Origin of the sequence: Delftia sp. K82 (assembly GCF_002193035.1) — a bacterium.
Classification (GTDB): Bacteria; Pseudomonadota; Gammaproteobacteria; order Burkholderiales; family Burkholderiaceae_C; genus Comamonas; species Comamonas acidovorans.
Map to the genome: position 1 here is coordinate 251,759 of NZ_MYFL01000004.1, position 56,854 is coordinate 308,612.

Annotated in this window: 46 protein-coding genes (1 of these 46 only partly in view); 26 read left to right on the forward strand and 20 right to left on the reverse strand. The window is 69.5% G+C overall.

Features of this window, described 5'->3' with window-relative positions; translation table 11 throughout:
• Positions 1 to 117 precede the first annotated feature (117 nt).
• Both KDK82_RS24540 and KDK82_RS24545 read right to left on the reverse strand, forming a co-directional pair.
• A complete protein-coding gene (locus KDK82_RS24540; protein ID WP_088166490.1) occupies positions 118 to 1,845 on the reverse strand; it encodes an SWIM zinc finger family protein in 1,728 nt (575 codons plus the stop codon).
• Between the two features lie 31 nt (positions 1,846 to 1,876).
• Complete coding sequence (locus KDK82_RS24545) at positions 1,877 to 5,020, reverse strand: hypothetical protein (RefSeq protein WP_088166491.1); 3,144 nt, start codon at positions 5,018 to 5,020, stop codon at positions 1,877 to 1,879.
• A 464-nt stretch (positions 5,021 to 5,484) separates the two neighbouring features.
• Here KDK82_RS24545 and KDK82_RS24550 point away from each other — a divergent pair, with 464 nt between their 5' ends.
• The 9 genes from KDK82_RS24550 to KDK82_RS24590 all read left to right on the forward strand — a co-directional run bounded on the left by KDK82_RS24550 (position 5,485) and on the right by KDK82_RS24590 (position 18,538).
• Entirely contained in the window at positions 5,485 to 6,699 is a 1,215-nt protein-coding gene (locus tag KDK82_RS24550; RefSeq protein ID WP_088166492.1) for an efflux RND transporter periplasmic adaptor subunit, read from the forward strand.
• A 13-nt stretch (positions 6,700 to 6,712) separates the two neighbouring features.
• On the forward strand, positions 6,713 to 9,907 hold the full coding sequence (locus tag KDK82_RS24555) for an efflux RND transporter permease subunit (RefSeq protein WP_088166493.1): 3,195 nt from the start codon (positions 6,713 to 6,715) through the stop codon (positions 9,905 to 9,907).
• On the forward strand, positions 9,900 to 11,333 hold the full coding sequence (locus tag KDK82_RS24560) for an efflux transporter outer membrane subunit (protein WP_088166686.1): 1,434 nt from the start codon (positions 9,900 to 9,902) through the stop codon (positions 11,331 to 11,333). Before KDK82_RS24555 ends, KDK82_RS24560 begins: the two co-directional genes overlap by 8 nt.
• 151 nt (positions 11,334 to 11,484) lie before the next feature.
• The gene (locus KDK82_RS24565) at positions 11,485 to 12,639 is read left to right on the forward strand and encodes an FAD-binding oxidoreductase (RefSeq protein WP_179217972.1); all 1,155 of its coding nucleotides are present in this window, start codon (positions 11,485 to 11,487) and stop codon (positions 12,637 to 12,639) included.
• 61 nt (positions 12,640 to 12,700) lie between these two features.
• Positions 12,701 to 13,786: a hypothetical protein gene (locus KDK82_RS24570; protein ID WP_088166494.1), complete on the forward strand. Its 1,086-nt coding sequence runs from the start codon at positions 12,701 to 12,703 to the stop codon at positions 13,784 to 13,786.
• Between the two features lie 53 nt (positions 13,787 to 13,839).
• Positions 13,840 to 14,511: a helix-turn-helix domain-containing protein gene (locus tag KDK82_RS24575; RefSeq protein ID WP_179217973.1), complete on the forward strand. Its 672-nt coding sequence runs from the start codon at positions 13,840 to 13,842 to the stop codon at positions 14,509 to 14,511.
• Between the two features lie 218 nt (positions 14,512 to 14,729).
• Complete coding sequence (locus KDK82_RS24580) at positions 14,730 to 15,794, forward strand: homocysteine S-methyltransferase family protein (protein WP_043823294.1); 1,065 nt, start codon at positions 14,730 to 14,732, stop codon at positions 15,792 to 15,794.
• Between the two features lie 22 nt (positions 15,795 to 15,816).
• Complete coding sequence (locus tag KDK82_RS24585) at positions 15,817 to 17,220, forward strand: Fe-S oxidoreductase (protein WP_088166496.1); 1,404 nt, start codon at positions 15,817 to 15,819, stop codon at positions 17,218 to 17,220.
• 319 nt (positions 17,221 to 17,539) lie between these two features.
• A complete protein-coding gene (locus KDK82_RS24590) occupies positions 17,540 to 18,538 on the forward strand; it encodes a porin (protein WP_088166497.1) in 999 nt (332 codons plus the stop codon).
• Here the strand turns inward: KDK82_RS24590 and KDK82_RS24595 are convergent, their stop codons facing one another.
• Both KDK82_RS24595 and KDK82_RS24600 read right to left on the reverse strand, forming a co-directional pair.
• Positions 18,539 to 20,191: a methyl-accepting chemotaxis protein gene (locus tag KDK82_RS24595; RefSeq protein ID WP_088166498.1), complete on the reverse strand. Its 1,653-nt coding sequence runs from the start codon at positions 20,189 to 20,191 to the stop codon at positions 18,539 to 18,541.
• A gap of 594 nt (positions 20,192 to 20,785) precedes the next feature.
• On the reverse strand, positions 20,786 to 22,087 hold the full coding sequence (locus KDK82_RS24600) for a CaiB/BaiF CoA-transferase family protein (RefSeq protein WP_088166499.1): 1,302 nt from the start codon (positions 22,085 to 22,087) through the stop codon (positions 20,786 to 20,788).
• A gap of 162 nt (positions 22,088 to 22,249) precedes the next feature.
• Between KDK82_RS24600 and KDK82_RS24605 the strand changes: the two genes are divergently transcribed.
• Entirely contained in the window at positions 22,250 to 23,164 is a 915-nt protein-coding gene (locus tag KDK82_RS24605) for a LysR family transcriptional regulator (RefSeq protein ID WP_012202113.1), read from the forward strand.
• 36 nt (positions 23,165 to 23,200) lie between these two features.
• Here KDK82_RS24605 and KDK82_RS24610 read toward each other — a convergent pair whose 3' ends face one another.
• The 4 genes from KDK82_RS24610 to KDK82_RS24625 are packed head-to-tail and all read right to left on the reverse strand — an operon-like array spanning position 23,201 to position 26,427.
• On the reverse strand, positions 23,201 to 23,638 hold the full coding sequence (locus KDK82_RS24610) for a PaaI family thioesterase (RefSeq protein ID WP_179217974.1): 438 nt from the start codon (positions 23,636 to 23,638) through the stop codon (positions 23,201 to 23,203).
• Positions 23,635 to 24,792 carry an acyl-CoA dehydrogenase family protein gene (locus tag KDK82_RS24615; protein ID WP_013800068.1) on the reverse strand — a complete coding sequence of 386 codons (1,158 nt, stop codon included), beginning with the start codon at positions 24,790 to 24,792 and terminating at the stop codon, positions 23,635 to 23,637. The genes KDK82_RS24610 and KDK82_RS24615 overlap by 4 nt, the downstream gene beginning before the upstream one ends.
• Positions 24,793 to 24,814: 22 nt before the next feature.
• Entirely contained in the window at positions 24,815 to 26,026 is a 1,212-nt protein-coding gene (locus tag KDK82_RS24620; protein ID WP_088166500.1) for a thiolase, read from the reverse strand.
• Complete coding sequence (locus KDK82_RS24625) at positions 26,023 to 26,427, reverse strand: Zn-ribbon domain-containing OB-fold protein (protein ID WP_088166501.1); 405 nt, start codon at positions 26,425 to 26,427, stop codon at positions 26,023 to 26,025. The genes KDK82_RS24620 and KDK82_RS24625 overlap by 4 nt, the downstream gene beginning before the upstream one ends.
• Positions 26,428 to 26,791: 364 nt before the next feature.
• On the opposite strand from KDK82_RS24625, the gene fmdA reads away from it, so the two are divergent.
• The 5 genes from fmdA (at position 26,792) to KDK82_RS24650 (ending at position 32,082) form a co-directional block, all read left to right on the forward strand.
• Positions 26,792 to 28,024: a formamidase gene (gene fmdA / locus KDK82_RS24630; protein ID WP_013800071.1), complete on the forward strand. Its 1,233-nt coding sequence runs from the start codon at positions 26,792 to 26,794 to the stop codon at positions 28,022 to 28,024.
• 17 nt (positions 28,025 to 28,041) lie between these two features.
• Complete coding sequence (locus KDK82_RS24635; protein WP_088166502.1) at positions 28,042 to 28,395, forward strand: zinc ribbon domain-containing protein; 354 nt, start codon at positions 28,042 to 28,044, stop codon at positions 28,393 to 28,395.
• 146 nt (positions 28,396 to 28,541) lie between these two features.
• Positions 28,542 to 29,567: a tripartite tricarboxylate transporter substrate binding protein gene (locus KDK82_RS24640; protein WP_088166503.1), complete on the forward strand. Its 1,026-nt coding sequence runs from the start codon at positions 28,542 to 28,544 to the stop codon at positions 29,565 to 29,567.
• Between the two features lie 146 nt (positions 29,568 to 29,713).
• Positions 29,714 to 30,955 carry an ABC transporter substrate-binding protein gene (locus KDK82_RS24645; RefSeq protein ID WP_088166504.1) on the forward strand — a complete coding sequence of 414 codons (1,242 nt, stop codon included), beginning with the start codon at positions 29,714 to 29,716 and terminating at the stop codon, positions 30,953 to 30,955.
• Entirely contained in the window at positions 30,952 to 32,082 is a 1,131-nt protein-coding gene (locus KDK82_RS24650) for a zinc-dependent alcohol dehydrogenase family protein (protein ID WP_088166505.1), read from the forward strand. Before KDK82_RS24645 ends, KDK82_RS24650 begins: the two co-directional genes overlap by 4 nt.
• Before the next feature lie 68 nt (positions 32,083 to 32,150).
• On the opposite strand, the gene KDK82_RS24655 is transcribed toward KDK82_RS24650, so the two are convergent.
• The 6 genes from KDK82_RS24655 to KDK82_RS24680 all read right to left on the reverse strand — a co-directional run bounded on the left by KDK82_RS24655 (position 32,151) and on the right by KDK82_RS24680 (position 38,740).
• Positions 32,151 to 33,542: an amidase gene (locus tag KDK82_RS24655; protein WP_013800076.1), complete on the reverse strand. Its 1,392-nt coding sequence runs from the start codon at positions 33,540 to 33,542 to the stop codon at positions 32,151 to 32,153.
• The gene (locus tag KDK82_RS24660) at positions 33,526 to 33,786 is read right to left on the reverse strand and encodes a hypothetical protein (protein ID WP_013800077.1); all 261 of its coding nucleotides are present in this window, start codon (positions 33,784 to 33,786) and stop codon (positions 33,526 to 33,528) included. The genes KDK82_RS24655 and KDK82_RS24660 overlap by 17 nt, the downstream gene beginning before the upstream one ends.
• Complete coding sequence (locus tag KDK82_RS24665) at positions 33,764 to 34,735, reverse strand: tripartite tricarboxylate transporter substrate binding protein (RefSeq protein WP_088166506.1); 972 nt, start codon at positions 34,733 to 34,735, stop codon at positions 33,764 to 33,766. The genes KDK82_RS24660 and KDK82_RS24665 overlap by 23 nt, the downstream gene beginning before the upstream one ends.
• A gap of 353 nt (positions 34,736 to 35,088) precedes the next feature.
• Positions 35,089 to 36,600 (reverse strand): class I adenylate-forming enzyme family protein, encoded by a 1,512-nt coding sequence (locus KDK82_RS24670; RefSeq protein WP_088166507.1) that lies wholly within the window; start codon positions 36,598 to 36,600, stop codon positions 35,089 to 35,091.
• A gap of 14 nt (positions 36,601 to 36,614) precedes the next feature.
• A complete protein-coding gene (locus tag KDK82_RS24675) occupies positions 36,615 to 37,622 on the reverse strand; it encodes a tripartite tricarboxylate transporter substrate binding protein (protein ID WP_088166689.1) in 1,008 nt (335 codons plus the stop codon).
• 155 nt (positions 37,623 to 37,777) lie between these two features.
• Entirely contained in the window at positions 37,778 to 38,740 is a 963-nt protein-coding gene (locus KDK82_RS24680) for a LysR family transcriptional regulator (RefSeq protein WP_256974547.1), read from the reverse strand.
• A gap of 132 nt (positions 38,741 to 38,872) precedes the next feature.
• Between KDK82_RS24680 and KDK82_RS24685 the strand changes: the two genes are divergently transcribed.
• From KDK82_RS24685 to KDK82_RS24695, 3 genes are read left to right on the forward strand one after another with little or no spacing between them, the layout of a single operon-like run.
• The gene (locus KDK82_RS24685) at positions 38,873 to 40,096 is read left to right on the forward strand and encodes a CaiB/BaiF CoA-transferase family protein (protein ID WP_179217975.1); all 1,224 of its coding nucleotides are present in this window, start codon (positions 38,873 to 38,875) and stop codon (positions 40,094 to 40,096) included.
• A gap of 32 nt (positions 40,097 to 40,128) precedes the next feature.
• Complete coding sequence (locus KDK82_RS24690; protein ID WP_088166510.1) at positions 40,129 to 41,148, forward strand: NADPH:quinone oxidoreductase family protein; 1,020 nt, start codon at positions 40,129 to 40,131, stop codon at positions 41,146 to 41,148.
• Entirely contained in the window at positions 41,145 to 42,152 is a 1,008-nt protein-coding gene (locus KDK82_RS24695) for a tripartite tricarboxylate transporter substrate binding protein (protein WP_034397674.1), read from the forward strand. The genes KDK82_RS24690 and KDK82_RS24695 overlap by 4 nt, the downstream gene beginning before the upstream one ends.
• Before the next feature lie 10 nt (positions 42,153 to 42,162).
• Here the strand turns inward: KDK82_RS24695 and KDK82_RS24700 are convergent, their stop codons facing one another.
• From KDK82_RS24700 to KDK82_RS24720, 5 genes are all read right to left on the reverse strand, one after another.
• Positions 42,163 to 43,371 (reverse strand): acetyl-CoA C-acetyltransferase, encoded by a 1,209-nt coding sequence (locus tag KDK82_RS24700; protein WP_088166511.1) that lies wholly within the window; start codon positions 43,369 to 43,371, stop codon positions 42,163 to 42,165.
• A 19-nt stretch (positions 43,372 to 43,390) separates the two neighbouring features.
• A complete protein-coding gene (locus tag KDK82_RS24705; RefSeq protein ID WP_088166512.1) occupies positions 43,391 to 44,716 on the reverse strand; it encodes an acetyl-CoA hydrolase/transferase family protein in 1,326 nt (441 codons plus the stop codon).
• A complete protein-coding gene (locus KDK82_RS24710; RefSeq protein ID WP_016450246.1) occupies positions 44,713 to 45,510 on the reverse strand; it encodes an enoyl-CoA hydratase/isomerase family protein in 798 nt (265 codons plus the stop codon). Before KDK82_RS24710 ends, KDK82_RS24705 begins: the two co-directional genes overlap by 4 nt.
• 51 nt (positions 45,511 to 45,561) lie before the next feature.
• Positions 45,562 to 46,455 carry a MaoC family dehydratase gene (locus KDK82_RS24715; protein WP_088166513.1) on the reverse strand — a complete coding sequence of 298 codons (894 nt, stop codon included), beginning with the start codon at positions 46,453 to 46,455 and terminating at the stop codon, positions 45,562 to 45,564.
• Between the two features lie 171 nt (positions 46,456 to 46,626).
• A complete protein-coding gene (locus KDK82_RS24720; protein WP_016450244.1) occupies positions 46,627 to 47,544 on the reverse strand; it encodes an SDR family NAD(P)-dependent oxidoreductase in 918 nt (305 codons plus the stop codon).
• A gap of 207 nt (positions 47,545 to 47,751) precedes the next feature.
• Between KDK82_RS24720 and KDK82_RS24725 the strand changes: the two genes are divergently transcribed.
• From KDK82_RS24725 to KDK82_RS24760, 8 genes are all read left to right on the forward strand, one after another.
• Entirely contained in the window at positions 47,752 to 48,657 is a 906-nt protein-coding gene (locus tag KDK82_RS24725; RefSeq protein ID WP_088166514.1) for a MaoC family dehydratase N-terminal domain-containing protein, read from the forward strand.
• 30 nt (positions 48,658 to 48,687) lie between these two features.
• Positions 48,688 to 49,854, forward strand: a complete 1,167-nt coding sequence (locus KDK82_RS24730) for an acyl-CoA dehydrogenase family protein (protein ID WP_088166515.1) — start codon at positions 48,688 to 48,690, stop codon at positions 49,852 to 49,854.
• An 11-nt stretch (positions 49,855 to 49,865) separates the two neighbouring features.
• Entirely contained in the window at positions 49,866 to 51,068 is a 1,203-nt protein-coding gene (locus KDK82_RS24735; protein WP_088166516.1) for a CaiB/BaiF CoA-transferase family protein, read from the forward strand.
• A gap of 41 nt (positions 51,069 to 51,109) precedes the next feature.
• A complete protein-coding gene (locus tag KDK82_RS24740; protein WP_012202139.1) occupies positions 51,110 to 52,474 on the forward strand; it encodes an MmgE/PrpD family protein in 1,365 nt (454 codons plus the stop codon).
• 103 nt (positions 52,475 to 52,577) lie between these two features.
• Complete coding sequence (locus tag KDK82_RS24745) at positions 52,578 to 53,585, forward strand: tripartite tricarboxylate transporter substrate-binding protein (RefSeq protein ID WP_088166517.1); 1,008 nt, start codon at positions 52,578 to 52,580, stop codon at positions 53,583 to 53,585.
• 23 nt (positions 53,586 to 53,608) lie between these two features.
• Positions 53,609 to 54,481 (forward strand): CoA ester lyase, encoded by an 873-nt coding sequence (locus tag KDK82_RS24750; protein WP_088166518.1) that lies wholly within the window; start codon positions 53,609 to 53,611, stop codon positions 54,479 to 54,481.
• Between the two features lie 187 nt (positions 54,482 to 54,668).
• Positions 54,669 to 55,736, forward strand: a complete 1,068-nt coding sequence (locus KDK82_RS24755) for a tripartite tricarboxylate transporter substrate binding protein (RefSeq protein WP_013800093.1) — start codon at positions 54,669 to 54,671, stop codon at positions 55,734 to 55,736.
• Positions 55,737 to 55,874: 138 nt separating this feature from the next.
• Positions 55,875 to 56,420 carry a hypothetical protein gene (locus tag KDK82_RS24760; protein WP_012202143.1) on the forward strand — a complete coding sequence of 182 codons (546 nt, stop codon included), beginning with the start codon at positions 55,875 to 55,877 and terminating at the stop codon, positions 56,418 to 56,420.
• Positions 56,421 to 56,478: 58 nt separating this feature from the next.
• Here KDK82_RS24760 and KDK82_RS24765 read toward each other — a convergent pair whose 3' ends face one another.
• Positions 56,479 to 56,854: the 3' portion of a PaaI family thioesterase gene (locus tag KDK82_RS24765; RefSeq protein ID WP_013800094.1), read on the reverse strand. Its footprint extends 77 nt past the window's final position; only the last 376 of its 453 coding nucleotides appear in the window; its start codon lies beyond the right edge, outside the window; it ends in the stop codon at positions 56,479 to 56,481.

Genomic DNA, 56,854 nt, shown 5'->3' on the forward strand with positions numbered 1-56,854 from the left:
AGTGAAAACGGCGCCCGTGGTGCATGAAACGGCAGTTCACAAGGGTGGCGAAACACCACCCGGATTGCAAGAGCCTGCGCGTCGCTCCGCGTGGCAGTGTAGAGCAATTGAAGCGGTTCACGCGATTTCTCCTTGTCCTGCGGCCTTCATCTGCGGGCCGGTCGGCTGGCGGGCGGCATCGAGCTGGGGCTGCGCCACCAGGCGCAGCGCAATCATGTGCTCGCAGGGCCCCTGGCGCAGCCGGTACTGCTGGTAGTGGTTGCAGCTGCAGCGCGCATCGGTCAGGCGTTCGTCGGCATCGAGTTCGAGCTGGGTGTCGAACATGCGCTTGCCGTCGGCGCGCGGGATCTGGCCGGTGATGCGGCTGAACCCGTCCTTGCGGTCGATGCGCGGCGGGGCAATGGCCTTGCCGCGCACCAGGGCCAGCGCCTTGTCTTGCTCTGGGTTGGCGGGCTGCAATTGCTGCACCGTCAGCGGCTCGCGCAGCAGTTCGCGCCAGGCGTAGCGCCCGGCGTCCAGGTCGTAGACCGCACGCCCGGCCTGCATCCAGCGTGTCATGGCCGTGTGCACCTGGGCCGGGGCCAGGCCCGTGGCCTGGGCCAGATCCTGCGCGCTGGCCTGCCAGCACGACTGCAGCTGCCGGCCCACGGCCTCGACCTGGGCGGGCGTGACCTCGGCCTGCGGCGCCATCAGGTGAAAGCGCGCGCTGGCGGCCCAGTCGTTGGCGCTCCAGCCCGACAGGCCCAGCGTGACCGTGACCAGGCCCAGCTCGATCACCCAGAAGCTGGGCATCCCGCTGCCCAGCAGGTGCACGCGCACGCGCGTGGCCTGGGAGATCAGCCGCTCCAGCGTGAGCAGGCGGCGGCGCCCCCACAGGCGGATGGTGCCGCCGCCCGTGCCCATGGCATCGCTGACGATGTGCGAGCGCCGGGTGGCCAGGCGTTCCTCCCAGGGCTCGAACACCACGGTGGGCGGCTGTCCCGGCGCCAGCTCGAAGCGCAGCGCGCGCGGGCCATGGCGCTCGCGCCGGGCACGCAGACGCGCGCAGATGTTGAACAGGTCCATGGGGTGCAGCTCCAGCACGGTGGCAGGCAGGGCCATGGCGCTGGAGACCTGCACGAAGCCGCGCAGCCAGCTGTCGGGCAGGTCGATCTTTTCCTCGCGCAGCGCGGGGTCGCCGCCCACCTGCACGGCAAAGCCGGCCGGGTCCAGCGTCAGCCGCGTGTCCCGGTAGTTGCGGATCTTTTGGAATTCTTCGTAGAGGCTGGCCGAGTAATCGATGTTGGTGGTGCCGCAGATGCGCTCGTCCGCATGCTCGAAGGCCTCGTGCCGGATGCTGACCGCGCAGTAGCTCGACTCGTCCTGGCTGAAGGCCTCGAACAGCAGCCGGTCCGGGTGCACGGTGATCACGGGGTCCAGCACATACCAGGCATCGCGGTTGGCCACGAACAGCCAGTCGAAGTACTTGCGCTGGGCCTTGTAGAAGGGGGAGAGCACCTGGTTGCGGGTCTCGCGCAGGTCCTTGAGTTCGGCGCTGATTTCCTTGGCGCGCGCCTGGGCGCCGCCGGTGTCGGCCATGAAGGTGGCGAGCATTTGCGCTTCGTGCTCCTGCAGCCATTCGCGGTAGGCCGTCTTGTCGCGGCCGCGCGTGCGCAGGTCGCTGACCACCACGCTGTGCAGCGCGGACAGCCCTTCGCGCACCTGCAGGTAGGCCGGGCCGTCGCGCCTGAGCAGGCCGTCGAAGCGTGTGGGTGGGCGCAGCAGGTCGGGCGCGAAGGAGAAGGCCTGCTCGGCCGCCGTGTCGTTGACCTGCGTGCTGCCGTAGTACTGATAGCGAAATTCCATGTCCGATCGACTCCGTGCCTTGTTGCGGCGCTCAGGTTGAAGACGGGGTCTGGCCGCGCCGCTCCGCCGCCAGGGGCTGCATGAAGCTTTGCGCCAGCTGGGGATGGCGCTGCACGATGTCGCGCAGCCCGGCCACATAGTCGGGCTGGTCGGCATGGCTGGCGCTGACCACCTGCCGCGCAAAGATGGCCGCCACCACGGCGGCGGTCTCGGGTGCCTGCACCTGGCCGCGCAGGAAATGCAGCACGCGCGTCTTGCTGGCGCGCGCGCGGTGCACCTGGCTGAGCACGGCCAGGAAGTAGGGCTGCAGCTCCTGCAGGCGCGCCGCGCGCTGCGGCGCGGGCTCGTCGGGCAGGGCGAGCAGCCATTGCGTGACGAACAGCTGCACGCTGGTGGCGGGGTGCTGGGCCAGGCGCGTGAGGAAGAGGCTGGCCTCGGGCGCGCTCATGTGCTGCGCGAGCCGCTGGCGGCCCAGGGCCTGCACCCAGGGCTGGGCGTGATCGACCCAGCCGAGCAGCAGCTGCGGCGACAGGGCGCCGTCCGGCAGCCGCTGGCCGAACATCTCGCGTGCGTACTGCTGCGTGTCGGCAAACAGGGCGTCGGCCAGCGGCAGCAGCTGTTCGGCCTGCTCGGGCAGGGTCCGGTCCATGGGGGTGAGCTGCGCATCGATGCTCTGGCGGCTCAAGGCGCGCACGTCGGCATCGGCATGCCGGGCCAGCGTGGACCATTGGCGCAGCGTATAGGCCTGCAGGTCCAGCGCCTTCAGGCCCCAGGCGCCGTAGCGCTGTGCGCCCTTGGCCTGCGCCTGCAGGGCGCGCCAGATGCCCGAGGCATCGCGGGCCGGGGCCACGGTGGCCAGCGGGCCGGTGAGCAGCCGCAGCGCCGCGTCGTGCACGCCTTCGGCCTTTTCCGCGCGGAACAGCATCTCGTGCAGGCGTTCGGCGATCTGGGCGTTGCAGCGCGTGTTGTAGAGGGGGATGCCGGCCAGGCGCTCGACCAGGGGCGCTGCCGCTGCGCGCAAGGCGGCATGCGGTGATACGGCGAATTCGGCCAGCATGGCGGCCTGCTCGCACAGCAGGTCATCGGCCAGGCTGCCCATGAGCCGGATGCCGCAGGCCATGCGCGCAGGTTCCTCGGATTCCAGCAGCCCGCGCAGCGCCGCCGGGGGCAGGGTCCGCAGGCCCTGCGGATGCGCCAGCAGCCAGGCGGTGGCCATCTCCACCAGCGCCGTCACCGAATGCGCCAGCAGGTGGTGCAGCGGCGGGGCCGGGACGCTGGCGGCCTGCGCAGCCAGCGGGCCGTTGCCATCGAACAGTGCCTGCACGGCATCGCGGATATCGGCCAGCGCGGGGCTTTCTGCGTCCAGCGTGGGCAGCGCCGCCAGCAAGGCCAGGGCCACGGCTGCACCATCGGCATAAAACAGCAGGGCCAGGCCCTGGGTGCGCGAGCTGGCGGCCGGTGACAGCAGCAGGGCGGCCACCAGTTCGGCATCGCGCGCGGCGCCTGCGCGGTCACGCGACAGCCAGGCGCCCAGGTAGCTGGCGGCAGGCCCGTCGCCGCATTGCGCAAGCGCCAGCAGCCAGGGCCGGCGTGCCGCATCGTCGGTCAGCGAGACCATGCGCTGCTGGGCGATCTGAAGGCCCAGCGCAGCCGCCGGTGCATAGGTTTTGTGCAGCAGCGGCGCGGTGGCCGCTGCATCGAGGCCGTCCAGAAAGGCCTTCTGGTCCTGCAGTGCGCGCGTGAGCGACCACAGCAGCAGCGTGGACTGCGAACGGCCCACCAGTTGCAGCAGTTGCCCGGGGTGGGCGTCCCACATGGCCGAAAGCCCTTCCACGCGCTGCGCGGGCAGCTGCTGCAGGTCCAGCGGCTCGTCGGTGTACCAGGTGTGGGCGCGGGCCGAGGCATGCAGTTGCGGCCAGCGTGGCAACAGCAGCCGGGCGGCGAGCAGCCAGCGCGATTCGGGCAGGCGGCCGGAGCGCGAGGCAGGCTGGCCCGCGCAGCAGCGGTCCATGGCCTGGAGCAGGGCTGCGGCATGGGCGGCGCTTTCGCTGTGGTCGGCCGAGGCCATGCGCCGCAGCTGGCGCCAGCCGCGCAGGCGCAGGTACAGCGAGGTGTCGCGGCTGAAGACGGCACCCTCGTCGCGTGGGCCATCGAAGCGCGCGTGCAGCACGGCCAGCAGGGCGTGGTCGCGCCGCCACTCGGCACGCTTGTGGATGCGCCGCAGGGCCGGCCACCAGGCGCGTGTGAAGGGAATGCGCTCCATCCAGGCCAGCAGCTGCTGGTGGACGGCGCCGTCGTGCGCGCCCAGTGCATCGGCCGCCAGCAGCGCCTGTGGCCCAAGGGCCTGGAAGAAGGCCTGTTCGGCCTGCGGTCCGTCCTCTTTCGGGCCGTTTTCCTGCGGGGGGATCCCGGCCCACTGCGCCTGGTACTCCTGCAGCGCCGCCTGGCGTTCCTGCGGCTCCAGCAGGGCCAGCCAGGCTTGGTGTGCCAGATCGCGCGTGGCCTCGCTGGTGCCGCGTTGCGAGAGCGCCTGCAGGGCCACCGCCGCGCCGCCATCGCCCAGACGCCCGATGAGGTAAGCCAGACAGTAGTCGAGCAGATCGTCACCCGTGCCCAGCAGCGCCACCAGGCGTGGAACCTGGGCATGCAGCAGGCGCTGGGCGGTGCCGCCGCGCGCGGGGTCCGCATACTCGGCCAGCCGCCACACCAGCCGGGCCTGCTGGCCCGAGGGCATCAGCCGCCAGGCGCTGCCGTCCAGGCGTTTGCACAGGGCGGAAATGGCGCCGGCCTGCACGGCCGACTCCGGCAGGCCGGGCGGCACCGTGGCCTGTTCCCGGGCCGGGCCGGGGGAGGGCGCCGGGCCTGCTTCAGCATCCAGCTCCGCAAAGCCCTCATGGGACTGCAGCACATCGCCCGCGCCCAGGCGCTGGCGCAGGTAGGCCAGCGCGCGCTGGCGTGCAGGCTCCAGCGCCTGGGGCAAGGGGGTGAGCGTGCTGTCATCGACCTGCGCGACGACGCCGGCCTTCAATTGCGTGACCTGCAAGGTCACGACATGGCGCGCTGCGGTGGCCGTGGTGTCGCCGCCCGGCATCTCCAGGGCCAGCACCCTCACGGTGCTGATGCGTTCGTTGCGTCCCTGTGGCCGGGACAGTGTGGCGTGAGCAAGCAGATTCATGCGGCAGGCATCCAGTGCTTTTCCATGGAGGGTGTCGGCGTTCGTCGGCGGTTTTTGGCAGTACCTGGCGGTTCCTGGCGCCACCCTGGGTCAGATGGCCTTGCAGTGTAGTGGTGGCGTCCTGCAGGTGCGGCAACGCGCGTGTGTCCGTCTGTGCGCGCCTGCGGCCGGCCGGGCATGTCCGGGCCTGTCCAGGTCTTTTCAGGTTTTCTCAGGTCGCTCCTGGTCAATTGCCGCTGCGCTTGTCCGATCCGGCCAGCAATGTCCCCGGCAAACCGTCCTCAATTTTCGTGGTGTCTTTGCGCGCGGATCTTGACTTCAAGTTCACTTGAACTTGAAGAATGCAACCCATTGTGAGCAACCGCCTGGAAGGCCTCCAGAGCCTGCGGTCCCGCCCTTTTTTCCGGCCCCGCCGCAGCCCCGGCAGCAGGGCCTTGCCCATCCCCCTCAAGGAGAGTCGATCCATGCCCGTTCTTCCACCGCCGCCGTTGCGGCGTGCCCTGTTCGGAGGCGCCCTGGCGGCGCTGGCCCTGCTTGCCGGCTGTCGCCCGCAGGCCGTGGGCGATGCCCATGCCAGCGACGGCCCGCCGCCTGCGCCCGAGGTGCTGGTGAGCGAGGTCGTGCCGGCCAGCGTGCGCGTCTGGGACGAGTTCAACGGCCGCATCGATGCCGTGGAGTCGGTCCAGCTGCGCCCGCGCGTGTCAGGCTATATCGAGCGCATTGCCTTCAGCGAGGGGCAGGAGGTCAGGAAGGGCCAGCTGCTGTTCGTGATCGACCAGCGGCCCTACCGCGCCGCCCTGGCCAGCGCCGAGGCCGAGCTGGAGCGCACGCGCGCAGGCGCCGCGCTGGCCCGCACCCAGGACCAGCGCGCCCGCCAACTGGTGGCAGAGCATGCCGTCTCGCGCGAGGAAGCCGATACGCGCGCCGGCGCCCTGGCTCAGAGCGCCGCCCAGGTGCGCGCCGCCGAGGCCGCGCTGGCGGCAGCCCGGCTCAACCTGGATTTCACCGAGGTGCGCGCGCCGGTCTCCGGCCGCGCGGGCCGCGCCCTGCTCACCGTGGGCAACCTGGCCCAGGCCGACCAGAGCGTGCTGACCACCGTGGTTTCGCAGGACCCGGTGTATGTCTACTTCGATGCGGATGAGCACAGCTTCCTGCGGCAGCAGCAGGCCGCGAAGGACACCAAGGGGCGGCCCGGCGTGCAGCGGCCCGTGCGTGTGGGGCTGGCTGGCGACGAAGGCTTTCCGCATGCGGGCAGCCTGGACTTCACCGACAACCAGCTCAACGCGGGCACGGGCACGGTGCGCATGCGCGCCCGCCTGCCCAATCCCGACCGCCTGCTGACGCCGGGCCTGTTCGCGCGTGTGCAACTGCAAGACGCGCAGGGCCTGGGCGGCGAGCGGCAGACGCTGCTGATCGACGACAAGGCCGTGCTCACCGACCAGGACCGCAAGTACGTCTATGTGGTGGGCGAGGGCAACAAGGCCGAGCGCCGCGACCTGGAGCTGGGCCGCATGGTCGATGGCCGGCGCGTGGTGGACAAGGGGCTGGCGGCGGGCGACCGCCTCGTGGTCGGCGGCCTGCAGCGCATCTACTACCCCGGCATGCCGATCAGCCCCAAGCCTGCGCCCGGCGATGGGCAGGCGGCGGTGGCCAAGGCGCCCGCCGTGGCCGCGCAGTGAACCGGGAAGCACCATGGACTTCTCCAAATTCTTCATAGACCGGCCGATCTTCGCGGTCGTGCTCTCCATCATCCTGTTCGCCGTGGGGCTGGTCGCGATTCCGCAGCTGCCCGTGGGCGAGTATCCCGAGGTCGTGCCGCCCAGCGTGGTGGTGCGCGCCACCTATCCGGGCGCCAATCCCAAGGAGGTCGCCGAGTCGGTGGCCGTGCCGCTGGAGGAGGCCATCAACGGCGTCGAAGGCCTGATGTACATGAAGTCGGTCGCGGCGTCCGACGGCAGCCTGCAGGTGGTCTCCACCTTCCGCCCCGACGTCGACCCCGACACGGCCGCCGTGCGCGTGCAAAACCGCGTCAGCCAGGCCCAGAGCCGTCTGCCCGAGGAGGTGCGCCAGTTCGGCGTGACCACGCAAAAGCAGTCGTCCACGCCGCTGATGTACGTGGGCCTGGTCTCCCAGGACGGCCAGCATGACGCGCTGTACCTGCGCAACTACGTCACGCTCAAGATCAAGGACGTGCTGGCACGCATTCCGGGCATTGGCGACGTGGGCATCTACGGCGCGGGCGACTACGCCATGCGCGTGTGGCTGGACCCGGACAAGGTGGCCGCGCGCCAGCTCACGGCGCCCGAGGTGATTGCCGCCATCCGCGAGCAGAACATCCAGGTCTCGGCCGGGCAGTTGGGCGCGCAGCCCAGTCCGCAGAGCGCGGACAAGCTGCTGTCCATCAACGTGCGCGGGCGGCTGAAGACGCCCGAGGAATTCGGCAGCATCGTGCTCAAGGGCGGCGCGGACGGCCAGGTCGTGCGCCTGGCCGACGTGGCGCGCATCGAGCTGGGCGCCAGCGACTACACGCTGCGCTCGTGGAGCGACAAGAAGAACATGGCGGCCGTGGGCATCTTCCTGTCGCCCGGCGCCAATGCGCTGGGCGTGGCCGAGCAGGTCTACGCGGCCATGGACAAGCTCTCGCAGGACCTGCCCGAGGGCGTGGCCTTCGAGACGGTCTGGGACCCCACGGTCTTCGTGCGCGACTCCATCAAGGCGGTGCAGAGCACGCTGATCGAGGCCGTCATCCTCGTGGTGCTGGTGGTCATCGTCTTCCTGCAGACCTGGCGCGCCTCCATCATTCCGCTGCTGGCCGTGCCCGTGTCCATCGTCGGCACCTTCGCGGGGCTGTACCTGCTGGGCTACTCCATCAACACGCTGACCCTGTTCGGCCTGGTGCTGGCCATCGGCATCGTGGTGGACGACGCCATCGTCGTGGTGGAGAACGTGGAGCGCTACATCGAGGAAGGGCACACGCCCCTGGAGGCGGCCCACCTGGCGATGAAGGAGGTCTCGGGCCCCATCATCGCCATTGCCCTGGTGCTGTGCGCGGTCTTCGTGCCCATGGCCTTTCTCAGCGGCGTGACGGGTCAGTTCTACAAGCAGTTCGCCGTGACGATTGCCATCTCCACGGTGATCTCGGCCATCAACTCGCTGACGCTGTCGCCCGCGCTGGCGGCCAAGCTGCTGCAGCCGCGCGGCGCGCCGCGCGATCCGCTGGCGCGCGGGCTGGACCGCAGCCTGGGCTGGCTCTTCCGGCCCTTCAACCGCTTCTTCGACCGCAGCGCCCATGGCTACCAGAACTCGGTGGGGCATTCGCTGCGCCGCCGGGGCCTGGTGTTCGCGGTCTATGCGGCGCTGCTGGCGGGCACGGCCGTGCTGTTCCAGGCCGTGCCGGGCGGCTTCATCCCGCTGCAGGACAAGCTGTACCTGTTCGGCGGCGCCAAGCTGCCCGAGGGGGCTTCGCTGAACCGCACGGATGCGGTCACGCGCCAGATGGTCGATGCCGCCAAAAGCGTGGAAGGCGTGGACATGGTCGCCGCCTTCGCGGGCTTCAACGCGCTGCAGTCCACGACCACGCCCAACCTGACCAGCGCCTACATCATGCTCAAGCCCTTCGGCGAGCGCACGCGCAGCGCCGAGGCCATCAATGCCGAGCTGGGCGCCAAGTTCTCGCAGATCGAGGGCGGCTTCGCCTATGCGCTGATGCCCCCGCCCATCCAGGGCCTGGGCAACGGCTCGGGCTACTCGCTGTTCCTGCAGGACCGCGCGGGCCTGGGCTACGCGGCGCTGCAGCAGGCGCTGCAGGCCTTCCAGGCCGAGATCGCCAAAACACCGGGCATGACCTACCCGGTCAGCAGCTACCAGTCCAACATCCCGCAGCTGGAAGTCAAGGTGGACCGCACCAAGGCCAAGGCCCAGGGCGTGGCGCTGACCGACCTGTTCCAGACGCTGCAGGCCTACCTGGGATCGGTCTACGTCAACGACTTCAACGCCTTCGGCCGCGTCTGGCGCGTGATGCTGCAGGCTGACGCGGACCACCGCCAGACCGTGGAGGACATCGCCAGTCTGCGCACGCGCAATGCGCGCGGCGAGATGGTGCCCATAGGCTCCATGGTCACCGTGGTGCCCAGCTTCGGCCCCGACCCGGTGCTGCGCTACAACGGCTTCCCGGCGGCCGATCTGATCGGCGACTCCGACCCGCGCGTGCTGTCCTCGGCCGAGGTGCTGGCCAAGCTCCAGGAGATCGCGCAGCGCACGCTGCCGCGCGGCATCGAGCTGGCCTGGACCGACCTGAGCTACCAGCAGGTGGAGCAGAGCAACGCCGCGGCCGTGGTCTTCGCCATTGCCGTGATGCTGGTCTTCCTGGTGCTGGCCGCGCTCTACGAAAGCTGGACGCTGCCGCTGGCCGTGATCCTCATCGTGCCCGTGTGCATCTGCGCGGCGCTGTTCGGCGTCTGGCTGGCCGGGGGCGACAACAACGTCTTCGTGCAGGTGGGGCTGGTGGTGCTGATGGGGCTGGCCTGCAAGAACGCCATCCTGATCGTGGAATTCGCACGCGAGCTGGAGCTGCGCGGCGTGGGCATCGTCGATGCCGCGCTGCAGGCCTGCCGCCTGCGGCTGCGCCCCATCGTCATGACCTCGATCGCCTTCATCGCGGGGGCCGTGCCCCTGCTCATCGGCGGGGGGGCGGGCAGCGAGGTGCGCGCGGCCACGGGCGTGACCGTGTTCTCGGGAATGCTGGGCGTGACCCTGTTCGGCCTGTTCCTCACGCCGGTGTTCTACGTCACGCTGCGCCGGCTTTCGGGCCGCGCGCTGACGGGGCATGCGCCTGCGCATTCCACCGGGCCTGCCCAGCCCGTCTCCCTGGAGTCCCCACATGCCTGAGATACGCAAGTCCCTGAGCCGCCACGCGCTGGCGCTGGCATCCGCCGCCCTGGTGGGCGGCTGCGCGGTCGGCCCCGACTTCAAGGCGCCTGCGGCGCCGCGGGCCGCAGCGCAGTTCGCGCGGGCCGAGCCTGCACCGGCCACCCCGCAGGCCGAGCCTGACGCCGCCTTCTGGCGCCAGTTCCAGGACCCGCAGCTGACGCAGCTGGTGGAGCGCGCGCTGGGCGACAACCAGGACCTGCAGGTGGCGCTGGCGCGGCTGGACGGTGCCCAGGCGCTGCTGCGCGAAAGCCGCTTCGACCAGCTGCCCACGGTCACGATGTCGGGCCGGGCCACGCAGCAAAAGCTCAGCGAGAGCGAGGCCTTCTATGGCCCGCGCAGCCAGCGCAGCTACACCGCCGGATTGGCCGCGAGCTGGGAGATCGACGTGTTCGGCCGCGTGCGGCGCAGCATCGAGGCGCGGCATGCCGACCTGCGCGCCGATGCGGCCGACCTGGCGGCCCTGCAGGTGGCCATTGCGGCCCAGGTGGCGGGCAGCTACGCCGACCTGCGCGGCTGGCAGCAGCGCCTGGCCTTGGCGCAGGCCAATGCGGCCAACCAGCAGGACACGCTGCGCCTGGTGCAGCTGCGCCTGGCGCACGGCAGCGGCACCGAGTTCGACCTGGCGCGCGCCCAGGCCCAGCTGGAGGCCACGCGCTCGCGCATTCCCGCGCTGCAGGCGCAGATCGCCATGGCGCAGCACCGGCTGGCCGTGCTCACGGGCCAGGTGCCCGAGGCGCTGATTGCCGCGCTGGATGTGCCTGCCGCCCTGCCGCAGCTGCCGCCGGCCATCGACCCCGGCACGCCGGCCGGCCTGCTGCGCCGGCGCCCGGACGTGGCCGTGGCCGAGGCACGGCTGCATGCGGCCACGGCACGCATCGGCGTGGCCACGGCCGACCTGTTCCCGCGCCTGTCGCTGGGCGGGCTGCTGGGCAGCATGGCGTTGCACGGCGGCTCGCTGTTCGAGGGCGCCAGCGCCCGCAGCAGCGTGTTCCTGGGCGTGGACTGGTCCTTTCTTGACGTGGGCCGCGTGCGGGCGCGCATCGCGGCCAGCGAGGCCGGCGCCCAGGCTGCGCTGGCCCAGTACCAGCAGACCGTGCTGCTGGCGCTGGAGGACACGGAGAACGCCCTGGTGCGCCTGCAGCGCACGCGCAGCGAAGACGCCCACCTGGCGCAGGCCGCCGAGCAGCGCCAGCGTGCCGAGCAACTGGCGCAGCGCCGCTACCAGCTGGGCAGCGTGGGCCTGTACGAAGTGCTGGATGCGCAGCGCGACCTGTATGCGGCCCAGGACGCGGCCGCCGACAGCCGTGCGCGCGGCCTGCGCGCCGCCGTGGCGCTGTACCAGGCCCTGGCCGGTGGCTGGGACGGAAAGCTGCCGCCGGCCTGAGCGTGCGGCGCGCATTGCCACAAGGGACGGCCAGGCGCCGTCCCTTTTTTCTTGTGCGGCGCCCCCGGTGAAAACCACGAGGACCAGGGGCTTGCCTCATTTTTTTCTTATCGGATAATTTTCTCATTGGAAAAAAATGGAGCAATGGATGATGGAAAGCCAGGTTCTGGATTTCGCCGTGATCGGTGCCGGCATGGCCGGTGCCTCCGTGGCCTGGCGGCTGGCCGGTGCGGGCGCCTCGGTGCTGGTGCTGGAACGCGAGCCGCAGCCCGGATACCACGCCACGGGCCGCTCGGCCGCCATGTTCATGGAGAGCTACGGCACCGCGCAGATACGCGCGCTGACACGCGCCAGCCGTGGCTTCTACAGCGCGCCGCCCGAAGGTTTTTGCGAGCACGCGCTGCTGCAGCCGCGCAGCGTGCTCTACATAGGAACGGCCGGCCAGGAACCCCAGCTGGACGAGGCCCTGGCCATGTACCGTCGCGACGGCCTGCGCGCCGAGCGCATCGACGCGCGCCAGGCCTGCGCCCTGGTGCCCTGCCTGCAGGAGAGCCTGCTCGTGGGCGCCGTGCATGACCTGGACGCCATGGACATCGACGTGGCCGAACTGCACCAGGGCTTTCTGCGCGGCATGGCGCGTGCCGGTGCGCGGCTGCGCTGCGGCTCCGAACTGTCCGGCGCCGAGCGTGAGGTGGATGGTGATGGCCGGGGCCTGTGGACCCTGGTGCTGCAGGACGGGTCGCAGGTCCGCGCCCGCGCCGTGGTCAATGCCGCAGGCGCCTGGGCCGATGCCGTGGCCCGGCTGTGCGGCGCGCGGCCGCTGGGCATCGAGCCCCGGCGCCGCTCGGCCTTCACCTTTGCCGCACCGGAGGGCGAGGACATCCACGGCTGGCCTGCCGTGATCGGCGTGGACGAGAGCTTCTACTTCAAGCCCGATGCGGGCCAGCTGCTGGGCTCGCCCGCCAATGCCGATCCCGTGCCGCCGCACGACGTGGTGGCCGAGGAGCTGGACGTGGCCATGGGCATAGACCGCATCGAGACACTGACCCGCCTGCGCATACGCCGGCCGCGCCATGTCTGGGCCGGGCTGCGCAGCTTTGCGCCCGACGACGACTTCGTGATCGGCTGGGATGCGCAGCGCGAGGGATTTTTCTGGCTGGCCGGGCAGGGCGGCTACGGCATACAGACGGCAGCCGGCGCCTCGGCCGCCGCGGCCGCGCTGCTGATGCGCGAGCCGCTGCCCGCCGAGCTGCTGGCGCAGGGCGTCGATGCCCTGCGGCTGAGTCCGGCGCGCTTCGCGGCCTGACCCGTCATCCTTTTTTCACCTTTTCAGCCCCCGCAACACACAACAATCCAAGGAGACAGGCATGGGTGCATTCAAGGAAGTGAGCAGGATTGCCGGCGCCTTCGTCGGCGTCATCGTCGGGGCGGGCTTCGCCTCGGGGCAGGAGATATTGCAGTTCTTCGCGGGCTTTGGCGCCATCGGCCTGGCGGGCTGCCTGGTGGCGGCCCTGGCCTTCGTCTTCCTGTCCATGGCGTTCTCCACCATGGGCCAGCGCCTGCAGGCCGGCTCGCACAAGGAAGTGGTGCAGGCCCTTCTGGGCCGGCATGTGGGCATGGTGTTCGATGTGCTGATCACCTTCTTCCTGTTTGCCATCACCGTGGTCATGCTGGCGGGCGCAGGCTCGCTGCTGCACCAGTGGCTGGGCCTGCCCGAGGTCTGGGGCAGCGTGCTGGCCACCGTCGCCACGGTGCTCATCGTCTGCCTGGATGTGGGCCGGGTGATCGCCTTCATCGGCGCCGTCACGCCGCTGCTGGTGTTCATGACCGTGGTGGTCGCCGGCTACGTGCTGCTGACGCCCCACGGCGACATGGCCGCGCTGGAGGCCGCCGCCGCCACCCAGCCCCGGGGCGCGGGCCACTGGCTGGTGGCCGCGCTGCTCTATGTCTCCTACAACGTGGTGGCGGGCATGCCCTTCCTGGTGATCATGGGCGGGCAGGCCAGCTCGCGCCGCGTGGCGCTGTGGGGCGGCGTTGCGGGCGGGCTGCTGCTGGGCCTGCTGATGCTGATGATCGCGGCCGCGATGTACTGGCGCATGGACACGCTGGGTGGCCTGTCCATGCCCATGCTGTCGCTGGCCACGCAGATCTCGCCCGGGCTGGGGCACCTGATGTCGCTGGTCATCTTCGGCATGATCCTCAACACGGCCGTGGGCATGCTCTATGCCTTCGTGGCCCGCATCCTGCCGGCCGGCACGCCGCGTTTTCGCTGGGGTACGGGCGTGGCGGGCGTGCTGGCCCTGGGCGGCAGCTTCGCGGGCTTCATCACGCTGGTGGGCATGGTCTACCCAGTCTATGGCTACATCGGCTTCGCCCTCATGGCCTGCGCGCTGGTGGGCTGGCTGCGCATGGGCCGCAGGCAGGCGCCCGGGGCCGGCCTGCGCGGCGCCTGACGGCCGGGCCTGACCCTAGAATCGGGCGGTCGCCAGCCCCGATCGCCCGCTTCATGCCCAGCCCCCGCACCAGATCCAGCCCCAGGTCCAGCCCTCTCCCCACGCCAGACCAGGTCCTCGCCGCCGTGCTGCCGGGCGCCCGCACGGCCGCCGCCATGCCTGCGGGCAAGCACGAAGTGGGCGCCAAGCTGCGCAAGGCGCGCAAGGAGCGCGGCCTGACGCTGCAGCAGGTGGCCGAAAGCAGCGGGCTGGCCGTGTCCACCATCTCCAAGGCCGAGCGCGGCCAGATCGCGCTGAGTTACGAGAAGGTGCTCATGCTGGGCAACGCGCTGGACATCGACATGACACGGCTGTTCATAGTCGGGGACGCCCAGCAGGCGGCCGGCGACACGCCCACCGTGGTCAAGGACTGCTTCGAGGACGTGCAGCGCTACGAGACCGACCAGTACCTCTACAGCGTGCTGTGCGGCGCCTTCCCGGGCAAGAAGATGCAGCCCCTGGTGGCCGTGATCAATGCGCGCGAGGCCGGGGAATTCTCGGAGACCATCCGCCATGCGGGCCAGGAGTTCGTGATGGTGCTCTCGGGCCGGGTGCGCATCCTGTTCGAGAACGGCGAATCGGTGGAGCTGGGCCGCCACGAGGCCGCGTATTTCGACAGCGGCGTGGGCCATGTGTATGTGAGCCTGAGCCGCCAGCCGGCTCAAGTCGTCTCTGTCTGCACCTGAAATGGTTAGCACCCCCTGAGCGGCTGCGCCGCTTCCCCCTCTCTCGCTACGCGGGAGGGGGACGACACCCTCGGTGCGGGGCGGCCCTTCCTCGGTGTCTCTGGCGTGGGGGTGCGCTAGTTTCATAGGTCGCGCCTCTTGTTTGGGGCGCAGACAGTTTTTCTGGGGGAATCCTCGTGCCCGGCACGGCCGCCCCGGAGTTCCTACAATCGCTGCCCATGAGCCTGCCCCAGTACACCCGCGCCAAAGAGCTTCCCGCCATCCTTGCCAAGCGCCTCGTCATTCTTGACGGCGCCATGGGCACCATGATCCAGCGCTTCAAGCTGGGAGAGGCCCAGTACCGGGGCCAGGGCTACACGGGCCCGGGCAGCGTGGGCGACCGCTTCAAGGACTTCCCGCATGACGTCAAGGGCAACAACGAGCTGCTGTCGCTCACCCGCCCCGACGTGATCCGCGACATCCACGACAAGTACCTGGCCGCCGGCGCCGACCTGATCGAGACCAACACCTTCGGCGCGACCACGATTGCGCAGGACGACTACCACATGGCCGATCTGGCGCGCGAGATGAATCTCAAGAGCGCCCAGCTGGCCCGCGCGGCCTGCGACAAGTACAGCACGCCCGGCCATCCGCGCTACGTGGCCGGCGCCCTGGGCCCCACGCCCAAGACGGCCAGCATCAGTCCCGACGTGAACGATCCGGGCGCGCGCAACGTGAATTTCGAGCAGCTGCGCCAGGCCTACCTGGAGCAGACGCTGGCGCTGATCGAGGGCGGCTCCGACGTCATCCTGGTCGAGACCATCTTCGACACGCTCAACGCCAAGGCCGCGCTGTTCGCGGTGGACGAGGCCTTCGAGCAAAGCGGCGAATGCCTGCCCATCATGATCAGCGGCACGGTGACCGATGCCTCGGGCCGCATCCTGTCCGGGCAGACGGTGACGGCCTTCTGGCACAGCGTGCGCCATGCCAACCCGCTGTCCATCGGCCTGAACTGCGCGCTGGGCGCGGCGCTGATGCGCCCCTACGTCCAGGAACTGAACAAGGCCGCGCCTGAGACCTTCATCAGCTGCTACCCCAACGCCGGCCTGCCCAATCCCATGAGCGACACGGGCTTCGACGAAACGCCCGAGGTCACCAGCCGCCTGGTGCACGAATTCGCGTCCGAAGGCCTGGTCAACATCGTGGGCGGCTGCTGCGGCACCACGCCGGACCACATCGGCGCCATCGCCAAGGCCGTGGGCAGCACGCCCACGCGCCGCCTGTTCTACCCGGAATCGGCCTGATGGCCCGGGCGGAGCCTCTGACATGAGTTCGCCGCTGCCGCCCGTCCCGTCCCCAGCCGCAGGGCTGCCGCTGCCAGTGGCGGCGCCTGTCTCCGGCCCGGCCGCTGGCGCGCCGGTGGGGCCACAGGCTCCGTCCGCTGCGGTGGCGCTGGCCTCACCCGCTTCCCCCGCTTCCCCCGCGTCATCCGCCTCACCCTCCGTTCCCGTCATGCCGCCAGCGGCCACGGCCGTGCGCTGGTCGCCCGAGATGCTGCAAAGCCTGCGCCTGCAGGCCTTCGAGCAATTGGTGGCCCAGCTGGCGCGCCAGGTCCAGTCCAGCCCCGGCGCGCCCGCGCCGCAGTGGCCGGCCAGCGGCGTGTCCGAGGCGCTGGGCCGGCTGCTGGAGGCCTTGCTGGCCCAAGTAGGTACCCAGCAGGGCCAGGCCCTGCAACTGCTGGCAGCCCAGCCGGGTTCGGCGGCCTTGCTGCAGGCGCTGGCCGCCGGCACGACAGCTGGTGCAGCGGCGGCCGGAGGGCAAGCGCAGCCATCCCAGAGTCCGCAGACAGCGGCATCAGCCTCTGCCCAGGCCGGCGCTGCGCCGCAGGCGGCGTCTTCCTCGCCTGCACTGCAGGCCGCAACCTCCCTGCAGCCCGCTGCTGCCGCAGTGACGCTGGCCGTGGCAGCCGCCAAGGCCAAGGTGGTGGATGCGCTGCTGGCCGGATCGGGACTGGCACCGCAGGCCGGTGCCAGCGCGCCTGGAGGTGTTGCAGGCGGTGCCACCCAGACCCTGCCCGCGCTGCAAAGCTGGTGGGTGCAGCAGGGCACGCTGCTGACGCCCCAGGGCGAGCGCGGCTTCACGCTGAGCCTGCAGGTGCCCCAGGCCTGGGCCCAGGCGCAGGGCGCGGCCATGGCGCTGGCGGCCGCATCGGCTTCCGCGCCGGGTGCGGCCCCTTTCACGGCGGCGGCGGCCCTGCCTGCGGGCGCTGCGCTGCCCTTGGCGGGCGCGCAGGCCACGGAGCCGGGCCTGCGCCTGCCGCTGGATGCCTCGCTGCAATCGCTGGCCTCGGGGCCGGTGGCCGTGGTGGTGCAGCCGCGTGGCGCCGATGCGCTGCGCACCAGCGCCCTGCTGCTGCTGGAGCTGCAGCCGCTTCGCCAGCCGGGCGGCGCCATGGCGTCGCCGGCCGGCCTGGCCTCGGTGGCTTCGCTGTCGCCTGCGCTTGCGCAGGAGGTGCAGCAGATGCTGCAGCAGCGCAACGATCCCTGGCTGCACATGGCGGCGGCCCAGGCCTCGGGCGCCTTGCCGCGCGAGCGCCGCGCCTTCGAGCACCAGTCGCATTTCTGCACCACCGAAGGCTGCCAGTACGAGGGCCGTGCGCCCTGCGCCCAGCCTTTTTGCAGCGAGATGAACCGTCTCTGGGACGTGTCGCGCACCGAGCGCAGCCGCTGACGACCTGGCCCCGGCCCGGGGCCTCCACGCTACGAAACTGACCGGGCCTGACGGTGGCGTGGTCATCGCCGGCCCCAGCTTTCATAATGCCGGCTGTCGTTCGCCATCTGCGCGGATGACGTCTTTGGCCGGGATGTGCAATGAATTTGCAGCGATCATGCTGCGATCTGCATCCTGGCTGCCTCCAAGTCGCTGCAAGCCACCAGCCCGCCGCGCACCTTCCAGCCACCTCTGTCGTGGCAACTCCCGTCGCCGTTTGCGCATGCCCCCGGGCCGCGCCGGTGTTGTGCCATCTTTCATTTCCAGGAACCCGTTCAGGATGCGTTGTACTTCCCGCTTGACCCTTGCTTCTCTCGCCGTTGCGGCTGCCCTGCCGGTGGCTGCCCAGTCATCCGCCACAGGCTCCAACGTCACCATCAGCGGTTATCTCGACGCTGGCGTGTTCCGGGATTTCGACAAGACCAGCAAGCTGGGTACGATTCAGCGCAGCAACCTGGCGATTGCCGGTTTCGAGGACCTGGGCGGTGGCCTGAAGGCCACCTTCCGGCTGAGCACGCGCTTCGATCTGGACACGGGCCTGACCGAGGACTATCCGAAGAAGCCCTTCTGGCATGACGCGTCCACCGTGGGCCTGCAAGGCAGCTGGGGCCATCTGCGCCTGGGCCGCGCGCTCAGCGCCATGTGGAGCCAGGAGTGGCAGTTCGATCCCTGGGGCAACTTCAACCGCATCGCCTCGCCGGCCTGGCACATGGCCCACTACCTGACGCCCACCGACCGCGCCAGCAACAACGGCTCGCCCGAGTACGGCCGCATGTCCAACGGCGTGTTCTACGACTCGCCCAAGTTCGGCGGCTTTTCGCTGCACCTGAGCGCCTCGCCCGAGCGCACCGAGGCGCCAGGCCGCCAGGGCCGTGCGCGTTCGGTGTCGGTCAACTACGACCAGGGCGCGGTGGCGGCCATGCTGGCGCACGAGCGCAACGGCAGCGGCGACACCGACCTGTACATGGGCGGCAAGTACCGCATCGGCACGGCAGCGGTGATGCTGGCCTATGACCGCAGCAAGTCGGGCACGCCCGGCACGGGGCCCGACAAGTCGCGCATGGTCTCGCTGGGCGCCACCTACGGCATCGGGGCGACCACGCTCAAGGCCAGCTATGCACGCCAGCGCCTGGACCGCGATACCAACAACATGCTGTCGCTGGGCGCCGAGTACGCGCTGTCCAAGCGCACCATGCTCTACACCAGCCTGGGACACCAGCGCTACGAGAACCAGAGCTCGCGCACGGCCTTCGGCGTGGGCATGGCCCATTCCTTCTGATCAATGCGCTTCCCAGCGGCCTGACTGGGCAGCGCTGGTGATCCTGGCCAGGCCTGGAGCCGGCATGGGCTGAGGGGTTGCGGGCAGGGCGGTGAGTTCCAGGCCTTGCTCCAGCTTGAAGACGCTCACGGCCTGCTGCAGGCCATAGGCCTGCTCCTGCAGGGACTGGGCGGCGGCGGCGGCTTCCTCGACCAGGGCGGCGTTTTGCTGGGTGACCTGGTCCATCTGCGAGATGGCCTGGTTGATCTGCTCCAGGCCCGCCGTCTGCTCGACGCTGGCGGCCGTGATCTCTCCCATGATGTCGGTCACGTTGCGCACGCTGCTGACGATGTTCTGCATGGTCTGCCCGGCCTGCGCCACCAGGGCCGATCCGGTGCTGACCTTGCCGTTGGAGTCCTCGATGAGCAGCTTGATCTCCTTGGCCGCATCGGCGCAGCGCCGCGCCAGGGCGCGCACTTCGGCAGCAACCACGGCAAAGCCCCGGCCCTGCTCGCCGGCACGCGCGGCTTCCACGGCCGCGTTGAGCGCGAGGATGTTGGTCTGAAAGGCGATGGCGTCGATCACGCCGATGATGTCGGCGATCTTGCGCGAGGAGGCATGGATGGCGCCCATGGTGTCCACCACCTGGGAGACCACCTCGCCGCCTTGCTGGGCGACGGCCGAGGCCGAGGCCGCCAGCTGGTTGGCCTGGCGCGCGTTGTCGGTGTTCTGACGCACCGTGACGGTGAGCTGCTCCATGGAGGCAGCGGTTTCTTCCAGCGAGCTGGCCTGGTGCTCGGTGCGCACCGAAAGATCGTTGTTGCCCGAGGCGATCTGGCTGGAGGCCGTGGCAATCGAGTCCGTGCCACTGCGCACCTGCCGGACGATGTGGATGAGGCTCTGGTCCATGCGGTGCAGTGCGTGCAGCAGCTGGCCTGTTTCGTCGGTGGTGGTGGCCTGGATGCGGCGCGTCAGGTCGCCTTCGGCCACGGCCTGGGCCACGCCCAGGGCCTCGTTCAGCGGACGCGCCACGATGCGCGCCAGCGTGAGCGCCAGGGCCAGCCCCAGCAAAATGCTGGCTCCCAGCAGGCCGACCACCCAGATGCGTGCGCTGCGGTAGAGGGCATTGGCATGGTCGTTGGCCTGTTGTCCGCCTTCGTGGTCGATCTGCACCATGCGGTCGATCTGGTCATACAGGCGTCGGCTCAGCTCCAGCGATTCGCCCTGGGCCAGCACCAGGGCTTCGTCCTTGCGGCCATTGCGCGCCAGGGCCATGACCATGGCGTGCTCCTTGGCGTACTCGTTGCGCAGCCGGCCCAGTTCGTCGTAGGCGGCCTTCTCCGGCGCGGAGCTGATGAAGCTGGCGTAGTTGTCGTAGCTGGTCTGGGTCTTCTTCCACAGCTCGCCCATGATCCTGTCGAAGGCACCGATGTCCTGCTCGCTGGTGGATATCAGGTACTGCAGCTCGTTGACGCGGTAGCGGGCCGTGGTGGCGCGGATGTCGAGCAACATGCGTGATGAAGGCATCCAGCGCGTGGCGATATCGATGGACGCCTGGTTGATCCGGCTGAGCTGCAGCACGGCATAGAAGCCCACGAAGGTGGTCAGCGCCAGGACGGCCACGAAGGCCAGCAGCAGCTTGGAGGAGATCTTGAGATTGCGAAAGGCTTGCATGGCGAAGTCCTGTAGGCGTGTCCCTTGAACGGCAAGGGGGAAAAAGGCGTGCAGCAGGGCGCACCTTGCCTGCCGTGCAGAGCAAGGTGGAACGGGTATCAGCGAAAGAGAAAACGAGGGCCGCAGTGCCCGCTCAGGGTGGGAACCAGCCCGAGGTCCGGCAGATGCGGCCCTTGATGCGGGGCCTCATGGCGCAGGCCCTGTCCGTGCGCCTGCGCTGCGGCGGGCGCTTCGCGGGCATGCCGCAGCAGCGGGGAAGATGCAGAGGATTGCGAACCATCCGCCTGCACCGTTTGGCAAGCGGGTACCCGCTGCGGCCAGGCGTTCGGCGGCGGCTGCCGCGCGCTGGGGGCGGGCATTGCGGGTAGTTGTCCTAGGGACTTCGGACAGGGAAAAAGTTGCTATCTGCATCTGTGGTGGGGATTATTTCCGCACCGTCTGAGGATGAGGATGCCCACCATCTGATTTTGGATAGGACGTGTCCTAAAAGCCGTTTGCAGGCCCGCAGCCAAGCCATCCGCATCCGCGGATGGCCGGCTTCAAGGCATCGGAAACTTCAGCGCATCAAGGCGACCGGCGTCTGTCGCCAGTCGCTCAGACCACGCCCTTGCCGCGCAGGGCCTGCAGCTGCTGCGCATCCAGGCCCAGGCGCTCGCGCAGCACCTCGTCCGTGTGCTGGCCCAGGGCGGGCGGCGCATGGCGCAGCGTGGTGGGCGTGTCCGACAGGCGCAGCGGGCTGGCCGTGGTCACCACGCGGTTGATGGTCTCGCCCGCAGGCGGCGTGGCGCCCGGATAGCGCTCCTGCTCCACGCGCAGGCCGCGCGCGCGCACCTGGGCATCGTCGAAGGCCTGGCCGATGTGGTTGATGGGGCCGCAGGGCACGGCCTTGTCCTCCAGCAGCGCGATCCACTCGGCCGTGGGCCGGCCGCGCGTGAGTTCGGCCATCAGCGGGATCAGCGCGTCGCGGTGGATGACGCGGCCGGCATTGGTGGCAAAGCGCTCGTCGCGCGCCCAGTCCACGCCGGCCGCCCCGCAAAAGCGCGCGAACTGGCCGTCGTTGCCGATGGCCAGCAGCATGCGGCCGTCGGCCGTGGGGAAGTCCTGGTAGGGCACGACGCTGGGGTGGGTGTTGCCCTGGCGGCCCGGCACATGGCCGGTGTTCAGGAAGCCCGCGCCCTGGTTGGCCAGCACGGCCATGGCCACGTCCAGCAAGGCCATGTCGATGTGCTGGCCCCGCCCCGTGTGGTGGCGCGCCTCCACGGCGCCCAGGATGGCCGTGGTCGCATACATGCCGGTGAACAGGTCGATCACGGCCACGCCCACGCGCAGCGGGCCGCCGCCGGGCTCGCTGTCGGCGCGGCCCGTGATGCTCATGAGGCCGCTCATGGCCTGCACCAGCAGGTCGTAGCCGGCGCGCGGCGCATAGGGCCCGGTCTGGCCGAAGCCCGTGACCGAGCAGTAGATCAGGCGCGGGTTCAGCGCGCTCAGCGAGGCGTAGTCCAGGCCGTAGCGCTTGAGGCCTCCGGTCTTGAAGTTCTCCACCACCACATCGCTTTGCATGGCCAGCTCGCGGATCAGCTGCTGGCCCTCGGCCGTGGCCATGTCCACGGTGACCGATCGCTTGTTGCGGTTGCAGGCCGCGAAGTACACGGCGTTGTCCGAGGGATTGCCTTGCGCATCGGGAAAGAAGGGCGGGCCCCAGTGGCGCGTGTCGTCGCCCTCGCCGGGCTTTTCGATCTTGATCACGTCGGCCCCCATGTCGGCCAGGTTCTGGGTGCACCAGGGGCCGGCCAGCACGCGCGAGAGGTCGAGCACGCGCAGATGGCCCAGCGCTCCTGCGGTCTGGGTGGCCGTGTTGTGGATGGGGCTGGGGGAGGGGGTTTCTGTGTGGTTCATGGGCTGAGGCGGCTATCCCGGGCAGATGGGCCCATGCTACGGCGCGCGGGCCTGCTGCGGCTTCGCATTTGTGAAAGCGCGCGTTCGCGCACGGGCCGGCACTGCGGTTTGTACTGACGCGCGCGGCTCAGTGCCGGAGCCTGCGGCTTTCTACAATGCCGGATGGCCATGCATTTCGATCTTGTGGATCTGCGCCTTATGGTGCACATCGCCGACGCCAACAGCATGACGCGTGGCGCGGAACTTTCCTTCATCTCCCTGCCGGCGGCCAGCACCCGCATCAAGAACCTGGAAGAGAGCATCGGCACCAAGCTGCTGTACCGCACCAGCCAGGGCGTGACGCTGACGCCGCCGGGCCAGGCCTTCGTCACCCATGCGCGCATGGTGCTGGGCCAGATCGAGCATCTGCGCGGCGACATGCAGGAGTACGTGCGCGGCATCAAGGGCCATGTGCGGGTGTTTGCCAACACCACCTCGCTGGGCGAGTTCCTGCCGCCCGTGCTGCGCCACTACCTGCGCCGCAATCCCGACGTGAACATCGACCTGCGCGAGCGCCTGTCGCACGACATCGTGCGTGCCGTGACCGAGGGGCAGACCGACATCGGCATCGTCGCCGGCCTGGTGCGCACCGAGAACCTGGAGACCCTGCCCTACCGCCGCGACCGCCTGGTGCTGGTCGTGCCGCGCGGCCATGCGCTCGATGGCGAGATGCAGATGGCCTTTGCCGACACGCTGGACCTGGACCATGTGGGCCTGCACGAATCCAGTGCCATCCACGCCTTCCTGCGCCAGGCCAGCGACCAGCTGCACCGGCCCATCAAGCAGCGCATCCAGGTGGGCAACTTCGAGACGGCCTGCCGCATGATCGAGTCCGGCGTGGGCGTGGGCGTGCTGCCCGAGTCGGCCGCCAGCCGCCATGCGCATTCCATGGACATCGCCATCGTGCCGCTGTCCGATGCCTGGTCGGTGCGCGAGATGCAGATCTGCGTGCGCAGCCTGGAGGCCCTGCCGTCCTTCGCCCAGGAGCTGGTGGAGCTGCTGGTGGCCGACGCACAGGGCCGGCTCACGCTGGAGTAGCGGCCCACCGACGGCTGCCCGTCGACCGCCGCCCGTTCAGTCGGCCTGGGCCGTGCCCCGGTCCAGCGTGGTCGGTGCCAGCCAGTACTTGAAAGTGCCGGTGGCCGTGGCCACGAGCTTTCCGTCTTCATCGAGCAACTGCGCCGCGCAGCTGCACAGGCTGCGGCTGGCATGCACCACCCAGCCTTCGGCCAGCAGCGCGCCCTTGCCCGGGCGGTGGAAGCGGCTGCTCATCTCCACCGTCACGGCGGTCTGCGATGGCGCACCGGGCAACTCGCCCGCGGCGCGCGACATCACGGAGTCCAGCAGCGTCATGAGCACGCCGCCGTGCGCGGCGGGCAGCTGGTTGAGCAGTTCCTCGCGCATGTGGGGCAGGCGCACATGGACCTTGCCGGGCGGCGCGGGCACCTGCGAGGCGCCGATCAGCCGCATGAAGGCATTGCGGTCGGGGGCCAGTGCGCTCATGCGGCTCATGCGGCGCGCGCCTCGCGCACCATGTTGCGCGCGATGATGACCTGCTGGATCTGGGTCGTGCCTTCGTACAGGCGGAACAGCCGCACGTCGCGGTAGAAGCGCTCGATGCCGAACTCGGCCAGGTAGCCCGAGCCGCCCAGGATCTGCACGGCGCGGTCGGCCACGCGGCCCACCATCTCGGTGGCGAACATCTTGCAGCACGAGGCCTCGGTGGAGACGTTGCGGCCTTCGTCGCGGCGGCGCGCGGCGTCGATCACCATGCACTCGGCCGCATACAGCTCGGCCTGGCTGTCGGCCAGCATGGCCTGCACCAGCTGGAACTCGCAGATGGGCTGGCCGAACTGCTTGCGCTCCAGCGCATAGTTCAGCGCGTCGCGCAGGATGCGCTGCGCCACGCCCACGCTCACGGCCGCGATGTGGATGCGGCCCTTGTCCAGCACCTTCATGGCGGTCTTGAAGCCCTGCCCTTCCTTCAGGCCGATGAGGTTGGCCGCCGGCACGCGCACGTTGTCGAAGAACACGTCGCAGGTGTGCGCGCCCTTCTGGCCCATCTTCACGTCGTTCTTGCCGAAGCTGATGCCCGGCGACTTCGCATCCACGATGAAGGCCGAGACGCCGCCCGCGCCCTTGTTGGCCGGGTCGGTGCGCGCCATCAGTGTGAACATGCCCGCATGCGGCGCATTGGTGATGAAGCGCTTGTTGCCGTTGACCACGTAGTGGTCCCCATCCCTGATGGCGGTGGTGCGCAGCGAGGCCGCGTCCGAGCCCGCCTCGGGCTCGGTCAGCGCGAACGAGGCCATGATCTCGCCCGTGGCCAGCTTGGGCAGCCAGGCCGCCTGCTGCTCGGGCGTGCCGTCGATGAGGATGCCCTGCGAGCCTATGCCCACGGTCGTGCCGATCACCGAGCGGAAGGCCGGCGCGGTCTGGCACAGCTCGAAGAGCACGCGCACCTCTTCCTCCATGGTCAGCTCCAGCCCGCCGAACTGCTCGGGGATGGTCATGCCGAACAGGCCCAGGTTGCGCATCTCCTGCACGATGGACTCGGGAATCTCGTCGGTCTCGGCCACTTCGTTCTCGGCGGGCACCAGGCGCTCGCGCACAAAGCGGCGCACGCTGTCCAGCAGGGCTTCGAGGGTTTCTTGGTCGCGGATCATTGCGGTGTGCTTCCTGTGCGGTTCAGAGGGTTTCGGCGGTTCCCAGCACCGCCGTGGATTGGCTGGACAGCGTGCCGCCGTTGCCGTGCACCACGGCCGTGCGGTGGCGTCCCAGCTGGCGCTGGCCGGCCTCGCCGCGCAACTGGCGCACGGCCTCGATCAGCGCAAAGATGCCGTACATGCCCGGGTGCACGCAGGACAGGCCGCCGCCGTTGGTGTTGACGGCCAGCCGCCCGCCAGGCGCGATGCCGCCCTTGGACACGAAGGCGCCGCCCTCGCCCTTGGCGCAAAAGCCCAGGTCCTCCAGGAACAGCAGGGTGTTGATGGTGAAGGCGTCGTAGACCTGGGCCATGTCCATGTCGGCAGCGGTGAGCCCCGCCATGGCAAAGGCCTGGGCGCCGGATTGCGCGGCTGCCGTGGTGGTCAGGTCGGGCATGCAGGAGATCTGGCGGTTCCAGATGGCCGTGGCATTGCCCAGCACGTAGACGGGGGGGCGCGGCAGGTCGCGGGCGCGCTCGCCGCGCACCAGCACGATGGCGCCCGCGCCGTCCGTCACCAGGCAGCAGTCACGCACGCTCAAGGGGCTGGCGATGGGGCGGGCCGAGAGCACGTCCTCGATGGTCAGCGGGTCGCGCATGAAGGCTTCGGGGTTGAGCTGGGCCCAGGCACGCGCGGCCACGGCCACCTCGGCCAGTTGCTCGCGCGTGGTGCCGAACTCGTGCATATGGCGCGCGGCCGCCAGCGCATAGGCGGTCACGGGCAGCACGGGCTCGTAGGGGAACTCATAGGGCTGCGGGTCCAGGAAACGCCGCGCCGCCTGGCCTTCCTTGCGGCCGAAGGTGGCCGAGCGCTGGGCGCTGCCGTAGCACACCAGCACGGCCTTGCACTGGCCTGCCTCCAGCGCGCGGATGGCGGGCAGCAGGTGGGCGATGAAACTGCTGCCGCCGATCATCGTGCCGTCCACATAGGTCGGATTGATGCCCAGGTGCTCGATCACGGGCATGGTCCACATGCTGGCGTTGACGCTGCAGGTGGCCAGGCCGTCGATGTCCTGCATGGTCAGGCCCGCATCGGCCACGGCCGCATGGGCGGCGCGCACCAGCAGTGTCATGTCGTCCATGCCGGGCGCCTCGCCACAGCCATAGGTGGCGGCGCCGGCAATGGCCACGCGCCCGCGCAGCGGGCGGTTCACGGCGGCGGCGTCCAGGGTGGATTGGGGGATGCGGGTGTTCATGCTGCACCTCCCTGCGATCCCTGTGCCGCCTGTCCGAGCGCGGGCTGGAACAGCACCAGGCCGCGTCCGTCCTTGCTCGCCACATGGGCGCTCACGCGCTGGCCTATGCGCACGTCGGCCGGCGAAATGCCTTCGACGCGGCCCATCATGCGCACGCCTTCGTCCAGGTCGATCAGGGCCACGTTGTAGTCGCCACCGGCATCGCTCTTGCGCGCGACGGTGCTGGTGGAGTAGACCGTGCCCTGGCCGCTGGCGCGCACCCAGCGCAGCGGGCTGGCGCCGCAGTGCGGGCACAGCTCGCGCGGGGTGAAGACATGGCGCGTGCATTGCGTGCACTGCTGTATGCAGAAGCGGCCGGCATCGAGTTCGGCCTGGTAGTGGGTCTGTGCGCTCAGGTGCATGGGCGGTGTCTCCGTTCTCGGTATTCTTGGCGCTGCATCCGGCACGCGGGCGCAGCGGCTGTCCGCCAGCATGCCCGCATCGCGGGGCCGCTTCAATTCGCCAATCTGGAAGGGTGGCTTCACCAGTGCCGGCGCCCGGCTGTCAACCCAGGGTTGCTGCCTAGGCGGGCCGGCCGGCACGGCTGCTATGGTGTTTATGCATTCCCGGCCTTTTCTTCATACCCGCCCTGCGCCGCCTGCTGGTGCACCGAGGGCGCGCCGCTGCTTTGGCACAGCGTGGCGCCACAGGAAGGCCGGCAATGGCGCGCCGCACCCCGGCCCGTTCTCCGCTGTCGATCCCCACCCACCCAGGAGGTTTTTGCACATGACGGATACGCTGATCAAGGTGGACCTGAACCGCCCGCCCACCGACAACGAAAGAGTCCACAACCGCTGGCACCCGGACATTCCCATGGCCTGCTGGGTCCAGCCCGGCGACGACTTCATCCTGGAGACCTACGACTGGACCGGCGGCTTCATCAAGAACAACGACAGCGCCGACGATGTGCGCGACATCGACCTGACCACGGTGCACTACCTGTCCGGCCCCGTGGGCGTGAAGGGCGCCCAGCCCGGCGACCTGCTGGTGGTGGACCTGCTGGACATCGGCGCCAAGCCCGACAGCCTCTGGGGCTTCAACGGCTTTTTCTCCAAAAACAATGGCGGCGGCTTCCTGACCGACCATTTCCCCTCGGCCCAGAAATCGATCTGGGACTTCAAGGGCATGTTCACCAGCTCGCGCCACATACCAGGCGTGAACTTCCCCGGCCTCATCCATCCCGGCCTCATCGGCTGCCTGCCTGACCGGCCCATGCTGGAGATGTGGAACGAGCGCGAGCGCGCCCTGATCGCCACCGACCCCGAACGCGTGCCCGGACTGGCCAACCCGCCGTCGGCCGGCACGGCCCACATGGGCCAGATGCGCGGCGAGGCCCGTGACAAGGCCGCCGCCGAAGGTGCGCGCACCGTGCCGCCGCGCGAGCATGGCGGCAACTGCGACATCAAGGACCTCTCGCGCGGCGCCAAGGTGTTCTTTCCGGTCTATGTCGATGGCGCCGGCCTGAGCGTGGGCGACCTGCACTTCAGCCAGGGCGATGGCGAGATCACCTTCTGCGGCGCCATCGAGATGGCCGGCTGGGTGCACATGAAGGTCAGCCTCATCAAGGGCGGCATGGCCAAGTACGGCATCAAGAACCCCATCTTCAAGCCCAGCCCCATCACGCCACGCTATGACGACTACCTGATCTTCGAGGGCATCTCGGTGGACGAGAGCGGCAGGCAGCATTACCTGGATGTCAACGTGGCCTACCGCCAGGCCTGCCTGAACGCCATCGAATACCTGAAGAAATTCGGCTACAGCGGCGCCCAGGCGTATTCCATCCTGGGCACGGCGCCCGTGCAGGGCCATATCAGCGGCGTGGTGGACGTGCCCAACTCCTGCGCCACGCTGTGGCTGCCCACGGGCATCTTCGACTTCGACATCAACCCCAACGCGGCGGGGCCGGTCGTCCAGTTCGACGGCAGCATCGACATGCCCCTGTCCCCCGACCTGCGCTGACGCCAAGGAGTCCGCCCATGCCCACCTACGACTATGACTGCGTGCAATGCGGCGGCTTCGAGGCCCTGCGGCCGCTGCGCCTGCGCGACGAGCCCGCGGCCTGCCCCGGCTGCGGCACGGCTGCTGCGCGCGTGCTGGCCGCCGCGCCCCGGCTGGCGCTGATGGCCGACGGCACGCGCCGCGCCATGGACACCAACGAGCGCGCGCGCCACGAGCCCGCCAGCTCGCGCGACCATGACCATGGCTATGCGCGCTTCAAGCACCCGGCAGGCTGCGGCTGCTGCGGATCGGGGCGGCGCAGCGCCACGGTGACGGCGCCCAACGGCACAAAGTCCGCGCCCTCGCGGCGGCCCTGGATGATCAGCCACTAGGCTGCAGCGGAGTGGACCGCTTCCCAGGGTTTCCACCGCTTGGGAGCCCTGGAAGCGCGCCTTCCACATTCGCGAAACACGGCGCAGGTCGGCTTGCCCAGAATGGGCCGCGCGGCAAGCCGCCGCCCGTTGCCCGGAGTTTCGCCATGCCCCCGTCTTCCTTCCCATCCTCTTGCCCGTCTTCCTTTTCGTCGCAGCGCCGCCGCCTGCTGTCCGCCGGCGGCGCGCTGGCTGCCAGCAGCCTGTTTCCCGCAGCCCGTGTGGCCCATGCGGCCGATGCCTGGCCCACGCGGCCCGTGCGCTTCATCGTGCCCTTTCCGCCCGGCGGTCCCGTGGACACCACGGCGCGCGCCTTCACCCAGAAGCTGGGCGAGATCTGGCAGCAGCCCAACCTGGTGGACAACCGCGCGGGCGCCGGCGGCATGGTGGGTGCGGCCCTTGCGGCCAAGGAGCCTGCCGACGGCTACACGCTGTTCGTGGGCTCCATCCACCATGCGGTGAACCCGGCGCTGCAGCCAAAGATGACCTACGACATAGAGCGCGACTTCGCGCCCGTGAGCTTTGCTGCCATGTTCCCGGTCTTCCTGGTGGCCCATCCCTCGGTGCCCGCCAGCAATGTGCGCGAGCTGATCGCGCTGGCCAAGTCCGGCAACGGCCTGAGCTTCGGCTCCTCGGGCAATGGCGGCGGCACGCACCTGGCGGGTGAGCTGTTCAACATGCATGCAGGCATCAAGCTGCAGCACATTCCCTACAAGGGCAGCGCGCCGGCCATGAACGACCTGCTGGGCGGCCAGGTGCAGCTGATGTTTGCCGATGCGCCCAGCGCGCTGCAGCACATCAAGTCCGGCCGCATCAAGGTGCTGGGCGTGGCCAGCCGCCAGCGCTCGGCCATGCTGCCCCAGGTGCCCACCATTGCCGAGTCGGGCCTGCCCGAGTACGAGGCCTATTCCTGGGCCGCGCTGTTTGCGCCGGCCCGCACGCCGCCCGCCGTGCTGGCGCGCATCAACGCCGACTTCAACACCGCGCTGCGCGATGCCGCCGTGCGCCAGCGCCTGCTGACGGCGGGCGCCGAGGCCGACCCCGGCACCCAGCAGCAGATGCGCGAGCGCCTGAGCAGCGAGCTGCGCAAATGGGCCCAGGTGGTCAAGGTGGCCGGCATCCAGGCGGACTGAGCGCGACGGCGGGCCGGACTCGGGACAAACCCGGCTTCGCAGCGCTGCAACCCCGCCTTTCGCAATCGCGCATAGGCGGGCCGCTATGGCCTGCTTAGGCTTGCCTTCGGTATCCAGAAAAACAACCCCGAGACAAGGAGACGGATATGCGGAAAGGCTTGATGCGAGGCGGCTTGACCAAGGCGCGCGCTGTCGGCTGCGCGCTGGGCGCCGGCCTGCTGTGGACGGCGGCGGCGCAGGCGCAGCAGATATCGGACGATATGGTGCGCATCGGCGTGCTCAGCGACATGTCGGGCCTGTACGCGGACACGGCGGGGCGCGGCTCCGTCGAGGCCGCGAAGATGGCCGTGGCCGACTTCGGCGGCCAGGTGCTGGGCAGGAAGATCGAGGTGGTCTGGGCCGACCACCAGAACAAGGCCGACGTGGGCGCCACCCATGCGCGCACCTGGTTCGACCGCGACGGCGTGGACCTGATCGTGGACATCAACAACACGGCCGTCGCCATCGCCGTCAACAACCTGGCGCGTGAGCGCGGCAAGATGGTGATCAACACCGGCGGCGCCTCGGACATCCTCACCAACGAGCACTGCGCGCCCACTGCCATCCACTACACCTACGACAGCTATGCGCTGGCCAATGGCGCGGTGCGCGGCATCCTGGCGCAGGGCAAGAAGGACTGGTTCATCCTGGGCGTGGACTATGCCTTCGGCAAGGCCATGACGGCCAACGTGACCGACTTCCTGAAAGACGGCGGCGGCAAGCTGGTGGGCACCACCTTCCATCCGCTCAACGCCAGTGATTTCTCGTCCTTCCTGCTGCAGGCCCAGGCGTCCAAGGCCTCGGTGATCAACCTGGCCAATGCCACCAGCGACACGGTCAACGCCATCAAGGCCGCGCACGAGTTCGGCATCGCGCCCAGGCAGACCCTGGTGCCCAGCCTGCTGTTCATCAACGACGTGCATGCGCTGGGCCTGCGCTACGGCCAGGGCATGGTGCTGACCACGGGCTTTTACTGGGACCGCACCGAAGCCACGCGCGCCTGGTCGCGGCGCTTCTTCGAGAAGATGAAGAAGATGCCCTCCATGATCCATGCGGGCGCCTACTCGGCCGTCACCAACTACCTCAAGGCCGTGCAGGCCACCAGGGGAGACGACGGCAACGCGGTGGCGCGCCAGCTCAAGCAGATGCCCATCGAGGACTTCTTCGCCCAGAACGGCAAGGTGCGCGAGGACGGCCGCATGGTGCACGACATGTACCTGGTGCAGATCAAGAAGCCCGAGGAATCCAGATACCCCTGGGACTACTACAAGGTGCTTTCCACCATTCCCGGTGACGAGGCCTTCCGCCCGCTGTCCAAGAGCAGCTGCAAGCTGGTGAAGACATCATGAAGACACGCGCCGCCGTACTCACGAGAACGGGCGCAGCCGCGCCCTATGCCGACAGCCGCCCGCTGGAGATCTGGGAGGTGGACCTGGCGCCGCCCGGCCCCGGCGAGGTGCTGGTCAAGGTGGCCGCCGCAGGCGTGTGCCACTCCGACCTGTCCATCATCAACGGCGACCGTCCGCGCGACACGCCCATCGTGCTCGGCCATGAGGCCGCAGGCGTGATCCAGGCGCTGGGCGAGGGCGTGACCGACCTGGAGGTGGGCGACCACGTGGTCATGCTCTTCGTGCCCGGCTGCGGCAACTGCCAGCCCTGCGCCGAGGGCCGGCCCGTGCTGTGCGAGCCCGCAGGCCAGGCCGGCGTGGCGGGCACCCTGCTGTCGGGTGCCAGGCGGCTGTCGCGCAATGGCCAGTCCATCTCGCACTTCGTCGGCGTCTCGGCCTTTGCCGAGCACGCCGTGCTCTCGCGCCGCGGCGTGCACCGCATCGACAAGTCGGTGCCGCTGGAGCTGGCCGCGCTGTTCGGCTGCGCCGTGATGACCGGCGTGGGCGCGGTGGCCAATACCGCCAGGGTGAGCCCCGGCCAGAGCGTCGCCGTGGTGGGGCTGGGCGGCGTGGGCCTGTCCTCGGTGATGGGCGCGGCGGCGGCGGGCGCGGCCCGCGTGGTGGCCGTGGACCTCAATGCCGACAAGCTGGCCATGGCGCGCGATTTCGGCGCCACCGATACCGTCAATGCCGGCGACGAGGATGTCGTCAAACAGGTGCGCGAACTGACGGGCGGCGGTGTGGACCATGCCTTCGAGATGGTGGGGTCGGCCAAGGCACTGGAGATGGCCTACCGCATCACGCGGCGCGGCGGCCAGACCGTGACGGCGGGCCTGCCCTCCAGCGCCCAGGCCATCAGCCTGCCGGTCTGGCACCTGGTGGCCGAGGAGCGCACGCTCAAGGGCTGCTACATGGGCAGCTGCGTGCCGCGCCGCGACATCGACCGCTATCTCGCCCTGCATGCGGCCGGCAGGCTGCCGGTGGACCGCCTGGTCACCGGCCACCTGACGCTGGACCAGATCAACGAGGGCTTCGACCGCCTGGCGCGTGGCGAGGCCATACGCCAGATCATCCGCATGGAGGCCTGATAGGAGGTCAGGCTGATCAGCGAGGACCGGGGCTGCTGCTGCGGCTGTGTCCAAGCCAAGCACGGCGGTCAGGTGCCGTCGGGCAGCAGCTGGTTTTCCCAGCCGGTCAGCCGCTCGATGGCACGGGCCACCTGCAGGATGCGGGCCTCGTCGAAGTAGCGTCCCACCACCTGCACGGCCAGCGGCAGGCCTTGCGGCGACAGGCCGACCGGCACGCTGATGGCCGGGTGCCCGGTCACGTTGAAGGCATGGGTCTGCACCGGCCAGTGGCGGAAATGCGGCATGGGATCGAAGCGCGGCGCCGTATCCAGGGTGATGGCGGTCAGCAGCACGTCGCAGCGGTCCAGGGCCGCGTCCACGCGGGCCGCCAGCATGCGGCGCACGCGCAGGGCGTTCAGGTAGTCCTCCGAGGACACGGTGGCGCCCAGCAGCAGCCGCGCCGCCGTGAGCTCGCCATAGTCCAGCGGGCGCGAGCGCAGGTCCTGCGCATGGATGGTGAACATCTCGGCACTGAGGATGACGCGGCCGGCCGCCAGGAACTGCTGGCTGTGGGGCAGGCTCACGTGGATGGGACGGGCGCCGGCCTCGGCCAGCAGGGCGGCCGTGCGATCGAAGGCCGAAAGGAACGTGGGCGACGCCTGGGGCGACGACTGGAAGTGGTCCTGCGGCACGCCGATGGTCAGGCCCTTCACGCCCTGCTCAAGCCCCGTGCAGTAGTCGTCCACGGGTTCGGTGGAGCTGGCCGGGTCCAGCGGGTCGTGCCCGGCCAGCACCTGCAGCGCAATGGCTGCGTCCTCCACGCTGCGCGACAGCGGGCCGCAGTGGTCCAGCGTCCAGGCCAGCGGAAACACGCCGTGCTTGGAGACGCGGCCGTAGGTGGGTTTCAGCCCCACGGCGCCGCACCAGGCGGCCGGTATGAGGATGGAGCCGCCCGTGCAGGTGCCCAGGGCCAGCCGCGTGAAACCCGCCGCAATGGCGGCGCCCGAGCCCGACGACGATCCGCCCGGGATATGGGCCAGGTCCCAGGGATTGCGGGCTGCGGGAAATGGCAGGTCGGGGCTGGGCGCGCCGATGGCGAACTCGTGCGTGGCCAGCTTGCCCAGGATGATGGCACCGGCATCGCGCAGGCGCCGCACCGGCGTGGAATCCTCCTCGGGCACATAGTCCAGGCTCAGCCAGGACTGGCAGGTGGTCGGCAGGCCGGCCACGTCGTAGACGTCCTTGATGGCCACGGGAATGCCATGGAGCAGCGGCAGGTCGGCGCTTTCGGCGCGTGCCATGTCTGCGCTGCGCGCAGCCTCCATGGCACCGCTGGCATCGAGATTGGTGAAGGCATGGATGTCGATGTCCATGGCGCGGATGCGCCCCAGCGCCGCCCGGGTCAGCATCTCCGAGGTGGTCTTGCCGGCGCGCAGCGCGCTGGCCATCTGCCGTATGGAAAGTTCAGGACTGCCGCGCATGGTTGCTCTGACGGGAAATGGTGGTGTGGATGTGCGAGGGACCCGCCTCATGCGCCAGTTCGTTGACGAGGCCGCGGTGCTCCATCAGCAACTGGTGCTCCGCCAGGATGGGTCCCAGCCGCTCGAAGGGGATGTCGATGCCGTGCTTTTTCAGCGCATTGAGCAATTCGTGCAGCGCATTGACATCGGGCCCTGCCAGTTTCTGCGGCGAAGGGGGTATTTCAGATTTTCGCGATGCCGGCATCACTGACCACCTTTCTCCATTTTCTGGCGTCGTCGGATACGAATGCCTTGGTGTTGTCCACGGATTTCCAAAGGGGAATGCTGCCAAGCTCCATGAATTTCTTCTGCACCTTTTCGTCGGTCAGGATATTTTTCATCTGTGCATTGATGGCGTTCACTATCGCGGCCGGCGTGCCCTTGGGTGCCATGAGCACATTCCATGAGGTCTCGTTGAAATTGCCGAGCCGGGCCGGGCTTTGCTCGCTGAGCGTCTGCCAGTCGGGCATGAGGGGCGAGCGCTCGCGCGTGGCCACGCCCACGCGATTGACCTTGCCCTGGTTCACATACTGCTTGGCCGTGATCAACAGGTCGAAGGCGATATCGACCTGGCCGCTGACCAGGTCGGCCATCATGGGCGCGGCGCCCTGGTAGGGGATGTGCAGCATGCGTATGTCGGCGGCCAGGCTCAGGGCCTCGGCCGCCATGTGGCCCGCGCTGCCATAGCCCGGCGTGGCATAGGTCAGCTTGCCGGGGCTGCGCCGCGCCAGCTCGATCAGGTCCTGCACCGACGACAGCTGCAGGCCCGGGCGTGTGATGAGCACCAGAGGACTGTCGTTGATGGTGGAGATGGCTTCCAGGTCGTTGGCCACGTCATACCCGGCCTGCGTGTACAGCGCGCCCGAGATGGTCTGGGCCGTGGTGCAGATCAGCAGCGTATATCCATCGGGACTGGCCTTGGAGACCTGGCGCGCGCCGATGTTGCCCGAGGCGCCAGGGCGGTTTTCCACCACCACGTTGACGCGCAGGCGTTGTGCAAGCTCCTTGGCGATGATGCGCCCCACGACATCAGTGCCACCGCCTGCCGGGAAAGGTACAACCAGCGTGATCTGCCGGTCTGGCCAGGCCGCATTAACCAGGCTGGCAGCGACCAGGAAAATACCTCCGAGAAACAGGCTGAGGATTCTTTTCATGGGCTTGATTCATGTGGTTGCGGGGGGTGAGGATGCATGCCCTGTGCAGATCCGGGCCGACACGCCGGGATGCATCTCACGATGGATCCGGTAACTGCAGCCAAGGCCAAGGCAGGCAAAAAATAATGAATTTGTTAAAACTATTGAAACATTGAGTGCCATAGTTTTACATCATGAAGGATGGGGTGCAAGGCCTGCGGATGCGCAATGTAGGGGTGTTGCGTCCATGCTGCAGAGGCCGGCTCCGGAAGGCAGTGGCGCGTGCGCACATCCGGACATGGGGCAGGGAAGGGGCAGGCAAGACAAAGGTTGCACCGGCAGCGGTGCCGGCGCAACTGCTGGGCGGCCCGGGCTCAGGAAACGCGCAGCGCCTGTTCCTGCAGCAGGCGCTTGAGCACCTTGCCGTTGGGGCTGGTGGGCAGCTCGGCCAGGGGCACGATGCGGGCGGGCAGCTTGTAGGGCGCCAGCCGTTCGCGCAGGTGGGAGCGCGCTGCGGCGCTGTCCAGCGTGGCGCCGGGCTGCAGCTCGACAAAGGCGATGACCTCCTCGTTGCCATCGCCCTCGGGCCGCCCGACCACGGCGCTGCGCTGCACGCCGGGCAGCTCGTTGAGCGCCAGTTCCACCTCGGCCGGATAGACGTTGAAGCCCGAGCGGATGATCATTTCCTTGAGCCGTCCCACCACGAAGAGTGCGCCGTCGGCATGCAGCTCGCCCAGGTCGCCGCTGGCGTACCAGCCGCCCTCGCGCATCACGGCGGCCGTGGCCTGGTCATCGCGGAAGTAGCCATGCATCAGGCCGCGCCCGCGTATCCACAGCTCGCCGCGCTCGCCCACCGGCAGGCTGCGGCCCGTGGCCGGGTCCACGGCGCGCACTTCCGCGCCTTCCACCACGTAGCCCGCGCTGGTGTCGGGCCGCTGCTCGCCCTGTCGCGTGAGGTGGACCGACCCTGCGTATTCCGACAGGCCGTAGCCATGGTGCAGCGCCTGGCCGAAGGCGGCCTCCACGCGCTTTTTCAGCGTCAGGTCCAGCGGGCCGGCGCCGGTATAGACATAGCGCAGCGCTGGCGCCTGCGGGTGGGCAATGCCCTGCTCCTGCAGATAGGCCAGCAGGCGCGCGTACAGCGCAGGCGGCCCCTGAAGCTGGGAGATGCCGTGGCGGGCCAGCGCATCCAGAAGATCGGCGGGGTCGAACTGCGGGCGCATCACCATCTGCGCGCCCGCATGCAGCGAGGCCAGCAGCACCGTGCCCAGACCGAAGATGTGGGTCATGGGCACGAAGGCATAGCTGCGGTCCTGCGGACCCAGGCCGCGCGATGCGGCCGAGACGCGAGCGAACAGCGTCAGCGCGTCATGCCCCACCATCACGCCCTTGGGCGTGCCCGTGGTGCCCGAGGTGAAGATCAGCGCCGCCACCTCGTCCTGCAGCGCACCGGATTCGGCCACCGCCTGCGCGCGCACCGGGCTGTGCTGCATGCCGGCCAGGGCCGAGTCGCCTGCGCCAAAGCGCCGCGCGTGGCCGCTGGCGCTGTCCGATGCGGCCGAGGTGAAATACACCACGCGCGCATCGGCCTTGGCCGCAAAGGCATCGATCTCGCCGGGCGCCATGCGCGCGTTCACGCCGCAGGACCAGGCGCCCACGCGGCTGCAGGCCAGGATCAGCGCCGCATGCTCGGGGCAGTTCTCGGCCACGACCAGCACGCGGTCGCCGGGCCGCACCTGCAGCGCGCGCAGCTCGGCCTCGGCCGTGTCCGCCAGCGCGCCCAGGTCGGCAAAGCTCAGGCTGCTGCAGTCGGGCAGGTGGATGAAGGGGCGCTGCGGCGCTTCGGCCAGCCAGCGGTCCAGCAGATGGTGTATTCGTTGACTCATGCTCCGCGTATCCCTCAGTCCACCACAATGCCTTGGGTGACGGTGGCCCACATCGCGCGCTCCTTGGCACCGCGCTCGGCCAGTTTCTGGGGGGCGCCGGTCCACTCTTCGTAGCCCAGTTCCTTGAGGCGCTTGCGCAGCTCCGGCTGGGCCAGGGCGGCGTTGATGGACTTGTTCAGGCGAGCCACGAGTTCAGGCGACATGCCCTTGGGCCCATAGACGCCATACCAGCCGCCCACGTCGAAGCCCTTGAGGCCTTCGATGCCGGACTCGGCAAAGGTGGGCACATCGGGCAGCGAGGCATTGCGCTGTGGGGAAGTCACGGCCACGGCGCGCACCTTGCCGCTCTGGATGTAGGTGCTGGCGGTGCTGATGATGTCCAGCATCATGCTCAACTGGCCGCCGATCACGTCGGTCATGGCCGGTGCGTTGCCCTTGTAGGGGATGTGGTTCATCTCGATGCCGCTGCGCCGCGCGAACAACAGCGCGCCCAGGTGGTTGGAGCCGCCCACGCCGGCCGAGCCGTAGTTGAGCTTTTGCGGATGGGCCTTGGCATAGGCCACGAGCTCGGCCGTGGTCTTGTAGGGCTCATTGTTGTTGACCACCAGCACGTTGTAGTAGCTGAGCACGGGCGCCACGGGCGTGAGGTCACGGGCCGGGTCGAAGGACATCTTGCTCATCACGTTGGGGCTGATGGTGATGGTGGGGCTGGCCGCGAACCACAGCGTGAGGCCATCGGGCCTGGCGCGCACGACCTCGCTGCCGGCCATGGTGGCGTTGGCGCCGGGCTTGTTCTCCACCACCACCGAGGCGCCCAGCTCCTTGGTCAGCGCCACGCTGAGCAGGCGGGCGCCCTGGTCCACGGGGCCACCGGCCGAGTAGCCCACGATGAGACGCACGGGCTGCGCGTCCTGCGCGGCGGCGGGGAGGGCGGTCAGGGTGGCTAGGGCGGTCACCAGGGACGCCAGAAGCGGGGCATGGGCCAGGGTGGCCAGGGCCTTGCGGCGGTGTTGGGCGGGCATGTGCATGTCTCCTGCAAAAAATGAATGAAGCGCTGCCGTGGCCTGCACGGCGGCGCGCCCGGTCTGCGCCGGACATGCAGGCAATGGTGCGCACGCAGGCGCTTCTTGGGAATCTGCTTTTGCCTAAGCCGGGGTTTGCCGGCTGTTAGGACGTCCTAGGAAGACAGGTCCGCGCCCGCCTCCTCGGCGCCCGTCTGCCAGCTAGGTGCGGCGGTGACGATGGCCTCGCGCAGGAACTGCTGGAAGGCGCGGGCCGCCATGGTGGGCTGGCGGTCGGGCATGCGCATCAGGTACATGGCATTGCCCAGGCCGGAGAACACCACCTGGTCCAGCACGGCCACCAGGGTGCCACCGGCCAGCGCGGCCGAGGTCACGTAGTCCGGGAGCAGGGCCAGGCCCAGGCCGTCCAGCACGGCGTCGTACAGCAGGCGGTAGTCGCCCGATTGCAGCGAGGGCAGCACATCGAGGGCAGCGGCGACGCCATCGTCGCCGCTGCCGGCCAGCCAGGCCAGCCTGCCGCCCATGGCCAGCGGCAGGATGAGGCGGGCCTGCAGCAGGTCGGCAGGCGCGCGCAGGGGCCGGCCCAGCGACTGCTCCAGCGCCTGCAGGCAGGCGGGCGTGGCCACGAAGTTCCAGCGCACATCGCACAGCCGCGTGGCCACCAGATCGTCCAGCGGCGCGGAGGTGATCTGCACCGCCAGATCGACCTTGGAGGCCACGAGGTCGGCCATCTGGTCGTTGATCAGCAGGCGCAGGCGGATGTCGGGATGCTCGCGGCAAAAGCCCAGGATCAGCGGCTTGAGATAGAAATGCCCGAAGCCGGTGGGCACGCGCACGCCCACCTCGCCGCTCACGGTGGAGCGCAACTGGTGGATGGCATCGCGGGCGCGCTGCAGCTCCTCCATCATGGCCAGGCAGCGCCGGTACAGCAGCTGGCCGGCCTGGGTGAGCTCCACATTGCGCGTGGTGCGGCGCAGCAGCTGCGTGCCCATCTCGGTCTCCAGCGCACGCAGCCGGCGCGAGACGTTGGAGCGCGTCATGCCGCCGCGCTCGGCCGCCCGCGTGAGGCTCTTGGCCTCGGCGATGTCGATGAAGACGCGGCACAGGTTCAGGTCCATCTCGGCATTCTTTGCAGGGCCGGGGCCGGCCATTGTTGATCGGGAGTCACCAGGCCTGGCCTGCTGGCGAGGATTGTGGCGCCTGCCCTGCCTCCCTAGCATGGAGGAAACCATGGCGAAAGGCCGCTGACCGTGAACCAAGAAGCTTTGCAAACCGCGCCGCCGGCGCCCCTGGCGCACTACCGTGTGCTCGATCTGAGCCAGGGCGTGGCCGGCCCCTACTGCACCCACCTGCTGTCGCGCCAGGGCGCCGAGGTGATCAAGGTCGATCCGCCCGAAGGCGACTGGGCGCGCCACGTGGGCATCTCGCGCGATGGGCACAGCAGCCTGTCGGCCACCTACAACGCGGGCAAGCGCAGCATTGCCGTCGATGCGCGCCAGGCCCAGGGGCGCGCGCTGCTGCTGCGGTTGGCGCGCGAGGCCGACATCGTGGTGCAGAACTTCCGCCCCCAGGTCGTGCAGCGCATGGGCGTGGACTACGACAGCCTGCGCGCGGCCGGCCTGGACCCGGTGTACGTCTCCATCAGCGGCTACGGACCCACGGGGCCGTATGCCGACCGGCCCGCCACCGATTCCGTCATGCAGGCCGACACGGGACTGATGACCAGCAACCGCGACGCGCAGGGCCAGCCGCAGCGCGTGGGCCTGCTGCTGGCCGACATCGCGGCCGGTGTCTATGCTGCACAGGCCTGCACGGCGGCCCTGCTGGGCAAGGCGCGCAGCGGGAGCGGGCGCCATGTGGAGCTGAACCTGTTCGAGGTCTGCTGCGCCCTGCAATCCACGGTGCTGGCCGAAGACACGCTGCGCGGCGGCCTGCCCGCCGAAGGCGTGAGCGCCCCCAACGGCGTGTTCGCCACGGCCGATGGCTTCATCACCGTGCTGGCCCTGAACAACGACCAGTTCGAGCGGCTGTGCCGCGCGCTGGACCTGCCGCACTGGATGCAGGACGTGCGCTTTGCCACCAATGCGGGCCGCATGGCCCACCGCCCTGTGCTGCATGCCGGGCTGCAGGCCTTGCTGGCGCAGCAGCCGCGCGCCCACTGGGAGCAGCGCCTGGCCGCACAGGGCGCCCTGCATGCGGGCGTACGCACGCTGGCCGACGTGGTGGCGCACCCCCAGGCCGTGCACCGCGCATCGTTCGCCACGCTGGCGCAGCCCGGCTTCGGGCCGCTGCTGTATGCGGCATCACCCTGGCCGGCAGACGCAGCAGCTTCCGGTGCATCCCTTGGCGCCGCGCCGCGCACGGGCGAGCACACGCGCCAGATCCTGGCCGAGGCCGGCTGCACGCCGCAGGAGATCGATCAACTGATAGACAGTGAGGTTGTGCGCCAGTGCGCGGCGGAGGAAATGGCATGAGCGCCCCGGCATCCGCATCCCCGCACTCCCGCATGCAGGCCCTGGTCTGCCATCAATTCGGCGCGCCGCACGAGGTGGTCAGCCTGCAGTCCATGGACCGGCCCGGCCAACCCCTGGGACCGCACCAGGCCAGGATTGCCGTGGCCTACGCCAACGTCAGCCACGCCACGGGCCTGCTGATCGAGGGCCGCTACCAGCGGCGCCCGCCGCTGCCCTTCGTGCCCGGCACCGAAGGCGTGGGGCGCGTGCTGGAATGCGGCAGCGCGGTGCAGCACCTGCAGCCCGGCGATGCCGTGGCCTTCATTGCCGACTGGGGTGCCTTTGCGCAGGAAACGGTGGTGCATGCATCCACCGTCTACCGCCTGCCCCCGGGCATGCCCTGGCTGCAGGCCCTGCCCATTCCCCTGTCCTACGGCACGGCCTACACGGCCCTGCACTGGCGCGCGCGCCTGCAGGAAGGCGATGTGGTGCTGGTGCTGGGCGCCGGTTCGGGCGTGGGCGCCGCGGCGGTGGAAGTGGCCCGGCAGACGCCCGACGTGCAGGTCATCGCCTGCGCCAGCACCGAGGCCAAGCGCGCCGATGCGCTGCGCCGCGGCGCGCACCAGGCAGTCACCCCGCAGGACCTGGCCGCCCAGGTCAAGCAGGCCACGCAGGGCCGGGGCGCCTCCCTGGTCTTCGACCCCGTGGGGGGCGATCTCTTGCTGCAGGCACTGCGCGCGGCCGCGCAGAACGCGCAGCTGCTGAGCGTGGGCTTTGCCAGCGGCGCCATTCCCGCCGTGCCCATGAACCTGGCCCTGGTCAAGAACCTCACGCTGCACGGCCTCTTCTACGGCCGCTACATCGGCTGGACACCGGCCGATGAGCGCCAGGCCTTCGCGGCGCAGCTGCAGCCCGTCATCGCCACGCTGCTCGACTGGGCGGCCCGGGGATGCATCCATCCCCAGGTCAGCCAGGTCTTCGCCATGCATGAACTGCCGGCTGCGCTGGATGCGCTGCACGGCCGCAACGTGACCGGCAAGCTCGCACTCGCCATTCAAGGAGACAAGGTATGACAACGCAACGCACAGGCCCCGCGCTTTCCCGCCGCACCCTGCTGGGCGCCGCTGCGGCGCTGGCCGCATGGAGAACGGCAGGCGCGCAGCCATCCGCCGGGGCCCAGGGCTATCCCAAGGCGCCCATCCGCGTCGTCGTGCCCTATCCACCGGGCGGGCCTACCGACGTGGTCGGGCGCGTGGTCACCACGCGGCTGGGCGAGGCGCTGGGCCAGCCCCTGGTGGTGGACAACAAGGCCGGCGCCAGCGGCATGGTCGGCGCGGCGCTGGTGGCCAAGGCGCCGGCCGACGGCTACACGCTGCTGGTCAACGCCTCCATCCACGTCATCAACCCCTACGTCTATGCCAGCGCGCCCTATGACGCCTTCCGCGATTTCGAGCCGGTCACGCAGCTGGTCGATGTGCCCCTGGTGCTGGTCGTGGGCAGCCAGCTTCCGGTGCGCAATGTGCAGGAACTGATCGCCTGGGCCAAGGCCCATCCGGGACAGGTGAACTTCGGCTCGGCCGGCAATGCGTCGTCACAGCACCTGTCGGGCGAGCTGTTCCGCTTGAAGACCGGCGCGCAGATGCAGCATGTGCCCTACAAGGGCAGCTCGCCGGCCCTGACCGACCTGATGGGCGGGCAGATCCAGCTCATGTTCGACTCCATGCCCTCGGCCATGCCCTTCATTGCCTCGGGCCGGCTGCGTGCGCTGGCCGTCACCTCGGCCAGTCGCTCGCCCTCCCTGCCCGATGTGCCCACCATGGAAGAGGCCGGCATGCCCGGCTTTCGCACCAGCACCTGGTATGGCCTCTGGGCGCCGAAGAACACGCCCCAGGACGTGGTGCAGAAACTGTGGACCGAGTCCCGCCGCGTGCTTGCCGAACCCCAGATCGCCGCGCAATACCGCCGCCTGGGCGCCGAGCCCGTGGGCTCCACGCCCGCCGAGTTCGCGCGCTACATCCAGGCCGAAGCCCGCAAGTGGGAAGAGATCGTGAAGGCTTCGGGGGCGCGGGCGGATTGAGGCGGGAAGCTCACACCCGCTCGAACACCGCCGCAATCCCCTGGCCACCGCCTATGCACATGGTCTCCAGCCCATAGCGGCCCTTGCGGCGCTCCAGTTCGTGCAGCAGGGTGGCCAGGATGCGCACGCCGGTGGCGCCTATGGGGTGGCCCAGGGAGATGCCGGAGCCGTTGACGTTGAGCTTGTGGTCTATGGCGCCCTGGTCGTTCCACTCCCAGCCCTTGAGCACGGACAGCACCTGGCAGGCAAAGGCTTCGTTGAGTTCCACCAGGTCCATCTGGTCCAGCGTGAGGTTCAGGCGTGCCAGCAGTTTCTTGACGGCGGGCACGGGGCCTATGCCCATGTGCGAGGGCTCGCAGCCTGCGGCGGCCCAGCCCACCAGGGTGGCCATGGGGGTGAGGCCCAGTTCGGCCAGCCTGTCCTCGGCCACGATCAGGCAGGCGGCGCTGGCGTCGTTCTGCTGGCTGGCATTGCCGGCCGTGACCGTTCCATTGGGCATAAGCACGCGCAGCTTGCCCATGCTGTCGATGGTGGCGTCGGCGCGAAAGCCTTCGTCGCGCGTGAACAGCACGGGGTCGCCCTTGCGCTGGGTCACCTTGACGGGGACGATCTCGTCGGCGAAGCGGCCCGCCTCCCAGGCGGCGGCGGCGCGCTGGTGGCTGCGCACGGCGTAGGCGTCGGCCGCCTCGCGGCTGATGCCGTAGTCGCGCGCCAGGTTCTCGGCGGTCTCGATCATTCCCGAGATCTTTCCGAAGCGCTCCACGGGCTGGGAGCGCTCGCGGCCGCGGTCCAGTCGGTCGTAGAAGCGCACATTGCCCGAGCGCGCGCCCCAGCGCATGTCGGTGCTGTAGTACTCGATGTTGCTCATGCTCTCCACGCCGCCCGCGATCACCACGTCGGCGGCGCCGCTTTGCACCATCATGGCCGCCGTGGCCACGGCCTGCAGGCCGCCGCCGCAGCGCCGGTCCAGCTGCATGCCCGGCACCGTCACCGGCAGGCCGGCCTGCAGCGCGGCCCAGCGGCCCACGCAGGGCGTCTCGCTGCTGGCGTAGGACTGGGCGAAGACCACGTCGTCGATGCGTGCGGGGTCGATGCCGCTTTTCTCGACCACGGCGCGCACCGTGGTGGCGGCCAGCTCCTCGACCGATACCGGCCGCAGGCTGCCGCCGAAGGTGCCCACGGGCGTGCGAAGGGGGGTGACGATGGCGGCTCTGCGCATGGTGTTGTCTCCTTGGGAATCAGTGGATCAGTGGAACAGTGGATCGGGAAAAGGCTGCGCCGCATTGGCGCAGCAGGGTATGTGCCTGTTGTTCCAGGTCGGCGCGGTGCTCCGGTGCCGCGATGTCGATCAGCCGTTTCACGCGGCGCGACAGCGTCTGGCCGCGCAGGTCGGCCACGCCGTGTTCGGTGACGATGAGGCCGGCATCGCTGCGCGGCGTGCTGACGGGGCCGGACAGCCGTGCAACGATGCGCGTGGCGCCCCTCGCCGTGGCGGGCAGGGCGATGATGGGCAGGCCGCCGCGGCTGCGTGCCGCGCCGCGCAGAAAGTCCACGGCGCCACCCACGGCGCCCACGTAGACGCCGCCCGCCACTTCGGAATTGATCTGGCCCGTGAGGTCCACCTCCACCGCCGAATTGATGGCGGCCAGCCGGTGGCTGGCGGCCAGCACCTCGGGGTCGTGCGTGTAGCGCGTCTCGCGCAGCTGCAGGGCGGGGTTGCGGTGGGCCCAGCGCCTGAGCGATTCGCCGCCCATGAGGATGCCGCCAATGCCCACGCCGCGGTCCTGGCTCTTGCGCGCGTGGGTCAGCACGCCGGCTTCGGCCAGGGCTGCAATGCCGTCGCCCACGGCGCCGCTGTGCAGGCCCAGGTCGCGGTGGCCGTGCAGGGCGGCGAGCACGGCCTCGGGCAGGTTGCCCACGCCCACCTGCAGCGTGGCACCGTCTTCGATGAGGGCGGCCACATGGCCGGCAATGGCTTGTTCGGCAGGGCCGGGCGCGCTGCGCGCCTGGTCCAGCGGAGGGTGTTCGGCATCGACCAGCAGGGCGAAGTCGCCGGCCTGCAGGTGCAGGCTGCCGTGCGTCCACGGAATGGCGGGGTTGACCTCGCCGATCAGCACGCGCGCCTTGCGTATGGCGGCCGGCAGGTATTCATGGACCAGGCCCAGGCTGTAGCGGCCTTGTGCATCGGGTGGCGAGACCTGGAGCAGCACCACGTCGGCAGGCAGCAGGCCCTCGTCGATCAGGCCGGGCAGGTGGGAGTAGTGGCTGGGCAGGATGTCGAGCACGCCGGCCTGGGCCAGCGCGCGGTGGGGGCCGCCGGCCGCGTAGCCGAAGAAGTCGATGGCGTCGGCATGCGCCGGTTGCAGCGTGTCCGATGCGCCCATGCCCACGAAGACGCGCAGCCGGCCCCGGCCACCGTGCCGGGCCAGTGCATGGCGCTGCGCGACCACGGCGCGCGTGAGCGTCAGCGGCTCGGCCGTGGCCTGGCCCCACCACAGGGTGTCGCCGGGGCGGATCAGGGCCTGCAGCCTTTCTTGCAGGGCGTCCGGCGACAGCACGCTCATGGCGCGCGGTCCCAGTCGAAGCGCGTGGGCTGCTTGTCCTTGAAGCGCTGCACCGCCTCCTGGTGGTAGTCCGAGCCGCGGCACATCGTCTGGGCATAGGCTTCCAGCTCGGCCATGGCGCGTGCGTCCAGCTCGAAGGCCTGGTTCATGGCCGTCTTGGCCATGCCGATGGCGGCTGTGGATGCCTCGCCGAAGCGCCGCGCCAGTGCCAAGGCGGCGGCCTGCAGGGCCTCGCCGTCCTCCACGATCTCGTAGACCATGCCCAGCGACCTGGCTTCCTCGGCCTGCACGGTGCGCGCGGTGAAGACCAGCTCCTTGGCCTTTTGCAGGCCCACGATGCGCGGCAGCATGTGCATGGCGCCCAGGTCGGGCACCAGGCCGATGCGGCCGAACACGGCGCAGAACTTCGCGCGCCGAGTGCACAGCACGAAGTCGGCGGCCAGCGCCAGGCTCAGGCCCGCGCCGAAGGCCGGGCCGTCCACGGCGGCGATCACGGGCTTTTCGAGGTTGACCAGCTCGGGGAACCACTGGTGCAGGCTGCGCATGCGCTGGCGCCAGGGCAGGCCGGCCTGGCTGGCATCCATCATCTGGCTGATGTCGCCGCCCGAGCAGAAGGCGCCGCCCGCGCCCGTGAGGATGACGGTGTGCACCTGGGCGTCATCGCGCATCTGCGCCACGGCGGCGGCCAGGGCCGGGCGCATGGCCTGGTTGAGCGCGTTGCGGGCCTCGGGCCGGTTCAGCGTGATCGTGCCTATGCCGTCCTGGACGGAGGTCAATACGGGAGAGGTGTTCATGGGAACTCCAGGGCAGGGGGAAGGAGCGGCCTTTTGCGAGGCCGCCGTGCATCAGGCGAGTTCGGCGTAGCCGTGGCTCAGGACCACTTTGTCACGTTCGAGCACGCGGGCGCGCAGTTGCAGCTGGCAGGGCTGGTCGGGCGTGCGCCAGATCTCGGTGACCAGGGTTTCGCCGGGATAGACGGGCGAGGTGAAGCGCACATCCAGCGCCTTCAGGCGCGCGGGATTGCGGTCGCCGCATTGGCGCAGCACGGCATGGGCCACCAGGCCGTAGCTGGCCAGGCCATGCAGGATGGGCCGCTCGAAGCCGGCCTTGCGCGCCACGGCCGGGTCGGCATGCAGCGGGTTGTAGTCGCCCATCAGGCGGTACAGCAGCGCGGCCTCGGGGCGTATGGCCTGGGTGTCGGTGAAGTCGGGCGCGCGGTCCTCCGGCGTGGGGCGCAGCGGCGCCAGGGGCGCGTCGCTTGGCTGGCCGCCGTCCAGCAGGCTGTAGCCGCCATCGCCGCGCAGAAAGCTGACCTGCTGCACGGTGGCCAGCAGCTCGCCGCCGGCGGTCTCCAGGCGCCGCTCGGTGACCATGATGGCGCCCTTGCCCTCTCCCTTGTCCGTCAGATGCGTGATGCGGTTGTGGCCCACCACGTCGGCGCTGGCCGGCAGCGGGCGGTGCAGCCGCATGCGCTGCTCGCCATGCAGCAGCTTCACCCAGTCGATGCCCGTATCGGCCTCGCGCGCCCAGAAGCCCGGGTAGCCCAGCACCACGGCCTGCGAGGGCAGGGCGCGCAGCCCGCCGGGCGCCCCTTCGTAGAAAAAGGGCAGGGCGTCGGCGCACAGCGGATCGCTGCCCAGGCCCAGGCTCAATGCATAGAGCATGGTGTCGCGTTCGCCATAGTGCTGGCGCACGGGCTCGAAGGGGCGCTGTTTCAGGTGGTCGTAGCGAATGGTCATGGAACGGGTCATCTCGGTAATTGATTGCGCTGGCGCAATACCAACAGCCTTCAAAACCGGCGCACCCCAACCCAGGGGCGCCGAGCAAGAGCCGCCTCGCGGCGAGGGCGCCGGCCCCCTCCCGCGAAGCGAGAGAGGGGGAAGCGGCGCAGCCGCTCAGGGGGTGCTTTTCTAGACAGGATCCCAGCTGAACACGTCGGCGGATCGGTCCAGCGGCACGAACGACGCCTTGAGCGCAGGCATGCCGTGCTCGGCAATGAACTGGGGCGACCAGCCCTCGCTGCGGTGCACCGAGCGCAGCGGGCGCGGCTGGCTCATGACGAAGATCTCGTTGTTGCGCACGGCGAAGACCTGGGCGTTCACGTCGCTGGCCGCGTCGGACAGCAGGTAGACGGCCAGCGGGGCGATCTTGTTGGGCGTCATCTGCTGGATCTTGGCCACGCGCGCCTGCTGCTCGGGCGTGTCGGTGGGGATGGAGCCGATCATGCGGCTCCAGGCGAACGGCGCGATGCAGTTGGAGCGCACATTGAACTTCTGCATGTCCAGCGCAATGGACTTGGACAGGGCCGTCAGCCCCAGCTTGGCCGCGCTGTAGTTTGCCTGGCCCAGGTTGCCGATCAGGCCCGAGGTCGAGGTCATGTGCACGAAGGCGCCGCTTTCCTGCTCCTTGAAATGGTTGGCGGCCGCGCGGCTCATGTAGTAGCTGCCGTACAGGTGGACCTTGATGACGGCGTCCCACTCGTCCAGGCTCATCTTGTGGAAGAACCGGTCGCGCAGGATGCCGGCGTTGTTGACCACGCCGTCGATGCGGCCGAAGCTGTCCACGGCGCACTGCACGATGCGGCCCGCGCTGGCGGCCTCGGCCACGCTGTCGGTGTTGGCCACGGCCTGGCCGCCTGCGGCCTTGATCTCATCGACCACCTTCTGCGCCGGGCCGGCGTCCGTGCCCTCGCCCGTGGTGGAGGTGCCGATGTCGTTGACCACCACCTTGGCGCCCTCGGCCGCCATGGCCAGCGCCATGTCGCGCCCGATGCCGCCGCCGGCACCCGTCACCACCACTACCTTGTCCTGCATCATTTTCTGCGCCATGGCCTGTCGTCCCCGTTCAGTGTTCGTTGGAAAGAAGTCGGGACCAAGGATGCCGGCAAACGCCGGGCCGCGCCATTCGCCAATCACAAGGGCGGACTTCGCGGGAATGAAAGCAGCGGCGGACAGGCCGCGCCGGCCCAGCCTTCAGCGCGGCCAAAGGCTTGCTTAAGAAAACGCGGATTGCGGGCCGCCGCGCTTGCACCGACCATGGCGGCCATGACAGACAAGCAAGCTACCGACACCCTCGACGCCGCAGCGCTGGCGCATCTTCAGTCCTGGCAGGGCCGCAGCGAAACCCTGGCAGACAGCATCACGGCCGCGCCCGTGGCCGCGCTGTCGGCCACGCTGGACCGGGAAGACCCTGAGCCCGCCGACGGCACGGCGCTGCCGCCGCTGTGGCACTGGATGTACTTCCTGCCCCATGCACGCCAAAGCGAGATCGGCCCCGACGGCCATCCGCGCCGTGGCGGCTTTCTGCCGCCCGTGCCGCTGCCGCGCCGCATGTGGGCCGGCGGGCGCCTGCGCTGGGAGGCAGGCAACGCGCTGCAGGTGGGCCAGAAGGTGCAGCGCCGCTCCACCATCGGCTCGGTCAGCCACAAGAGCGGCCGCTCGGGCGAGCTGCTGTTCGTGCTGGTCGGGCATGCCTACAGCAACGACCAGGGCCTGGCGCTGACCGAGGAGCACGACATCGTCTACCGCGCCGCTGCCCAGCCCGGCGATCCCGCGCCCACGCCCCAGAAGCCGCCGCTGGACGGCCAGCAAGCCTGGTCGCGCACCATCGTTCCCGACGACGTGCTGCTGTTCCGCTACTCGGCCCTGACCTTCAACGGCCACCGCATCCACTACGACCGTCGCTACGTCACGGGCGTCGAAGGCTATCCGGGCCTGATCGTGCACGGCCCGCTGATCGCCACGCTACTGCTGGACCTGCTGCGCCGCGAGCTGCCCCAGGCGCGCGTGCTGTCCTTCGAGTTCAAGGCCGTGCGCCCCACCTTCGACCTGCATGCCTTCAGCGTGCACGGCAAGCCTTCTGCGGACGGCAAGACCGTCGAACTCTGGGCGCAAGACCACGAGGGCTGGCTGACCATGACCGGAAAAGCCACCCTGGCCTGAGACCCCTGAACACCGAGCCTTGAGACCACCATGATCGAACACACGCTTTCCAACAATTTTCCCGAAATCCGCGACGCCATCCGTGCGCTGTGCGCCGAATTCCCCGACGAGTATTTCCGCAAGATCGACGAGCAGCGCGCCTATCCCGAGACCTTCGTGGACGCGCTGACCAAGGCCGGCTGGCTGGCCGCGCTGATTCCGCAGGAGTACGGCGGCTCGGGCCTGGGCCTGACCGAGGCCAGCGTGATCATGGAAGAGATCAACCGCTGCGGCGGCAACTCGGGCGCCTGCCATGGCCAGATGTACAACATGGGCACGCTGCTGCGCCACGGCTCGCAGGCGCAAAAGGAGAAATACCTGCCGCGCATCGCCTCGGGCGAATGGCGCCTGCAGTCCATGGGCGTGACCGAGCCCACCACGGGCACGGACACCACCAAGATCAAGACCAGCGCCGTCAAGAAGGATGACCGCTACGTGGTCAACGGCCAGAAGGTCTGGATCAGCCGCGTGCAGCACAGTGACTGGATGATCCTGCTGGCGCGCACCACGCCGCTGGCCGACGTGAAGAAAAAGAGCGAGGGCATGTCCATCTTCATGGTGGACCTGGCCGAGGCGCAAAAGAGCGGCCTGACCGTGCGCCCCATCCCCAACATGGTCAACCACGAGACCAACGAGCTGTTCTTCGAGAACCTGGAAATCCCCGAGGAGAACCTGATCGGCGAGGAAGGCAAAGGCTTCAAGTACATCCTGGACGGCCTCAACGCCGAGCGCACGCTGATTGCGGCCGAATGCATTGGCGACGGCTACTGGTTCCTGGACCGCGTGACCAACTATGTGCGCGACCGCAACGTGTTCGGCCGCCCCATCGGCCAGAACCAGGGCGTGCAGTTCCCCATTGCCGATGCCTTCATCGAGGTCGAGGCCGCCAACCTCATGCGCTGGAAGGCCTGCGAGATGTTCGACGCCAACCAGGCCATGGGCGCCCAGGCCAACATGGCCAAGTACCTGGCGGCCAAGGCCAGCTGGGAGGCGGCCAATGCCTGCATCCAGTTCCACGGCGGCTTCGGCTTTGCCTGCGAATACGACGTGGAGCGCAAGTTCCGCGAGACGCGCCTGTACCAGGTGGCGCCGATCTCCACGAACCTGATCTATTCCTACGTGGCCGAGCACATCCTCGGTCTGCCGCGTTCTTTCTGAAGGCACTGCGCATGACACAGCAACGCCTGAGGCCCCTGGACGGCACCACCGTCGTCTCGCTGGAACATGCGGTGGCCGCACCGTTTTGCACGCGCCAGCTGGCTGACCTGGGCGCGCGCGTGATCAAGGTCGAGCGGCCCGGCAGCGGGGACTTTGCGCGCGGCTATGACCAGCGCGTGCAGGGCCAGTCCTCGCACTTCACCTGGATCAACCGCAGCAAGCAGAGCCTGGCGCTGGACCTCAAGCAGGACGAGGCCATGCAGGCGCTGCTGCAGCTGCTGGAGGGTGCCGACGTGCTGGTGCAGAACCTGGCGCCCGGCGCGGCTGCGCGCATGGGCCTGTCCTATGCGGCGCTGCGCGAGCGCTTTCCGCGCCTCATCGTCTGCGACATCAGCGGCTACGGCGCCGACGGCCCCTACCGCGACAAGAAGGCCTACGACCTGCTGATCCAGAGCGAGGCGGGCTTTCTCTCGGTCACGGGCACGCCCGAGGTGCCGTCCAAGGCCGGCATCTCGGTGGCCGACATCGCGGCCGGCATGTATGCCTACACCAACATCCTGTCGGCCCTGCTGCTGCGCGGGCGCACGGGCGAGGGCAGCCACATCGACGTGTCCATGCTGGAGGCGCTGGGCGAGTGGATGGGTTACCCCATGTACTACGCCTTCGACGGCGCGCCGCCGCCGCCGCGCACCGGTGCCTCGCACGCCAGCATCTATCCCTACGGGCCGTTCGAGGCCGGTGACGGCGGCACGGTGATGCTGGGCCTGCAAAACGAACGCGAGTGGAAGCTCTTTTGCGAACAGGTGCTGCTGCAGCCCGCGCTGGCTGCAGACGCGCGCTTTGACAGCAATGCGCGCCGCAACGCCAACCGCGAGGAGCTGCGTGCGCTGATCCTGGGCGTGTTCAACGCGCTGGATGCCGCACAGGTGGTGCAGCGGCTGGATGCGGCCGGCATTGCCAATGCGCGCGTCAACGACATGGCCGGCCTGTGGGCCCATCCCCAACTGGCCGCACGCCAGCGCTGGTGCAGCGTGGACACGCCGGCCGGCCCGGTGCAGGCGCTGCTGCCTCCCGGTGCCAACAGCGCCTTCGACTACCGCATGGAGGCCGTGCCAGCCGTGGGCGAGCACAGCGCCGCCATCCTGGCCGAGCTGGGCTGGAGCGCCGAGCGCATCAGTGCCCTGTGCCCGCCCCCGGGAAAAACCGCCCCCTGAAACCAGGGCGCATGCCCAAGAATGCGCCGGAGACCCAACCCATGAAAAACGACACCCAAGTGAGCATCCATCCGCTGGCCCAATTCGCTGCCTCGCTGCGCTGGGACGACGTTCCCGCCGCCGTTCAGCAGCGCGCCGAAGACCTCTGGGTGGACTGGTTCGGCTCCGTGCTGGCAGGCCAGGGCGCGCGTCCCGTGCAGAGCATCACGCGCTTTGCGCTGTCCCAGGGACCGGCGCAGGGGCCTAGCGAGATCCTGGGCAGTGCCGACACCACCTCGCCCATGATGGCGGCCCTGGCCAATGCCGCGGCCTCGCATGTGGCCGAGCAGGACGATGTGCACAACGGCTCGGTCTTCCACCCCGCCGCCGTGGTCTTCCCGCCCGCGCTGGCCGTGGCGCAGAGCATCGGTGCCAGCGGCGCCGAGCTCATGGCCGCCTGCGTGGCCGGCTATGAGGTCGGCATCCGCGTGGGCGAGTTCCTGGGCCGCAGCCACTACCGCATCTTCCACACCACGGCCACGGCCGGCACCCTGGCCGCCGCGGCCGCCGTGGGCCGGCTGCTGGGCCTCACGCCTGCGCAGATGCAGCATGCCTTCGGCTCGGCCGGCACGCAGTCGGCAGGGCTGTGGGAGTTCCTGCGCACGGGCGCCGACAGCAAGCAGCTGCACACGGCGCATGCGGCCGCTGCGGGCCTGATGTCGGCCTATCTGGCCCGGGACGGATTCACCGGTGCGCAGGACATCTTCACCGGGCCGCAGGGCCTGGCGGCAGGCATGTCCACGGACGCCGATCCCACGCGCCTCACGGACGGCATCGGCACGCGCTGGGCCACGGCCGAGACCTCGTTCAAATGGCATGCCTCCTGCCGCCACACGCACCCGGCCGCCGACGCGCTGCTGCAGGTCATGCAGGACCACGGCCTGGCCCCCGCCGACCTGGCGCAGGTCACCTGCCACGTGCACCAGGGCGCCATCGACGTGCTGGGCCCCGTGGTCGATCCCGGCACGGTGCACCAGAGCAAGTTCTCCATGGGCACGGTGCTGGCGCTGGCCGCGCGCCACGGCCATGCGGGCCTGGACGAGTTCGACAACGAATACCTGGCCGCCACCACCGTGGCCCTGCGCGAGAAGGTGGGCATGGTGCTGGACCCCGAGGTCGATGCCGCCTACCCGCAGCGCTGGATCGGCAAGGTCACCGTGCTCACCACCGATGGCCGCACGCTGCACGGCCGTGTCGAGGAGCCCAAGGGCGATCCGGGCAACACGCTGTCGCGCGAGGAGATCACGGCCAAGGCGCTGCGCCTGATCGCCTATGGCGGTGCCCTGCAGGACGATCCCGCCCAGGCCGCTGTAGCGCGGCTGTGGCAGATCGCGCACTGGCCGCGCGTGCAGCGCCTGCTTGACTGAGTTTTTGACTGAGTTTTCGCGCCGGCCCCGGCCGGCGAATCCATGGGAAAGGCGCCACCACAGAGCGCCTCCCGCTTCCACCAAAGTGCACAGGAGACAAACCATGCAACGCACCACTTCTTTCCGCCGCCGCCTCGTTTACGCAGCGGCCGCCGCCTGCGCCCTTGCCGCCGGCGGGACGACCACCGGCGCCCTGGCTGCGGCCTGGCCCGACAAGCCCGTCGTCCTCGTCGTGCCCTACAGCGCTGGCGGCCCCACCGACGTGGTGGCGCGCCTGCTGGCCGTGCCCATGGGCCAGGTGCTGGGCCAGAGCGTGCTGGTCGAAAACACCGTGGGAGCGGGCGGCACCATTGCGCCCAACCGCGTGGCCAAGGCCAAGGCCGACGGCTACACCATCCTCATCCACCACATGGGCATGGCCACGGCGCCTGCGCTGTACAAGAAGCTGCCCTATGACCCGCTCAAGGACTTCGAGTACATCGGCCAGGTGCTGGACGTGCCCATGACCCTGCTGTCGCGCAAGGACTTCCCGGCCAACAACTTTGCCGAGCTGCTGGACTACGTGAAGAAGAACCAGGAGAAGGTCTCGCTGGCCAATGCCGGCATCGGCGCCGTCTCCCAGCTGTGCGGCATGCTGTTCATGCACCAGGCGGGCGTCAAGCTCACCACCGTGCCCTACAAGGGCGCAGGCCCGGCCATGAACGACCTCATGGGCGGCCAGGTGGACCTGCTGTGCGACCAGACCACGCAGACCGTGCCCGTGATCAAGGATGGCCAGCGCGCCAAGGTCTTCGGCGTGACCACGCCCAAGCGCCTGTCCTCGCTGCCCGACATCCCCACGCTGGACGAGCAGGGCCTCAAGGGCTTCGACGTCAAGGTCTGGCACGGCATGTACGCGCCCAAGGGCACGCCCAAGGACGTGGTCATGGCCATCAACAAGGCGCTGAACGTGGCCATCAAGGACGAGAACGTCAAGAAACGCATCGCCGAACTCAGCTCCGACCTGGTCACGCCCGACAAGGCCACGCCGGAAGGCCTGCGCACCCACCTGCAGGCCGAGGTGGCGCGCTGGGACAAGGTCATCAAGGCCGCAGGCGTCTCGGCCGAATAAACCGCTCTCCCAAGGACATCCGCATGCACGATCTGGCGCGACAGGCCACTTCCTTTCTCTTCGTCCCCGCCACGCGGCCCGAGCGCCTGGGCAAGGCCCTGGACAGCGGCGCCGACATGGTCATCGCCGACTGGGAGGACGCCGTGGCCCCGGCCGACAAGGACGGCGCCCGCCAGGCGCTGGCCCAGGCCGTGGGTGCGCTGGAAGGCCCGGCCCGTGCCCGCCTGCTGGTGCGCATCAACGCCGAAGGCACGCCCTGGCATGCGGATGACCTGCGCGCGCTGGCGCAGCTGGTGGAGCAGGGCGTGGCCGGCGCCATGGTCTCCAAGGCCGAGCGCGCCCAGACCCTGCATGCGGTGGCCCAGGCCACGGGCGCACGGGCGGCCGTGCTGCCCCTCATCGAAAGCGTGGCCGGCCTGGACGCGGCCGACGCCCTGGCTGCCGCGCCCCAGGTGGTGCGCCTGGCCTTCGGCCACCTGGACTTCCAGGTCGATGCGGGCATGGCCTGCGACCAGGGCGAGGAAGAACTGCTGCCCATGCGCATGGCCCTGGTCCTGGCCTCGCGCCGCGCCGCCATTGGCGCGGCCGTGGACGGCGTGACGGTGGACACGCGCAACCCCGAGCGACTGGCCCAGGACGCGGCACGCGCGCGGCGCATGGGCTTTGGCGGCAAGCTGTGCATCCACCCGGCCCAGGTCCAGCCCCTGCACGCCGTCTTCGACCCCGATGCAGCGGCCGTGGCCCACGCGCAGCGCCTGCGCCAAGCCCTGGCCGAGGCCGGAGGCGGCGTCTGCGTGCTGGACGGCCGCATGGTCGATGCGCCCGTGCTCAAGCAGGCCGAACAGGTGCTGCTGCGCCATGCCTGGGCGCAACAGAGATCTGCAGCACGATCTTGATCAAAATGAGACTGAAAGGCCGTTTTGCACTCAGAGTTTTCTGATTCTGGTGCGAGCAGTCCAATGATTTCCCTGATGGTGAATCCATTTGCCTCGAATACGCTTGGCCAACTCGATTGATTTCGAGACGGCGGTTTCTTGATCCGGTATCTCCACCCATGGAGGCACCCAGGCAAAGGAGCGTGTGATGGCAGTGATCTCGGGGACGGCATCGAACAGCGGATTCAACGGCCAATTGAATGATCGTCTGAATGACCGACTGAACAACCGATTGAATCGGCGCCAGGCGCTGGCCCTGGCGGCCGGCGCCGCGGCGGCAGTGCCCGCCAGCGTGCTGGCGCAGGCCGGTTTTGCCACGCGGCCCGTGCGTATCGTCGTGCCCTTTGCGGCGGGCGGCGCCACCGACGTGATTGCGCGCATCCTGGGCGAGCGCATGGCCCAGCAGCTGGGCCAGACCGTGGTGGTGGACAACAAGCCCGGCGCGGCCGGACTGATCGGCGGCGAGATGGTGGTCCGCTCCGCGCCCGACGGGCTCACCCTGCTGCTGGGCACCACCTCCACCATGCTCACCAACAAATACCTCTACAAGAAGACCGCCTACGACCCGCTGACCGACCTCACGCCCCTGTCGCGCGTGTGCATGGCGCCCATCGCCCTGGTGGTCACGGCCGACGTGCCCGCCACCAACCTGCGCGAATTCATGGCCTGGGCCCAGGCCAACGCGGGCAAGCTCTCATATGGCTCCTACGGCATAGGCTCGCACGGCCACCTGGCCTGCGCCGTGCTCAGCGACATGGCCGGTGCCGGCATGGCGCATGCGGCCTACCGGGGCGAGGCGCTGATGGTGCAGGACATGCTGGGCGGACGCATCCCCATCGGCATGGGCAGCCTGCTCACGCTCAAGCCCCACATCGATGCAGGCAAGCTGCGCGCCCTGGCCGTCACCGGCACGCGCCGCGTGCCCCTGCTGCCCGAGGTGCCCACCTTTGCCGAGGCCGGCTACCGCCACGAGGCCATGGAACTGTCCGGCTGGCTGGCCATTGCCGGCCCCAAGGGCCTGCCGGCCGACCTCACGCGGCAATGGGGCGAGATCTCCAACCGCGCCGTGGCCAGCCGCGAAGGCACGGCCCGCATCATCGCGGCCGGCTTCGTGCCCGTGGATGACGACACGCCCCAGCGCTTCGGCAAGGCCTGGGCGCAGGAGGCTCCGGTCTGGGGGCGGCTGCTGCAGTCGGCGGGGGTGCAACCCGGTTGATGGCGCACAGCGGCCTTGGTTGCCCAAGGCTGCACTCATGCCCTGTGCTGTAATCGCCCCTCCTCAGGCTGCCCCGGTGGTGCAATGCCATGACGGGACAGCCCGTGGTTTCTCAAACATTCAAGAGAGGGTATTACCGTGAGTGCATTGGTCATCAAGGCCTGGAAGGCCAGCGAGCAACCCATAGACGACAAGGGCAACCACATTGCCATCACAGGCCGCGAAGGCGGCCTGGTCGCCTGGATCCTGTCCAAGGTCAACATCGATCCCACCACCACCATCCGCGTGGGCAGCGAGCGCCTGGAGTTCAGCAGCGCCTCGCTGTCGGGCACCCAGTCGCGCCTGATCCCGCTGCAGGGCATCTGCTCCACCTACTACGGCTATCACAAGCCCTGGAAGACGGCGCTGGGCATCGGTGCCCTGTCGCTGTTCATGGGCGGGTCCATGATGGCCCAGAGCTTTTTTGCAGGCCTGGTGGTCATGCTGATCGGCTGGGGCATCGCCGCCGTCATCTACTTCCTGAACCGCACCCTGACGCTGGGCTTCATCGAGAACAGCGGCGCAGTCAACGGCATCCAGTTCAAGCGCTCGGTGATCGAGAACATCGACATCACGCAGGAGCAGGCCAGGCAGGTCTGCGAACTGATGCAAAAGCTGATCGAGGCCAAGGAAAAGCGGCTCTGACGACGCGGCGGCACGCAAGTGCCGTCCGGCGCCATCCGGCGCCGCGCGTGCCCTGCGCTCAGGCCTGTGCCGGGCTGCGCGCCATCAGCTTGAACGTCCCCGTGGCCAGGGCCACCAGGGTGCCGTCCTCGGAGCGCACTTCGCCGCGCGCGAAGCTGATGGAGCGGCCGCGTCGCTCGCAGTGGGCGGTGGCGATGAGATCACCGCTGCCGGCCGAGACGTAGTGCAGCGTGAGATCGATGGTGGCCACGCCGAAGGCCGTGGGGTCGTGCGAGCGGCAGGCCGAGGCCAGGGCGCAGTCCAGCAGCGAGGCGATGGCGCCGCCGTGCACGTCGCCGCGGCTGTTGGCCTGGTCCGGTTGAAAGCCCATGCGGATCTGGGCGCGGTCCTCGCCGATGCGTTCACCGCTGAGCTTCATGGCGCGGGCCATGGGC

Bases quoted from the DNA above. Each gene is read 5' to 3' on its own strand.
- KDK82_RS24710 (WP_016450246.1), bottom strand. From the start codon at position 45,510: ATGAACACCTCTCCCGTATTGACCTCCGTCCAGGACGGCATAGGCACG.
- KDK82_RS24650 (WP_088166505.1), top strand. From the start codon at position 30,952: ATGAAGACACGCGCCGCCGTACTCACGAGAACGGGCGCAGCCGCGCCC.
- KDK82_RS24670 (WP_088166507.1), bottom strand. From the start codon at position 36,600: ATGAGTCAACGAATACACCATCTGCTGGACCGCTGGCTGGCCGAAGCG.
- KDK82_RS24690 (WP_088166510.1), top strand. From the start codon at position 40,129: ATGCAGGCCCTGGTCTGCCATCAATTCGGCGCGCCGCACGAGGTGGTC.
- KDK82_RS24700 (WP_088166511.1), bottom strand. From the start codon at position 43,371: ATGCGCAGAGCCGCCATCGTCACCCCCCTTCGCACGCCCGTGGGCACC.
- KDK82_RS24735 (WP_088166516.1), top strand. From the start codon at position 49,866: ATGACACAGCAACGCCTGAGGCCCCTGGACGGCACCACCGTCGTCTCG.
- KDK82_RS24675 (WP_088166689.1), bottom strand. From the start codon at position 37,622: ATGCCCGCCCAACACCGCCGCAAGGCCCTGGCCACCCTGGCCCATGCC.
- KDK82_RS24610 (WP_179217974.1), bottom strand. From the start codon at position 23,638: ATGAGCCGCATGAGCGCACTGGCCCCCGACCGCAATGCCTTCATGCGG.
- KDK82_RS24745 (WP_088166517.1), top strand. From the start codon at position 52,578: ATGCAACGCACCACTTCTTTCCGCCGCCGCCTCGTTTACGCAGCGGCC.
- fmdA (WP_013800071.1), top strand. From the start codon at position 26,792: ATGACGGATACGCTGATCAAGGTGGACCTGAACCGCCCGCCCACCGAC.
- KDK82_RS24720 (WP_016450244.1), bottom strand. From the start codon at position 47,544: ATGGCGCAGAAAATGATGCAGGACAAGGTAGTGGTGGTGACGGGTGCC.
- KDK82_RS24545 (WP_088166491.1), bottom strand. From the start codon at position 5,020: ATGAATCTGCTTGCTCACGCCACACTGTCCCGGCCACAGGGACGCAAC.
- KDK82_RS24590 (WP_088166497.1), top strand. From the start codon at position 17,540: ATGCGTTGTACTTCCCGCTTGACCCTTGCTTCTCTCGCCGTTGCGGCT.
- KDK82_RS24640 (WP_088166503.1), top strand. From the start codon at position 28,542: ATGCCCCCGTCTTCCTTCCCATCCTCTTGCCCGTCTTCCTTTTCGTCG.
- KDK82_RS24665 (WP_088166506.1), bottom strand. From the start codon at position 34,735: ATGAAAAGAATCCTCAGCCTGTTTCTCGGAGGTATTTTCCTGGTCGCT.
- KDK82_RS24645 (WP_088166504.1), top strand. From the start codon at position 29,714: ATGCGGAAAGGCTTGATGCGAGGCGGCTTGACCAAGGCGCGCGCTGTC.
- KDK82_RS24715 (WP_088166513.1), bottom strand. From the start codon at position 46,455: ATGACCATTCGCTACGACCACCTGAAACAGCGCCCCTTCGAGCCCGTG.
- KDK82_RS24565 (WP_179217972.1), top strand. From the start codon at position 11,485: ATGGAAAGCCAGGTTCTGGATTTCGCCGTGATCGGTGCCGGCATGGCC.
- KDK82_RS24740 (WP_012202139.1), top strand. From the start codon at position 51,110: ATGAAAAACGACACCCAAGTGAGCATCCATCCGCTGGCCCAATTCGCT.
- KDK82_RS24585 (WP_088166496.1), top strand. From the start codon at position 15,817: ATGAGTTCGCCGCTGCCGCCCGTCCCGTCCCCAGCCGCAGGGCTGCCG.
- KDK82_RS24750 (WP_088166518.1), top strand. From the start codon at position 53,609: ATGCACGATCTGGCGCGACAGGCCACTTCCTTTCTCTTCGTCCCCGCC.
- KDK82_RS24730 (WP_088166515.1), top strand. From the start codon at position 48,688: ATGATCGAACACACGCTTTCCAACAATTTTCCCGAAATCCGCGACGCC.
- KDK82_RS24655 (WP_013800076.1), bottom strand. From the start codon at position 33,542: ATGCGCGGCAGTCCTGAACTTTCCATACGGCAGATGGCCAGCGCGCTG.
- KDK82_RS24540 (WP_088166490.1), bottom strand. From the start codon at position 1,845: ATGGAATTTCGCTATCAGTACTACGGCAGCACGCAGGTCAACGACACG.
- KDK82_RS24570 (WP_088166494.1), top strand. From the start codon at position 12,701: ATGGGTGCATTCAAGGAAGTGAGCAGGATTGCCGGCGCCTTCGTCGGC.
- KDK82_RS24575 (WP_179217973.1), top strand. From the start codon at position 13,840: ATGCCCAGCCCCCGCACCAGATCCAGCCCCAGGTCCAGCCCTCTCCCC.
- KDK82_RS24695 (WP_034397674.1), top strand. From the start codon at position 41,145: ATGACAACGCAACGCACAGGCCCCGCGCTTTCCCGCCGCACCCTGCTG.
- KDK82_RS24600 (WP_088166499.1), bottom strand. From the start codon at position 22,087: ATGAACCACACAGAAACCCCCTCCCCCAGCCCCATCCACAACACGGCC.
- KDK82_RS24560 (WP_088166686.1), top strand. From the start codon at position 9,900: ATGCCTGAGATACGCAAGTCCCTGAGCCGCCACGCGCTGGCGCTGGCA.
- KDK82_RS24550 (WP_088166492.1), top strand. From the start codon at position 5,485: ATGCCCGTTCTTCCACCGCCGCCGTTGCGGCGTGCCCTGTTCGGAGGC.
- KDK82_RS24620 (WP_088166500.1), bottom strand. From the start codon at position 26,026: ATGAACACCCGCATCCCCCAATCCACCCTGGACGCCGCCGCCGTGAAC.
- KDK82_RS24635 (WP_088166502.1), top strand. From the start codon at position 28,042: ATGCCCACCTACGACTATGACTGCGTGCAATGCGGCGGCTTCGAGGCC.
- KDK82_RS24605 (WP_012202113.1), top strand. From the start codon at position 22,250: ATGGCCATGCATTTCGATCTTGTGGATCTGCGCCTTATGGTGCACATC.
- KDK82_RS24625 (WP_088166501.1), bottom strand. From the start codon at position 26,427: ATGCACCTGAGCGCACAGACCCACTACCAGGCCGAACTCGATGCCGGC.
- KDK82_RS24705 (WP_088166512.1), bottom strand. From the start codon at position 44,716: ATGAGCGTGCTGTCGCCGGACGCCCTGCAAGAAAGGCTGCAGGCCCTG.
- KDK82_RS24615 (WP_013800068.1), bottom strand. From the start codon at position 24,792: ATGATCCGCGACCAAGAAACCCTCGAAGCCCTGCTGGACAGCGTGCGC.
- KDK82_RS24580 (WP_043823294.1), top strand. From the start codon at position 14,730: ATGAGCCTGCCCCAGTACACCCGCGCCAAAGAGCTTCCCGCCATCCTT.
- KDK82_RS24755 (WP_013800093.1), top strand. From the start codon at position 54,669: ATGGCAGTGATCTCGGGGACGGCATCGAACAGCGGATTCAACGGCCAA.
- KDK82_RS24680 (WP_256974547.1), bottom strand. From the start codon at position 38,740: ATGGACCTGAACCTGTGCCGCGTCTTCATCGACATCGCCGAGGCCAAG.
- KDK82_RS24660 (WP_013800077.1), bottom strand. From the start codon at position 33,786: ATGCCGGCATCGCGAAAATCTGAAATACCCCCTTCGCCGCAGAAACTG.
- KDK82_RS24595 (WP_088166498.1), bottom strand. From the start codon at position 20,191: ATGCAAGCCTTTCGCAATCTCAAGATCTCCTCCAAGCTGCTGCTGGCC.
- KDK82_RS24725 (WP_088166514.1), top strand. From the start codon at position 47,752: ATGGCGGCCATGACAGACAAGCAAGCTACCGACACCCTCGACGCCGCA.
- KDK82_RS24555 (WP_088166493.1), top strand. From the start codon at position 6,713: ATGGACTTCTCCAAATTCTTCATAGACCGGCCGATCTTCGCGGTCGTG.